Annotated in this window: 47 protein-coding genes (2 of these 47 running past the window's edge); 25 read left to right on the forward strand and 22 right to left on the reverse strand. The window is 68.0% G+C overall.

From position 1 onward, the window contains the following. Both hyi and BMY35_RS09430 read left to right on the forward strand, forming a co-directional pair. On the forward strand, positions 1–15 hold the 3' end of the coding sequence (hyi, locus tag BMY35_RS09425) for a hydroxypyruvate isomerase (protein ID WP_093197388.1). 768 nt of this gene lie to the left of the window's left edge; the window shows 15 of its 783 coding nt (coding positions 769–783); the start codon falls outside the window, past its left edge; its stop codon occupies positions 13–15. Positions 16–65: 50 nt separating this feature from the next. Further along, on the forward strand, positions 66–977 hold the full coding sequence (locus BMY35_RS09430; protein ID WP_093197390.1) for a 2-hydroxy-3-oxopropionate reductase: 912 nt from the start codon (positions 66–68) through the stop codon (positions 975–977). Between the two features lie 109 nt (positions 978–1,086). Here the strand turns inward: BMY35_RS09430 and BMY35_RS09435 are convergent, their stop codons facing one another. Next, positions 1,087–2,427 (reverse strand): NAD(P)/FAD-dependent oxidoreductase, encoded by a 1,341-nt coding sequence (locus BMY35_RS09435; RefSeq protein WP_093197393.1) that lies wholly within the window; start codon positions 2,425–2,427, stop codon positions 1,087–1,089. Between the two features lie 255 nt (positions 2,428–2,682). Here BMY35_RS09435 and BMY35_RS09440 point away from each other — a divergent pair, with 255 nt between their 5' ends. Continuing rightward, on the forward strand, positions 2,683–4,983 hold the full coding sequence (locus tag BMY35_RS09440) for an NADP-dependent malic enzyme (RefSeq protein WP_093197395.1): 2,301 nt from the start codon (positions 2,683–2,685) through the stop codon (positions 4,981–4,983). A 17-nt stretch (positions 4,984–5,000) separates the two neighbouring features. Here BMY35_RS09440 and BMY35_RS09445 read toward each other — a convergent pair whose 3' ends face one another. The 3 genes from BMY35_RS09445 to BMY35_RS09455 are packed head-to-tail and all read right to left on the reverse strand — an operon-like array spanning position 5,001 to position 8,586. Beyond that, positions 5,001–5,792 (reverse strand): aspartate/glutamate racemase family protein, encoded by a 792-nt coding sequence (locus BMY35_RS09445; protein WP_093197398.1) that lies wholly within the window; start codon positions 5,790–5,792, stop codon positions 5,001–5,003. Between the two features lie 22 nt (positions 5,793–5,814). Beyond that, complete coding sequence (locus tag BMY35_RS09450; RefSeq protein WP_093197400.1) at positions 5,815–6,879, reverse strand: S-methyl thiohydantoin desulfurase domain-containing protein; 1,065 nt, start codon at positions 6,877–6,879, stop codon at positions 5,815–5,817. A 60-nt stretch (positions 6,880–6,939) separates the two neighbouring features. Then, complete coding sequence (locus BMY35_RS09455; RefSeq protein WP_256228276.1) at positions 6,940–8,586, reverse strand: OPT/YSL family transporter; 1,647 nt, start codon at positions 8,584–8,586, stop codon at positions 6,940–6,942. A gap of 150 nt (positions 8,587–8,736) precedes the next feature. On the opposite strand from BMY35_RS09455, the gene BMY35_RS09460 reads away from it, so the two are divergent. The 4 genes from BMY35_RS09460 to BMY35_RS09475 all read left to right on the forward strand — a co-directional run bounded on the left by BMY35_RS09460 (position 8,737) and on the right by BMY35_RS09475 (position 12,350). Continuing rightward, complete coding sequence (locus BMY35_RS09460; RefSeq protein WP_093197403.1) at positions 8,737–9,510, forward strand: IclR family transcriptional regulator; 774 nt, start codon at positions 8,737–8,739, stop codon at positions 9,508–9,510. Positions 9,511–9,662: 152 nt separating this feature from the next. Then, positions 9,663–10,694 carry an ABC transporter substrate-binding protein gene (locus BMY35_RS09465; protein WP_093197405.1) on the forward strand — a complete coding sequence of 344 codons (1,032 nt, stop codon included), beginning with the start codon at positions 9,663–9,665 and terminating at the stop codon, positions 10,692–10,694. Further along, positions 10,694–11,566 (forward strand): ABC transporter ATP-binding protein, encoded by an 873-nt coding sequence (locus tag BMY35_RS09470; protein WP_093197408.1) that lies wholly within the window; start codon positions 10,694–10,696, stop codon positions 11,564–11,566. The genes BMY35_RS09465 and BMY35_RS09470 overlap by 1 nt, the downstream gene beginning before the upstream one ends. A gap of 13 nt (positions 11,567–11,579) precedes the next feature. Further along, complete coding sequence (locus BMY35_RS09475; protein WP_093197410.1) at positions 11,580–12,350, forward strand: ABC transporter permease; 771 nt, start codon at positions 11,580–11,582, stop codon at positions 12,348–12,350. A 34-nt stretch (positions 12,351–12,384) separates the two neighbouring features. Here the strand turns inward: BMY35_RS09475 and BMY35_RS09480 are convergent, their stop codons facing one another. After that, positions 12,385–13,152: a GntR family transcriptional regulator gene (locus tag BMY35_RS09480; RefSeq protein WP_256228277.1), complete on the reverse strand. Its 768-nt coding sequence runs from the start codon at positions 13,150–13,152 to the stop codon at positions 12,385–12,387. Between the two features lie 103 nt (positions 13,153–13,255). Between BMY35_RS09480 and BMY35_RS09485 the strand changes: the two genes are divergently transcribed. From BMY35_RS09485 to BMY35_RS09495, 3 genes are read left to right on the forward strand one after another with little or no spacing between them, the layout of a single operon-like run. Beyond that, positions 13,256–14,638, forward strand: coding sequence for a class-II fumarase/aspartase family protein (locus BMY35_RS09485; RefSeq protein ID WP_256228278.1), 1,383 nt, complete (start codon positions 13,256–13,258; stop codon positions 14,636–14,638). 40 nt (positions 14,639–14,678) lie between these two features. Continuing rightward, positions 14,679–15,668: a tripartite tricarboxylate transporter substrate binding protein BugD gene (locus tag BMY35_RS09490; RefSeq protein WP_093197415.1), complete on the forward strand. Its 990-nt coding sequence runs from the start codon at positions 14,679–14,681 to the stop codon at positions 15,666–15,668. A 4-nt stretch (positions 15,669–15,672) separates the two neighbouring features. Then, positions 15,673–17,067 carry a class II fumarate hydratase gene (locus BMY35_RS09495; RefSeq protein WP_093197418.1) on the forward strand — a complete coding sequence of 465 codons (1,395 nt, stop codon included), beginning with the start codon at positions 15,673–15,675 and terminating at the stop codon, positions 17,065–17,067. Between the two features lie 13 nt (positions 17,068–17,080). Here the strand turns inward: BMY35_RS09495 and BMY35_RS09500 are convergent, their stop codons facing one another. Beyond that, positions 17,081–17,641 carry a helix-turn-helix transcriptional regulator gene (locus BMY35_RS09500; RefSeq protein ID WP_177213599.1) on the reverse strand — a complete coding sequence of 187 codons (561 nt, stop codon included), beginning with the start codon at positions 17,639–17,641 and terminating at the stop codon, positions 17,081–17,083. A 561-nt stretch (positions 17,642–18,202) separates the two neighbouring features. Here BMY35_RS09500 and BMY35_RS09505 point away from each other — a divergent pair. The 5 genes from BMY35_RS09505 (at position 18,203) to BMY35_RS09525 (ending at position 28,230) form a co-directional block, all read left to right on the forward strand. Next, positions 18,203–21,883, forward strand: coding sequence for a DUF5801 repeats-in-toxin domain-containing protein (locus BMY35_RS09505; RefSeq protein WP_093197423.1), 3,681 nt, complete (start codon positions 18,203–18,205; stop codon positions 21,881–21,883). A gap of 88 nt (positions 21,884–21,971) precedes the next feature. Then, complete coding sequence (locus BMY35_RS09510; RefSeq protein WP_093197425.1) at positions 21,972–23,765, forward strand: type I secretion system permease/ATPase; 1,794 nt, start codon at positions 21,972–21,974, stop codon at positions 23,763–23,765. Beyond that, positions 23,762–25,486, forward strand: a complete 1,725-nt coding sequence (locus BMY35_RS09515) for a type I secretion system permease/ATPase (protein WP_093197428.1) — start codon at positions 23,762–23,764, stop codon at positions 25,484–25,486. The genes BMY35_RS09510 and BMY35_RS09515 overlap by 4 nt, the downstream gene beginning before the upstream one ends. Before the next feature lie 44 nt (positions 25,487–25,530). Further along, complete coding sequence (locus BMY35_RS09520) at positions 25,531–26,898, forward strand: HlyD family type I secretion periplasmic adaptor subunit (protein WP_093197430.1); 1,368 nt, start codon at positions 25,531–25,533, stop codon at positions 26,896–26,898. A 3-nt stretch (positions 26,899–26,901) separates the two neighbouring features. Next, the gene (locus BMY35_RS09525) at positions 26,902–28,230 is read left to right on the forward strand and encodes a TolC family outer membrane protein (RefSeq protein ID WP_093197433.1); all 1,329 of its coding nucleotides are present in this window, start codon (positions 26,902–26,904) and stop codon (positions 28,228–28,230) included. Positions 28,231–28,264: 34 nt separating this feature from the next. Here the strand turns inward: BMY35_RS09525 and BMY35_RS09530 are convergent, their stop codons facing one another. From BMY35_RS09530 to BMY35_RS09540, 3 genes are read right to left on the reverse strand one after another with little or no spacing between them, the layout of a single operon-like run. Continuing rightward, positions 28,265–33,913, reverse strand: coding sequence for an alkaline phosphatase D family protein (locus BMY35_RS09530; protein WP_093197437.1), 5,649 nt, complete (start codon positions 33,911–33,913; stop codon positions 28,265–28,267). A 29-nt stretch (positions 33,914–33,942) separates the two neighbouring features. Continuing rightward, positions 33,943–35,718: a hybrid sensor histidine kinase/response regulator gene (locus tag BMY35_RS09535; protein WP_177213600.1), complete on the reverse strand. Its 1,776-nt coding sequence runs from the start codon at positions 35,716–35,718 to the stop codon at positions 33,943–33,945. 1 nt (position 35,719) lies between these two features. Further along, entirely contained in the window at positions 35,720–36,403 is a 684-nt protein-coding gene (locus BMY35_RS09540; RefSeq protein WP_093197441.1) for a response regulator, read from the reverse strand. Positions 36,404–36,605: 202 nt separating this feature from the next. Between BMY35_RS09540 and BMY35_RS09545 the strand changes: the two genes are divergently transcribed. From BMY35_RS09545 to BMY35_RS09555, 3 genes are all read left to right on the forward strand, one after another. Continuing rightward, on the forward strand, positions 36,606–38,315 hold the full coding sequence (locus BMY35_RS09545; protein ID WP_093197444.1) for a phospholipase D-like domain-containing protein: 1,710 nt from the start codon (positions 36,606–36,608) through the stop codon (positions 38,313–38,315). Between the two features lie 223 nt (positions 38,316–38,538). Then, positions 38,539–38,919: a cupin domain-containing protein gene (locus BMY35_RS09550; RefSeq protein ID WP_093197446.1), complete on the forward strand. Its 381-nt coding sequence runs from the start codon at positions 38,539–38,541 to the stop codon at positions 38,917–38,919. 167 nt (positions 38,920–39,086) lie between these two features. After that, positions 39,087–39,911 carry a YihY family inner membrane protein gene (locus BMY35_RS09555; protein ID WP_093197449.1) on the forward strand — a complete coding sequence of 275 codons (825 nt, stop codon included), beginning with the start codon at positions 39,087–39,089 and terminating at the stop codon, positions 39,909–39,911. A gap of 260 nt (positions 39,912–40,171) precedes the next feature. Here BMY35_RS09555 and BMY35_RS09560 read toward each other — a convergent pair whose 3' ends face one another. Beyond that, positions 40,172–40,396, reverse strand: a complete 225-nt coding sequence (locus BMY35_RS09560; protein WP_093197451.1) for an oxidoreductase-like domain-containing protein — start codon at positions 40,394–40,396, stop codon at positions 40,172–40,174. Positions 40,397–40,470: 74 nt separating this feature from the next. On the opposite strand from BMY35_RS09560, the gene BMY35_RS09565 reads away from it, so the two are divergent. Continuing rightward, complete coding sequence (locus BMY35_RS09565; RefSeq protein ID WP_093197454.1) at positions 40,471–41,643, forward strand: acyltransferase family protein; 1,173 nt, start codon at positions 40,471–40,473, stop codon at positions 41,641–41,643. Here the strand turns inward: BMY35_RS09565 and BMY35_RS09570 are convergent. Both BMY35_RS09570 and BMY35_RS09575 read right to left on the reverse strand, forming a co-directional pair. After that, entirely contained in the window at positions 41,579–42,931 is a 1,353-nt protein-coding gene (locus BMY35_RS09570) for a sensor histidine kinase (protein ID WP_093197456.1), read from the reverse strand. The genes BMY35_RS09565 and BMY35_RS09570 overlap by 65 nt on opposite strands. A gap of 4 nt (positions 42,932–42,935) precedes the next feature. Next, entirely contained in the window at positions 42,936–43,619 is a 684-nt protein-coding gene (locus tag BMY35_RS09575) for a response regulator (protein WP_093197459.1), read from the reverse strand. 104 nt (positions 43,620–43,723) lie between these two features. Here BMY35_RS09575 and BMY35_RS09580 point away from each other — a divergent pair, with 104 nt between their 5' ends. After that, entirely contained in the window at positions 43,724–44,413 is a 690-nt protein-coding gene (locus tag BMY35_RS09580) for a phosphatase PAP2 family protein (RefSeq protein WP_256228279.1), read from the forward strand. A 12-nt stretch (positions 44,414–44,425) separates the two neighbouring features. Here the strand turns inward: BMY35_RS09580 and BMY35_RS09585 are convergent, their stop codons facing one another. Together BMY35_RS09585 and BMY35_RS09590 are read right to left on the reverse strand one after the other, a co-directional pair. Then, positions 44,426–45,532: a threonine aldolase family protein gene (locus BMY35_RS09585; protein ID WP_256228280.1), complete on the reverse strand. Its 1,107-nt coding sequence runs from the start codon at positions 45,530–45,532 to the stop codon at positions 44,426–44,428. After that, a complete protein-coding gene (locus BMY35_RS09590; RefSeq protein ID WP_093197464.1) occupies positions 45,529–46,521 on the reverse strand; it encodes a tripartite tricarboxylate transporter substrate binding protein in 993 nt (330 codons plus the stop codon). The genes BMY35_RS09585 and BMY35_RS09590 overlap by 4 nt, the downstream gene beginning before the upstream one ends. 124 nt (positions 46,522–46,645) lie before the next feature. Between BMY35_RS09590 and BMY35_RS09595 the strand changes: the two genes are divergently transcribed. After that, positions 46,646–47,530, forward strand: a complete 885-nt coding sequence (locus BMY35_RS09595) for a LysR family transcriptional regulator (protein ID WP_093197466.1) — start codon at positions 46,646–46,648, stop codon at positions 47,528–47,530. Between the two features lie 10 nt (positions 47,531–47,540). On the opposite strand, the gene lpxO is transcribed toward BMY35_RS09595, so the two are convergent. The 3 genes from lpxO to BMY35_RS09610 form a co-directional block, all read right to left on the reverse strand. Further along, positions 47,541–48,437, reverse strand: coding sequence for a lipid A hydroxylase LpxO (gene lpxO / locus BMY35_RS09600; protein ID WP_093197469.1), 897 nt, complete (start codon positions 48,435–48,437; stop codon positions 47,541–47,543). A 93-nt stretch (positions 48,438–48,530) separates the two neighbouring features. Next, entirely contained in the window at positions 48,531–49,958 is a 1,428-nt protein-coding gene (locus BMY35_RS09605) for a sensor histidine kinase (RefSeq protein ID WP_093197471.1), read from the reverse strand. After that, entirely contained in the window at positions 49,955–50,638 is a 684-nt protein-coding gene (locus tag BMY35_RS09610) for a response regulator (RefSeq protein WP_093197474.1), read from the reverse strand. The genes BMY35_RS09605 and BMY35_RS09610 overlap by 4 nt, the downstream gene beginning before the upstream one ends. A 243-nt stretch (positions 50,639–50,881) precedes the next feature. Between BMY35_RS09610 and BMY35_RS09615 the strand changes: the two genes are divergently transcribed. Next, positions 50,882–51,934, forward strand: coding sequence for an alpha/beta hydrolase (locus tag BMY35_RS09615; protein ID WP_143080668.1), 1,053 nt, complete (start codon positions 50,882–50,884; stop codon positions 51,932–51,934). A 1-nt stretch (position 51,935) separates the two neighbouring features. Here the strand turns inward: BMY35_RS09615 and BMY35_RS09620 are convergent, their stop codons facing one another. Beyond that, positions 51,936–52,838: an NAD(P)-dependent oxidoreductase gene (locus BMY35_RS09620; RefSeq protein ID WP_093197479.1), complete on the reverse strand. Its 903-nt coding sequence runs from the start codon at positions 52,836–52,838 to the stop codon at positions 51,936–51,938. A gap of 128 nt (positions 52,839–52,966) precedes the next feature. Here BMY35_RS09620 and BMY35_RS09625 point away from each other — a divergent pair, with 128 nt between their 5' ends. Together BMY35_RS09625 and BMY35_RS09630 are read left to right on the forward strand one after the other, a co-directional pair. After that, positions 52,967–53,320 (forward strand): winged helix-turn-helix transcriptional regulator, encoded by a 354-nt coding sequence (locus BMY35_RS09625; protein ID WP_093198433.1) that lies wholly within the window; start codon positions 52,967–52,969, stop codon positions 53,318–53,320. After that, the gene (locus BMY35_RS09630; RefSeq protein ID WP_093197481.1) at positions 53,317–54,504 is read left to right on the forward strand and encodes a serine hydrolase domain-containing protein; all 1,188 of its coding nucleotides are present in this window, start codon (positions 53,317–53,319) and stop codon (positions 54,502–54,504) included. Before BMY35_RS09625 ends, BMY35_RS09630 begins: the two co-directional genes overlap by 4 nt. Before the next feature lie 21 nt (positions 54,505–54,525). On the opposite strand, the gene BMY35_RS09635 is transcribed toward BMY35_RS09630, so the two are convergent. Genes BMY35_RS09635 through BMY35_RS09645 form a run of 4 tightly spaced genes read right to left on the reverse strand, consistent with a single transcriptional unit; the run spans position 54,526 to position 55,931 of the window. Further along, a complete protein-coding gene (locus tag BMY35_RS09635; protein WP_093197483.1) occupies positions 54,526–54,927 on the reverse strand; it encodes an OsmC family protein in 402 nt (133 codons plus the stop codon). After that, positions 54,924–55,292 (reverse strand): GNAT family N-acetyltransferase, encoded by a 369-nt coding sequence (locus tag BMY35_RS09640; protein WP_256228282.1) that lies wholly within the window; start codon positions 55,290–55,292, stop codon positions 54,924–54,926. The genes BMY35_RS09635 and BMY35_RS09640 overlap by 4 nt, the downstream gene beginning before the upstream one ends. Before the next feature lie 18 nt (positions 55,293–55,310). Next, positions 55,311–55,451, reverse strand: a complete 141-nt coding sequence (locus BMY35_RS38730; protein ID WP_256228283.1) for a hypothetical protein — start codon at positions 55,449–55,451, stop codon at positions 55,311–55,313. Between the two features lie 12 nt (positions 55,452–55,463). Continuing rightward, positions 55,464–55,931: a winged helix-turn-helix transcriptional regulator gene (locus tag BMY35_RS09645; protein ID WP_093197485.1), complete on the reverse strand. Its 468-nt coding sequence runs from the start codon at positions 55,929–55,931 to the stop codon at positions 55,464–55,466. 128 nt (positions 55,932–56,059) lie between these two features. Here BMY35_RS09645 and BMY35_RS09650 point away from each other — a divergent pair, with 128 nt between their 5' ends. Further along, a protein-coding gene (locus BMY35_RS09650; protein ID WP_093197488.1) for a D-amino acid dehydrogenase crosses the window boundary here: on the forward strand, positions 56,060–56,946 show its 5' portion. It continues 415 nt past the right edge of the window; only the first 887 of its 1,302 coding nucleotides appear in the window; the start codon lies at positions 56,060–56,062; the stop codon falls past the right edge of the window.

Here is a 56,946-nt window from a genome sequence, read left to right on the forward strand (position 1 = left end):
CTCACGCAGCAATGAATGAATGAATGAATGAATGAATGAATGACATCGGACAAGGAAACAGAGACATGACGACCCAGCAACAGAAAATCGGATTCATCGGCCTCGGCATCATGGGCGCGCCCATGGCCGGCCACCTGCTCGATGCCGGCTACCAGCTGTTCGTGAACACGCACGGCAACACGCCCGAGCCTTTCGTCTCGAAGGCCACCATCTGCGCCTCGGCCGCCGAAGTGACGCGCCAGGCCGACATCGTCTTCATCATGGTGCCGGACACCCCCGACGTCGAGAAGGTGCTCTTCGGCGTGCCCGGCTCTGAAGGCGTGGCCGCAGGCCTGAAGGGCTCCAGCGGCAAGATCGTGGTCGACTGCAGCTCCATCGACCCGATCGCCACCAAGGACTTCGCGCGCCGCATCACCGCGCTGGGCGCCGGCTACATCGACGCGCCGGTCTCCGGCGGCGAAGTGGGCGCCAAGGCCGCCAGCCTCACGATCATGTGCGGCGGCGACGAAGGCACCTTCGAACGCGTGAAGCCGCTGCTCGACAAGATGGGCAAGAACGTCACGCTCGTGGGCGGCGCCGGCGACGGCCAGGTCTGCAAGGTGGCCAACCAGATCATCGTGGCGCTGAACATCGCGGCCGTGAGCGAGGCGCTGGTGTTCGCCTCGAAGGCCGGCGCCGATCCGGCCAAGGTGCGCCAGGCGCTGATGGGCGGCTTCGCCAGCTCGCGCATCCTCGAAGTGCACGGCGAACGCATGATCAAGCGCACCTTCGCGCCGGGCTTCCGCATCGCGCTGCACCAGAAGGACCTGAACCTCGCGATGCAGAGCGCACGTTCGCTGGGCGTGTCGCTGCCGCAGACTGCCGGCGCTGCCCAGTTGATGAACGCGTGCGCGGCGCTGGGCTACGGCCAGCTCGACCACTCGGCGCTGGTGCGCGCGCTGGAAGCGCTCGCCCAGCACACCGTCACGCCGGACTGACCAGGTACTCCCCAGGCTTCGCGCACTTCGTGTCGCTTCTCCTTCCCCCTCGCCGGGGGCAACACCAGCGGCCCGGCAAAGCCGGTTCCGCGGTGTTCCTCGAAAAGAATCAGGTTTTTGCAGCGGTCTCCAAGGATTCCTTGAGATTGCGCCGGCGCCAGGCCCAGGTCTTCACGGCCTGCGGCAGGATGCCCAGGCACGAGGCGTAGTACGTCACCTTGAAACCCCAGAAGCGCGGCCCGATCGGCGTGTTGCGGAACAGGTCGCCGGCCAGGATGGACAGCAGCGCCTCCTGCATGCGCCAGATGTTGCGCGGGTTCATGAAGAGCCGCCGGATGGCCGGCGAGGTGATGCGGTAGATGAACCACGAGAACATCTTCGGCCCGTGCTTCATCACCTTCTCGTAGTGGCGGAAGGCCTTTTCGGCTTCCTTCGCCTCGCCCTTGAGCCAGTGGTCGGCGGCGGTGGCGGCCTCGAAGCCGCTGTTCATCGCCAGGTACACGCCCGAAGAGAACATCGGGTCGACGAAGGCGTAGGCGTCGCCCACCATCATGAAGCGGTCGCCGCGGCAGAACGCCGAGTCGTAGGCGTAGTTGCCGGTGGAGGTGGCGCCTTCCATCAGCGTGGCGTTCTTCAGGCGAGCGGCCAGCTTGGGCGCGAGCGCGATGGTTTCCATCAGGAACTCCTCGAGCGAGCCCTTGCGGCGCTTGAAGTAGGCCGGAGAAGCCACCGCGCCGACGCTCACCGTGCCGTCCTTCAACGGGATGTACCAGAACCAGCCGTGGTCGAACCAGAACAGCGTGATGTTGCCCTCGAAGCGGCCCGGCCGGCGCTCGGCGTTGGCGAAGTGGCCGAACAGCGCGGCGCTGGCGTGCTTGCGGTTGCGGCGCTTGGCGTCGAACTGGTTCGACAGCAGGGTGTCGCGCCCGCTGGCGTCGATCACGAAGCGCGGGCGCCAGGTGGTCTCGGCGCCGTCGTCGCCCTTGACCTTCACCGCCGGCCGGTTGTCGGGCGTGCCCTTGCCGGCGTCCATGTCCACGCCGGTGACGCGCTGTCCCTCGAAGGTACGCGCGCCGCGCTTGCCGGCATGGCGGAACAGCAGTTCGTCGAACTCGGAGCGGCGCACGTGCACCGCGTAGGGAAAGCTCTTGTCCATCGCCTCGGCGAAGTGGAACTGGCTGGAGTGGTCGTGCCAGGGCGAGACGAACTCGGCCCCGTGCTTGCGGATGCCGATGGCCTCGACCTCGGTGCGCACGCCCAGGCGGTCGAACAGCGGCATGTTCATCGGCAGCAGCGATTCGCCGATGTGAAAGCGCGGATGCTGCGCCTTCTCGAGCAGCACCACGTCGTGCCCCTTGTCCGCGAGCAACGCGGCCACCGTGGAGCCCGACGGGCCGCCGCCGATGACGACGACGTCAGGATCGTTGCTGTTGAAAGGTCCGGATGCCATGCGTTGTTGCCCCTCTTGTCGTGGTGTTGTCGTTGTCGGCGATACCCCGGCCCGATTCCCGGCTGGACAGCCGGTCAGTTAACCAATGGGTAACGATCTGCAGTTTAGCGAACCCGCCAGCCCGTCCGACCGCCTTTTCCGTACCTGCCCTATCGGGCCGAAGATATGGATCCAGGCGTTTTCGGCATTTCCCCAGTAAGAAGAGGCCCCGCTTTTGCGGTAGCCTCATTGCCCGTCAGAAACAAGGAGACTTTCATGGCTGCACCCCTTTCCCCCGCAGAAGAAGCACTTCGCGAGGCAGCGCGCGAATACCACCGCTCGCCCGTCAAGGGCAAGATCTCGATCACCCCGACCAAGCCCCTGCTGAACCAGCGCGACCTGTCGCTGGCCTATTCGCCCGGCGTGGCCTATCCCTGTCTCGACATCGCCGCCGACCCGGCAACGGCTTCCGAATACACCGCCCGCGGCAATCTCGTGGGCGTCGTCACCAACGGCACCGCCGTGCTCGGCCTGGGCGACATCGGCCCGCTGGCCGCCAAGCCGGTGATGGAAGGCAAGGGCTGCCTGTTCAAGAAATTCGCCGGCATCGACGTGTTCGACATCGAGCTGGCCGAGCGCGACCCCGACAAGCTGGTCGACATCATCGCGGCGCTGGAGCCCACGCTGGGCGGCATCAACCTCGAGGACATCAAGGCGCCCGAGTGCTTCTACATCGAGAAGAAGCTGCGCGAGCGCATGAACATCCCGGTGTTCCACGACGACCAGCACGGCACGGCCATCATCTCGGCCGCCGCGCTCATCAACGGCCTGGAGCTGGTGGGCAAGAAGATCGAGGACGTGAAGATCGCCGTCTCGGGCGCAGGCGCCGCAGCCATCGCCTGCCTGGACGTGATGGTCGGCCTGGGCGCCAAGCCCGCCAACATCCACGCCTGCGACTCCAAGGGCCTGATCTACATGGGCCGCGCGGGCGGTTTCGACGAATCCAAGGCACGCTACGCCCAGAAAGACACCGGCGCCCGCACCCTGGCCGACGTGGTGAAGGACGCCGATGTGTTCCTGGGCTGCTCGGCCCCCGGCGTGATGACCGCCGAGATGGTCAAGACCATGGCCAGCCAGCCCATCATCCTGGCGCTGGCCAACCCCGAGCCCGAGATCCGCCCCGAGCTGGCCAAGGCCGTGCGGCCGGACTGCATCATCGCCACCGGCCGTTCGGACTACCCGAACCAGGTCAACAACGTGCTGTGCTTCCCGTACATCTTCCGCGGCGCGCTCGACTGCGGCGCCAGCAAGATCACGGAAGAGATGAAGCTGGCCTGCGTGCGCGAGATCGCCGAGCTCACCAAGGCCGACATCAGCGAAGAAGTGGCCACCGCCTACGCCGGCCAGGAGCTGGCCTTCGGCCCCGACTACATCATTCCCAAGCCCTTCGACTCGCGCCTGATCCTGCGCATCGCGCCGGCCGTGGCAAAGGCTGCGGCCGCCTCGGGCGTGGCCACGCGCCCGATCGAGGACATGGACGCCTACCGCCAGCACCTGACGCGCTTCGTCTACCAGACCGGCATGTTCATGCGCCCGGTGTTCAGCGCCGCCAAGATCGCCACCGCCAAGCGCGTGGCGTATGCCGAGGGCGAGGACGAGCGCGTGCTGCGCGCCGCCCAGTGGGCGGTCGACGAAGGCCTGGCAAAGCCGATCCTGGTGGGTCGCCCCGCCGTGATCGACGCGCGCATCAAGAAGGCCGGCCTGCACATCCGCGCGGGCGTCGATTTCGAGATCGTCAACCCCGAGGACGATCCGCGCTTCCGCACCTACTGGGAGAGCTTCCACAAGATCATGGGCCGCCGCGGCGTGACGCCGGAAGCCGCCAAGACCATGGTGCGCCGCTCGAACACCACCATCGCCGCGCTGATGATGCACCTGGGCGACGCCGACGCCATGATCTGCGGCCTGGTCGGGCGCTTCGACGTGCACCTGGAGCACATCCGCAACCTGATCGGCCTGAAGCGCGGCGCACCTGGCTTCGCGACGCTGAACGCGCTCACGCTCGACAAGCGCACGGTGTTCATCACCGACACCAACGTGAACGAAGACCCCAGCGCCGAGCTGCTCGCCAGCATCGCGGTGATGGCCGCCGAGGAAGTGCGCCGCTTCGGCCTGCCGCCGAAGGTGGCTTTCCTCTCGCACTCGAACTACGGCACCTCCAGCCGCTCGTCGGCCCGCAAGATGCGGCTGGCGCGCGACCTGTTCGCGCAGATGGCACCCGACATCGAATGCGACGGCGAGATGCACGGCGACGCAGCGCTGTCGGAGGAAATCCGCCGCACCGCCCTGCCCGAGACCACGCTGAGCGGCGAAGCCAACCTGCTGGTGTGCCCGAACCTCGATTCGGCGCACATCCTCTACAACGTGCTGAAGATGACCGGCGCCAACGGCATCACGGTCGGCCCGGTGCTGCTGGGCGCCGCGAGCTCGGCGCACGTGCTCACGCCTTCGTCGACGGTGCGCCGCATCATCAACATGACGGCGCTGGCGGTGGCGAAGGTCACGGTCGACAAGTAAGCAGCAGCAAGAGCCGCTCAGGCATGGAACGGTGACGCGACCGGCACGTCGTCCGGGTCGAACACCTTCCATGCCAGCAGTTCCTCTTCCTCCGGCGGCGGCTCGCAGCCGCCCACGCGGCTGGGCTTCCAGCCGAAGCGCTGCCGCGTGTCGGCCAGCGCCTCGGCGCGCTTGAAGGCGGCCAGCGCCGAATCGATGACCGGCACGCCCAGCACGTCCTGCAGCTGGCGATAGAAACCGAACTCCAGCGTGCAGCCCAGGATCAGCGCCTCGGCGCCGTCCTCCTCGATGGCGCGGCGGCCCTGCTCGATCATGCGGCGCGCGGTTTCCTCGCGGTCGCGCTGGAAATCTTCCACCCCGAGCTGCAGCGCGCGGCACGAGGCCAGCAGGTGGCCGTACCCGTACTCGCGCACGCGCGACTCGATGCGCGGCACCCACTTTCGTCGCCCGACGATGACCGACACCTTCTGCGCCAGGTTGGCCGCCACCTCGAACGAGGCCTGGCAGGGCGCGACCACCACCGTCTCGCCCGAAATCTCGCGCGCCTCGACCAGCACCGGGTCGTAGAAGCAGCCGAGCACCACCGCGTCGAACTTCTTCACGGCCGCGTCTCGCACCACGCGAACGATGTCGGCGCCCAGCAGCGCCTCGTAGCTCTGGTATTCGACATGATGGCGCACCGAGGCGTTGCGCAGCGAAACCACCTCGACATCGGTGCCGGGGTTCTTCACCTCGGCGAATTCACGGGCGAAGCGCTCGTTGTAGGTGTCGTTGCCGACCGTCCGTATCCATCGCACGCGCAGCGTCATGGCGGCTCCTCCTTGCGTGCGCTCAGGCCAGCGCTTCCTCGGCCGGCGCGAAGGCCTCGCCGAGCGATTTCTCGAGCGGCCGGTAGAGCTCGGGCATGAACATCGTGCGTGACAGCAGCAGCCGCGCGCGCGGCGCGACCAGCACGCGCAGCCGCGCGCCCTGGCGCACGTGGGCCGACACCACCGGCCTGCCGTCATCCGAGAAGGTCATCACGAGATCGGGAAAGCGGGCGATGCGCTTTCCTTCCTGCTCCAGCAGCATGTACTCGTTGATGAAGCGCAGCGTGGTGCGCGCCGCGTCGTCGAGCTCGACGATGCCCACGTCCAACCCCTCCTGCTGTTCGCAGCGGTAGGTGCGCACCTCACCCTCGGCCACGATGCGGCCTTCCAGCGAGCGGGCCACCGCATCGACGCCGCCATCGAGGTACGTCTGGCCCAGCGCGATGGCATGGCTGATGGCGCCCGGCGCCCCGTGCCGGCGCGCATAGCCCACGCTGACCGGATTGCGCGCCACCGCCACGAGGCCGCCCGCCTCGACGGAGGCGCGGCGCACCACGGCGGAGGTCTGCTCCAGGCGGCCCGACACCACGCCTTCGACATAGCGATGCGGCTCGCCGCCCGCGTAGGCCTGCACCGAAAGGTAGTCGGGCTCGGTGTGCAGGCCCAGCGCACCCATCACGCTCGACGGATGCGCGCGGCCGTTGCAGGCCAGGTCGATCACGGGCAGCCCGCTCATCGCGGCATGGAACCAGCCGTTGACCGTGGTCTCGGCGCCGTTCTCGTTGGCATGCAGGCCGACCAGCTTCTGGCCCGCCGGCAGTTCGCGGCGCAGCAACTCCAGCGTGCGCAGCAGGTGCGCGGGCTGCACGTGCGGATCGGGCGCGGCCGGGGCGCCGACCAGCGCCATGGTGGCAGTGAGCGCCGAGTCGTCGAATTCGTCGATGCTCCACAGCTGCGGCGTGCCGACCTGCAGCGCGAGCTTCGCGGCGCGCTCGCCGGACTCGATCAGCCCGCCGCCACCGCCGCCGAGGATGGCGCCGCCCCAGATGGCCGCGCGGACGTCGTCGCTTGTCAGATTGCGTTTCATGGATTCGTGGTTCCTGTGTGATGAAGGGAAGGAGGAAAGGCGGAGCGCGGTGCCGTGGCGCTACTTGCGCAGGCTCTTCACCGCGCCCGAGAAGAAGCTGTAGAGCGCGTCGCCCGCGATGACGCCGCCTGCGAACACTTCGAGCCGCTCGCGCGCCGAGGCGCCGAGAACGCGATGCACGACCAGCCGGCAGGCGATGCCGGCCGCGACCATCCAGCCCGCCATCGGGCTCGCGATGAGCAGGCCGGTGGCGAACAGCACGCCGAGTTGCTGGCGCGCGCCGCCCACGATCTGCAGCAGCGCGCCGGGCAGCGCCCACAGCGCAAGGTTGCGCGCCGTGTCGCCCGAGATGCCGGCCTTGATGGCCGCCACGTAGGCCGCGTTGATGGGCGCCGTCTGGTGGTTGGCGAAGAACAGCCTGTAGCTGCAGGCCACGACCACGATGGCCACGGCGAAGCCCACCATGCCCGCGATCATCTGTTCGCGCCGGCCCTCGGTCTCGAAGGGCGTGCCCGATGTCTCGCCGCGCAGCAGGTGCCCGGCCTTGAGGTCGTAGCCCATGTCGGCGAAGGCCGGCCCGGTGGCCGCCGAGAAGCCCGCCAGCACCACCAGCGCCTCGGGCGGAAAGCCGATCAGGATGCCGATCAGCAGCGAGATCAGCGCCACCGCGAAGGCCGGGAACCAGCCCGAGTGCATGGCCGCGATGCCCACGATCAGCTCGTGCACGAAGGCCGCGAAGGTGCCGTAGATGACGAAGCACACGAGCATGCCGGGCGACATGCCGGTGTACACGCCCGTGCCCACCGCCAGCAGCACCATGATCGCGAGATAGCCCACGCCGCCGAGGCGCAGCGAGCGGCCCAGCGCGGTGGCGCCGCGTGCCTCCAGAGAGGCGGTTGCACCTGTGCCGGGCACAGCGGAGCCGTGCTTCTTCAGCACCACGCGCCCCACCTGCACCAGCGCCACGATGCCCGCGCCGATCATCATTCCGTGCGGCACGTAGCGCGCGCCGATGTCGAAGCCGAAGAGCTGCGCCGAGTAGCCCCGCAGCAACAGGCCGATGCCGAAGGCGGTCATCGCGCCGAGCCCGCCGATCAGCGCCACGCCGAAGGCCGACATCGGCAGCTTGAACACCGCGCCCACCACGCCCGTTGCGAGCCCGCCCAACAAGAGCCAGGCCTGCTTGCCGCCGCCGTCGCCCGCCTTGATGGCCTCGGCCGCCGCGATGCCCAGCGGCCACGGGTTCTTCGCCGGGAAGGCGGGCGTGTCGAACATGCGGTAGAGCAGCCAGGCATCGAGCAGCATCGCCAGGCTCACGCCGACGAGCATGGGCACAACCATGTCGGGCAGCCCGAACAGGAAGGGAATGCCGATGGGCAGGAACAGGCTGTTGGCGGCGCCGAAGGTGGCCGACGAGATGCTGGTCTGCGCGAGGTTCTGCGCGTGCACCGAGCGGAAGCCCCGGAACATGGCCAGCGGCACGCGCGCCAGCGTCATCGCCGCGAGCGCGCCGATCAGCGAGGTGCTCGGCGTGATGCCCAGGCTCGCCAGCATCTGGATGCCGACGATGGCGCCGAACACGCTCAGCACCACCGTCAGGATCAGGTTGGCCGGCGCCAGTGCCTTCGGGTGCAGCTCGGGTGACGGATGGGCGGCGTCGCCCTCCTGCAGCGGCATCGCCGCTGTTGCCTCGTGGTTCATGGTCATTTTCTGAAGTTCCATTTTTTGGAACTTAATCCAATAAAATTGAACCAAATGATAGAACCCGCCGAAGCGCTGTCAAGGCTGGTTCACCCCGAGCCGGCGGACGCGTTGCGCGCCGAACCTATGATTCCCACCCGCCAACCCATCTGAACTATGAGCACCCTCGCCAACGCCATGGACGTCCTGAAGCTGATCGCGCGGCTGCGCCGCGACATCACGGTGACCGACGTGGTGACGGAGCTGGGCCTGCCGAAGAGCTCTGCCTCGCGCACCCTCAGCATGATGGCGAGCTACGGCTTTCTCGATCGCGACGCGGCCACGCGCGCCTACCGGCCGGGCGGCGTGATCATGGAAGCCTCGTACCACTTCCGCGCTTCGCGCAACGCCGCCTCGCTGGTGGAGGAAGCGCTCGACGCGCTGGTGGCAGAGACGCGCTTCACCGGCTACATCAACGTGCTCGACGGTGCCGACACGCTCGTGATCCAGATGCGCGCCGGTGCCGGCGCGCTGCAGATCTACACGCCGCCGGGAAGCCGCGCGCCGGCCTATTCCAGCGCCATGGGCCGCGCCCTGCTCGCGCGGCAGGGCGACGCCGAAGTGACTGCCCTGCTGGGCGGCCGGCTCGACCAGGGACGCGGCGACGCACCCCGCACGCGCAAGGACCTGCTGGCGCGCCTCGCGGTGATCCGCGAAACCGGCTGGGCCCTGTCACGCGGCGAGTACGTGACCAACGTGGCGGGCATCTCTTCCGCCGTGTTCGACCCGGCCACGCGACAGGCCTACGCCTTCGGCATCGCGCTGCCCGCGGAGCTGCTGTCGGACGCGCTGGTCGAGCGCTTCGGCGCCATCGTGCGCGATGCCGCCGCGAGCGTCGGCAAGCGCGTCGGCGATCCGTACTGGCTCGCATTCGGTGCAAGCGCCCCCTGAAACCGAAGGGATTTCCCGCCAAAGGTGCGAAATGCGGAAGCGACGCACCAGTTCGATCCACAGGAAGGGTTCGCACCAATCACGTGCGGGCACCGTTTTTGCTTGAATGCAGAAGCATTCAATCCCCTTTCATCCAACGGATCGATCTCCGCATGAACAAGCGCCAACTGCTCCAGTCCTTCCTCGCCGCCTCGGCCCTCAGCTTCGGCCTCACCCCGGCCTTTGCGCAGACCTCGACGCCGATCAAGTTCCAGCTCGACTGGCGCTTCGAAGGACCGGCCGCGCTGTTCCTGCATCCCGCAGCCAAGGGCTACTTCAAGGCCGCCGGCCTCGACGTGACCATCGACGCCGGCAACGGCTCGGGCGGCACCGTCACGCGCGTGGCCTCGGGTGCCTACGACATGGGCTTCGCCGACCTCGCGGCGCTGATGGAGTTCCACGCCAACAACCCCGACAGCCCCAACAAGCCGGTCGCGGTGATGATGGTCTACAACAACACGCCGGCATCGGTCATGACGCTCAAGAAGAGCGGCATCACCAAGCCCGCCGACCTCACGGGCAAGAAGCTGGGCGCGCCGGTGTTCGACGCGGGCCGCCGCGCCTTCCCGATCTTCGCGAAGGCCAACAACATCGGCACGGTCAACTGGACCGCCATGGACCCGACGCTGCGCGAGACCATGCTGATGCGCGGCGACATCGACGCCATCACCGGCTTCACCTTCACCTCGCTGCTCAACCTCGAGGCGCGCGGCGCCAAGACGGCCGACGTGGTGATCCTCCCCTACCCCGACTACGGCGTGAAGCTCTACGGCAACGTCATCATCGCCTCGCCCAAGCTCATCAAGGAGCACCCGGAGGCGGTGAAGAAATTCCTCTCGGCCTTCGCCAAGGGCGCGAAGGAAGTCATCGCCAATCCGGCGGTGGCCATCGAGTCGGTGAAGGCGCGCGACGGCATCATCGACAGCAAGCTCGAGACGCGCCGCCTGCAGCTGGCCATCGACACCGTCATCAACAGCGCAGACGCGCGCGCCGAAGGCTTCGGCGCAGTCAACGCGGGCCGCATGTCGCTGATGGCCTCGCAGGTGTCGGACGCCTTCAACACCAAGACGCGCGTGAGCCCCGACGCGGTGTGGACCGCGGCGCTGCTGCCGCCGGCCGCCGAACTGAACATCCTGAAGAAGTGATGGCAGCCGCATCGCAGGACGCGGCCACAGCCCCTTTCGTCGCACCCTTCGTCGACTTCCAGGACGTCTGGCTCGCCTACAACGAGGAGCTGCTGCGCGCCAACCACTTCGCGGTCGAGGCCATCGACCTGAAGGTCAAGCGCGGCGAGTTCATCGCCATCGTCGGCCCCTCGGGCTGCGGCAAGTCGACCTTCATGAAGCTCACCACCGGGCTGAAGATGCCGTCGATGGGCAAGATCCGCATCGACGGCCAGCCGGTGACCGGGCCGCTGAAGATCTCGGGCATGGCCTTCCAGGCGCCTTCGCTGCTGCCGTGGCGCACCACGGTCGACAACGTGCTGCTGCCGCTGGAGATCGTCGAGCCCTACCGCTCCAGCTTCAAGGCCAAGCGCAAGGAGTACGAGGAGCGCGCCCGCCGCCTGCTGCAGAAGGTGGGCCTGGGCGGCTACGAGGACAAGTTTCCGTGGCAGCTCTCGGGCGGCATGCAGCAGCGCGCGAGCATCTGCCGCGCGCTCATCCACGAGCCCAAGATGCTGCTGCTCGACGAGCCCTTCGGCGCGCTCGACGCGTTCACGCGCGAGGAGCTCTGGTGCATCCTGCGCGACCTCTGGACCGAGCAGCAGTTCAACGTGATCCTGGTGACGCACGACCTGCGCGAGTCGGTGTTCCTCGCCGACACGGTGTACGTGATGAGCAAGAGCCCCGGCCGCTTCGTGGTGAAGCGCGAGATCGACCTGCCGCGCCCGCGCGAGCTCGAGCTCACCTACACGAAGGAGTTCACCGACATCGTGCTGGAACTGCGCGGGCACATCGGAGCCATCCGCAATACCGGCGCGAGCGCCGCCCAGTCCGCCGCGGCGGTATCTCACTGAGGGCGCGCGACACATGAAGAACACCAGGCAAATCGAACGCTGGTCGCCCTGGCTGCTGCTCGTGGCGGTGATCCTGCTGTGGCAGATCATCTGCTCGGCCTTCGAGGTTTCCGACTTCATCTTCCCGAGCCCGTGGCGCATCTGGAACCAGTTCTGGGAATTCAAGGAAGTCATCGCGGGCCACGCGTGGCGCACCTTCTGGGTCACGATGGCGGGCTTCGGCCTCGCGATCGTGGTGGGCGTGCTGCTGGGCTTCGTGATCGGCAGCTCGCGCATCGCGTACGCGGCGATCTACCCGCTGATGACGGCCTTCAACGCGCTGCCCAAGGCGGCCTTCGTGCCGATCCTGGTCGTGTGGTTCGGCATCGGCATCGGGCCGGCGATCCTCACGGCCTTCCTGATCAGCTTCTTCCCGATCATGGTCAACATCGCGACCGGCCTCGCCACGCTCGAACCCGAGCTGGAAGACGTGCTGCGCGTGCTGGGCGCCAGGCGCTGGGACGTGCTCATGAAGATCGGCCTGCCGCGCTCCATGCCCTACTTCTTCGGCTCGCTGAAGGTGGCGATCACGCTGGCCTTCGTCGGCACCACCGTCAGCGAGATGACGGCGGCCAACGAAGGCATCGGCTACCTGCTGATCTCGGCCGGCTCGGCCATGCAGATGGGCCTGGCCTTCGCGGGCCTGATGGTGGTGGGCGCGATGGCGATGCTGATGTATGAACTCTTCAGCGTGGTCGAGAAGCACACCACCGGCTGGGCGCACCGGGGTTCGCAGAACCAGTGAGCCGCCGTGCCGATGCGGGCGATGCGGGCTGCGGCTACGAAGCCGAACGCTGCAGCCGCATCGACACCGAGAACCGGTCCGCCGGATGGACCGACACCGAGACCTCGAAGGCCAGCCCCTCGGCATCTAGATAGCGGCGCACGATCTTCAGCGCCGCCGCGCCCTGCTCCACCTGCAGGGCCTTCGCCATCGCCGCGTCCCTGACGGTGTCGGCGCGCACATCCTGGTGGATCTCCACGATCTGCCGACCGTAGCGCTCGGCGATCAGTGAGCTGACGAGGGTGCCGGGCGACTCCCGCACCAGGTCGCGCACTTCCGAATACGCCGGGTCGACGTACAGGTCGGTCCATCCGATGGGTCCGCCTTCTCCGCCGGTGTCGAGCCGCAGGCTGGAGATGCGCAGCCAGCGCGTGCCGGGCGCGCAATCCAGGTCCCTGGCCACCGGGGCCGCCACGGCCACCTCCTCGATCGACTGCACCTGCCGCAGGTACTCGGTGCCGAAGTGCACGAGATCGTCCACCGACGCGATCGAGGGACGGAAGGTGTCTCGCGGCTTGGTCGCCTCGACGCGGGTTCCCGCGTTCTTACGCCGCGACACGAGGCCCAGTCGCTGGAGCTCGGCCAGCGCCGCCCTCACGGTATGGCGGCTGGTCTTGTAGTGGTCGCAGAGCTCGAGTTCCGTCGGGAGCACCGAGCCGACGGCGAAATGACCGCTGGCGATGGCTTCGGTGAGGTGACGCGAGATGTCGCTGTGGTGAGGCTTGGATGGCGAAGACATGTTGCCCCCGAGGATCGCATTCATGGCGTCAAGGGTAAACCCCGATTCGTCGAATATGTTCGTACATATTAAAGTTGAATATGTCCGAACATATTTGCGTTCGCTGCTTCTACTTTCAACAACTCCCATGACCCTTACCCGCTCCTCGATTCCGATGGCCAGCACCGTCGTCGACTCCATCCTGTTCCGCGACGCCTTCGGCACCCAGAAGATGCGGCAGCTCTTCTCCGACGGCGCGCTGGTCCAGCGCTACATCGATGCGGAGATCGCACTGGCCAAGGCCGAGGCGCGCACGGGCGTGATCCCGGTCGAGGCGGCGGAGGCGATCGCGCGCGAATCGCGGATCGAGCGCATCGACTTCGACCACATGCGCGAGGAGACGGACATCGTCGGCTACCCCATCCTCCCGCTGGTGCACCAACTGGTCGGGATGTGCGGCGAAGCCGGCCGCTACGTGCACTGGGGCGCGACCACGCAGGACATCATGGACACGGCGGTCGCCCTGCAGGTACGCGACGCGCTCGACAGCATCGGCGAGGACATCCGCGAGCTGCGCGGCATCCTCGCCTCGCTCGCGAAGAAGCACCGCGACACGCCGATGGCCGGCCGCACCCACCTGCAGCAGGCGCTGCCCGTGACCTTCGGCTACAAGGTCGCGATCTGGCTCGCGATGTTCGACAGGCACCAGCAGCGCATCGCCGAGCTGCGTCCGCGCGTGGCGGTGGTCGAGTTCGCCGGTGCCGCGGGCACGCTGGCCTCGCTCGGCGACAAGGGCTTCGAGGTGCAGAAGGCCATGGCCGAGGAATTGGGGCTGGGCGTGCCCGCCACCACCTGGCATGTGGCGCGCGACGGCTTCGCCGAGGCGGTGAACCTGCTCGCGCTGGTCACGGGCTCGCTGGGCAAGATCGCGCTCGACATCATGATCATGGCCTCGACGGAGTTCGCCGAGGTCTACGAGCCCTTCGTCAAGGGACGCGGCGCATCGAGCACGATGCCGCAGAAGCGCAATCCGATCTCCAGCGAGCTGATGCTGGCCGCCTCCAAGGCCGTGCGGCAGCACGCGGGGCTGATGGTCGATGCAATGGTGCAGGACTTCGAGCGTGCCACAGGCCCCTGGCATGCCGAGTGGATCGCCATTCCCGAGAGCTTCATCCTCACCTCGGGCGCGCTGCACCAGGCGAAGTTCGCGCTCGGCGGCCTGATCGTGGACGAGGCGCGCATGAAGCACAACCTGGGCATCAGCCGCGGCCTCATCGTGGCCGAGGCCGTGATGATGGGCATGGCGCCCCACATCGGCCGCCAGCAGGCGCACGACGTGGTCTACGACGCCTGCCGCACCGTCAACGAAAAGGGCGGCACGCTGGCCGAGGCGCTGTCGGCGCTGCCCGAGGTCACGAAGCACTTCGACCGCGCGGCCATCGATCGCATGACCGATCCGGCGAACTATCTCGGCCTCGCGCCGCGGATGGTGGACCGCGCGCTGGCCCTGTCCGCCGAAATGGCGGCCTGAGCCGCGACGACGAACCACCAACCCCGAGGAGACAAGACAGATGATCGACATCAAGAAGCTGGCCGTGCGTGCCCTGCTGGCAGTGGCATTCACAACCGCGGCGCACGGCGCGAGCGCGCAGGCCTATCCGGCCCGCCCCGTGACCTGGATCGTTCCGTTCGCGGCGGGCGGCCCCACCGATGCGCTCGCACGGGCCGTGGCGGAGCGGGTCGCGCGCGAACTGGGCCAGCCCATCGTCATCGACAACGCACCGGGCGCAGGCGGCACCGTGGGCGCGGCGAAGGCATCGCGCGCGCCGGCCGACGGCTACACCATGCTGGTCGGGCACATGGGCTACATGGGCGCCGCGCCGGCGCTGTACAAGAAGCTCGCCTACGACCCGGTCAAGGACTTCGCACCGGTGTTCCGCTTCCCCGACACGCCGCTGGTGCTGATGGTGCGCAAGGAGCATCCGGCGAAGGACATCAAGGCGCTGGTCGACTTCGGCAAGGCCAACCCCGACAAGCTCTTCATCAGCAACGCCGGCGTGGGCTCCAGCTCGCACCTCATCGCGGCCCTGTTCGCCGCCTCGGCGGGCATCAGGATCTCGCAGGTTCCGTACAAGGGCGCGGGGCCGGCGCTGATCGACGTGATCGGCGGCCAGGTCGACGGCATCTTCGACCAGACCAACACCGCCCTGCCGCAGATCAAGGAGGCGAAGGTCCGCGCGCTGGCCGTCACCTCGAAGGTGCGGCTGCCGCAGCTCAAGGACGTGCCCACGCTCGCCGAGACGGTGCTGCCCGGCTTCGAGGCATCGACCTGGTACGGCATCTACGCGCCCAAGGGCACGCCGCAGCCGGTGCTCGACAAGGTGCAGCAGGCCTACCTGAAGGTGATGGGCGACAAGGCCTTCACCGACCGCCTGGCCGAGCAGGCGATCCAGATGCTGCCGCCGGAGCAGTACACCGGCGCCGCGCTGGGCAGGCACACCGAAGCGGAAGTGGCCCGCTGGAGGGCCGTTGCGGCCAAGGCCAGCATCTCGCTGGACTGACGCGATGACGGCCACGCGCATCGAGCACGATGCCTTCGGGCCGGTGGAGATTCCGGCCGGCCGGTACTGGGGAGCACAGACACAACGCGCGCTGGGCGTGTTCGACGTGGGAACCGAGCGCTTCCCCGTATGCCTGCTGCACGCCTTCGGGCTGCAGAAGATCGCGGCGGCAAGAGCCAATGCCCGCTGCGCCGCGCTCGACGCGGCACTGGCGGAAAGCATCGCCACGGCCGCCGGGGAGCTTTCGCGCGGCCTGTTCGACGACCACTTCCCGCTCACGATCTGGCAGACCGGCTCGGGAACCCAGACGAACATGAACGCCAACGAGGTGATCGCGAACCGGGCCAACGAGCTGCTCGGGCAGCCGCTGGGCACGAAGTCGCCGGTGCATCCCAACGACCATGTGAACGCATCGCAGTCGTCGAACGACAGCTTTCCGACGGTGATGCACATCGCGGCCGCGATGGAGCTGACGCAGCGACTGGTCCCCTCGCTCACCATGCTGAAGGACGCGCTCGACGACCGCGCACGCGCGTTCGCCGGCGCGACCAAGGTGGCGCGCACACACCTGATGGACGCCGTGCCGATGACGATGGGCCAGGCGTTCGAGGCATTCGCGTGGCAGGCGAACAGCGGCATCGCGCGGCTGAAGGACGCATTGCCACGACTGCTGCTGCTCGCCCAAGGAGGCACGGCGGCGGGAACCGGGCTCAATGCGCCCGAGAACTTCGACGTGTTCTTCTGCGAGGAGATAAGCAAGCTAACCGGCCTGCCATTCGAGCCTCATCCGTGCAAGTTCGAGGGCATGTCGGGCCACGATGCGCTGGTGGAGCTGTCCGGAGCCCTGAACGTGATCGCCGCCTCGCTGATGAAGATGGCGAACGACATCCGCTGGATGGGATCGGGCCCGCGCTGCGGCATCGGCGAGCTGGTGGTGCCAAACGACGGCCTGACCTCCTCGATCATGCCGGGCAAGCGCAACCCGACCATCGCGGAAGTGGTGGCCCAGGCTGCCATGCAGGTGGCGGGCAACCACGTGACGGTGACGATGGCCGGCGCCTCGGGCAACTTCGAGCTCAACGTGGCCAAGCCGGTGCTGATCCACGGTGTGCTGCAGTCGATCCGCATACTGGCGGACAGCGCGCGCGTCTTCGCAGGCAGGCTGGTTGCCGGCCTCGAGGTCGATCGCGAGCGGCTCGAAGCGAACCTGGGCAACGCGCTGCTGTCGGTGACGGCGCTGAATCCGGTGCTCGGCTACGACAAGGTGGCGCGCATCACGCGCACCGCCGTGGAGCGCCGCATTGCGCCAAGAGAAGCGGCCGTCGAACTGGGCTACCTGAGCGCCGAGGCGTACGACCGGCTGGTCGACCCGCTTCGCATGGCAAGGGGAAAGAGCTAGCGGCAGCGCCGGATCAGACCAGATGCCGGCGCCGGCTGTGCTGTCCCTGCTTCGCGAACACATGCGCGAGATGCTTCTTGACTGTGTTGACACTGATGTCGAGTCGCTCGGCGATCTGCTTGTTGGTCAGGTCCCGGTGCATCAGCGAGAGCACTTCGCCCTCTCGTGCGGTCAGCCTCGTTGCAGGCGATATCGCTCGGGAGGCCGCCGGTCCGTCGGCTGCCTTCAATCGCAGCACCGACAGATACAGTGCCTGCAACACCGGCCCCGGGAAGCCCAGGATGCCTGCCAGCACGGCATCCAGCGATTGCGCGAACTGCTCCGCGCTCGCTGCCCACTCAACGCAGCCGCGGGCCTGGATCCGGATCGCCGCATCCAGCCCCAGCATGGAGGGCGCCTCCCAGCCCAGGAGCCAGTCGATGGCTGAAAAACGGCAGCGCAGATCGTCCAGCCTGTCGACTCTCTCGGGCGAAATCAACGCGATGTCCACCAGCACCAGGCGAGGCGCCTGCTGCCGGCAACGGGCGTCCAGGTCGGAGAGGCCGTTCATCTCCGCATGCTCGACCTGGTACATCCGCCCGGCACGAATCCTCGAGGCCAACAGGCCTGGCCCGGACAGCGGCGATGCACGGCCTGGACAGGTTGCGACGAGAACCGGAACACGGACTTCGACCGCAGGGAAAGGGGATCGAATCTCAAGGCAAGCCGGCTGAAATCCGCTTGATGTCCACAGCGCAGGCGGCGCGAATGGCAAGGTCGGGGGGAAGTCTTGCGTGAACGGCCGCGTATCCGCGTTCCACGCAGGTTCGAGCCCGGCAGGCGACAGTGGGACTTCTTCCATGGCTTCCTCCGAAGCACTTGTTTTGGAGGCATCCGAAAGGTAATGATAAAGACCACACCACCGTGCAGGTAGGCCCGCAACCTTCGCAAGGTATCAAAAGGTTAAGGGCTTGCGGGCGCATGCCCGGCACGGCGCGTCACCCTTTGGGTGACAACTTTTATCCTATGGACAAGGCATCGTCACGCGGTTCAGCATGCCTCCTCTGCTGATACGCGAACCTGGTTGCTTGGCAGCGAACGCGCCTCGATCGGGTGATGCCTGTCGGCGGGTTTTCTTGTCAACCGAGGAGTGTTTATGGCTGCGCTAAATCTGACGGCCGGCTCGACCGTCACTCTGGACGAATCCGCCAATCTGCAGAACCTTGCCGCTACTCCCGCCGCTGCCGGCGACAGCAACGACAACGACATCTCCGCAGGCTCGCTGCCGGCTGCCTTCAGCAGCCGCCTCGCGGCCCAGAGTGTCGGGACCGCCATCAACGCCGCGTTGAGCGGCTACAACGGGTCCAACACCGGCACCAACGCGTTCACATTCAGCACATCGGGCACGGTCACCGACATTTCCTTCACGGACGCGAACGGCGCTCCGCTCAACGGCTTCGACAGCGGACTCGATACCGCCGACGGCGAAGACATCTTCCTCTACACCGACACGACCAACAACAACGTCGTCTACGGGAAGACCGCCCTCAATGTCGTCGTGTTCGCCGCCTATCTGGAGGAAACCGGAACCCCGGTGAGCGGCGCCAAGATCTGGATGGTCCAGTACGAGGCGATCGCGAACCCCGACGCGACCAACCCCGACGACGCAGTCAACCTGCTCAACAAGGTCTTCGTCAGCGTCAGCCAGGATGCGGAGTTCAACCTCGCAGGCGCGCCATCCGGCCAGAACCTGTTCCTGATGTTCACCAAGGACAACCCGACGATCGTCAACGGCCGGATTTCCGACGTGACGATCATCGCGACCGGAAAGGACCCGGCGAACCAGTCCGGGGCCAATCCCAACAGCACCGCCGACGACATCAACATCTCGACCGGCGACACGATCAACACCAGCCAGGCCGGCGGGCCGACGACGTTCGGCACCAACAGCCAGATGATCACCGAGCAGGAAGGCATCCGCTTCACGTTCGTGACCGGCGCCAGGGCGAACGTCACCATTCCGAACCTTGACCAGAACGAGGCCGACCTGGAGTCGAACATCGACTTCACCGGCATGTTCGGAGCGAGGACCGCCGATTTCGACGTCGTGCAGCTGCAAAGCGGAAAGAGTGCCCAGGTCAGGATCACCGCATACAGCACGGCGGTCGAGTCCGGCAACAGCTTCATCGATGGCTACGCGGGCGACCAGGTGATTTCGATCACGAGCGTGCGCGTGCTCGACTCCGTTACCGGCGCGGCTCTGGAGACCTACGCGAACGGTGCCGAGGGTGGACAGAGTGCGGCCATCGCGATCAGCATCACCGGCGGCGTCGCGATGATCACCGGCGTCAAGGCCGGCTACTCGGTCGAATACACGACCTCGGCGGACCACAACCGCGTACTCATCGAGAACGGGGCCGCCCTCAATGCCTCGGGCAACACCCACGCCGACTTCGACATCGGTGGCTTCCGGCTGCTGCAGGTTTCCAGCGCGACGGCGGAGGTCGGCTCCATGATGGTCTTCGAGGACGATGGCCCGTCCATCGTGCTGGCAACGCCCACCGATACGGCGCTGCTCAACACCCAGGACGCGCAGACCATCGGGGCAGCCACCGACTCCGCCAGCCAGGACTTCGCGGCGGCCTTCGGCACGACCTCGAGCAGCTTCGGCAGCGACGGAGCCGGCACCACCGACCCGACCTTCACGCTCGGCGTGAAGGCACAGGGCATCGACTCCGGGCTCAAGAGCGACGGCGCGACCATCTACCTGTACCTGCTGAACGGCAAGGTGATCGGCTCGACCTCCGCCACCGAGCTCGGCGTCGCGGCGGCCAACACCGTCTTCGACCTGGCCGTGAACGCGGCAGGCTCGGTGACGCTGCAGCAGTTCGCTGAAATCGACCACGCGCTGCCGGGCTCTTCGTCGAACTACGCGGCCCAGCAGGCCACGATGGCCGACGACCTGATCACCCTGACCAATGCCGTGACACTCACCGATAGCGATGGCGACACGGCCTCCGACTCCAAGCTGCTCAACATCGGCTCGAACATCAGGTTCGACGACGACGGCCCGACCATCGTGCTGGCAACGCCCACCGACACGACGCTGCTCAACACCCAGGACGCACAGACCGTCGGCGCGGCCACCGACTCCTCCATCCAGGACTTCGCGCCGGCCTTCGGCACGACTTCGAGCAGCTACGGCGCCGACGGGGCGGGCACCACCGACTCGACCTTCACGCTCGGCGTGAAGACGCAGGGTGGCGCATCCGGGCTCACGAGCGACGGCGCGGCCATCAGGCTGTACCTGGTTGCAGGAGCGGTCATCGGCTCGACCTCCGCCACCGAGGCAGGCATTTCGGCGACCAACACCATCTTCGACGTGAGCGTGAATGGCGCCGGCTCGGTGACGCTGCGGCAGTTCGCCGAGATCGACCACGCGCTGCCGGGCTCCTCGTCGAACTATGCGGCCCAGCAGGCCACGATGGCCGACGACCTGATCACCTTGACCAATGCCGTGACGCTCACCGATGGCGACGGCGACACCGCCTCCGATTCCAAGGTGCTCAACATCGGGGCGAACATCAAGTTCGACGACCACGGCCCGACGGCGACCGCCATCTCCGACCTCACCGGAGCGAACGACGCCCAGCCGATTGCGGGAACCTACAACTTCTCCATCGGCGCCGACGACGTGGACAACGCGTCGACCGACGGCATCGTGCTGAACAGCCTGACCGGCACGACGGGCGGCGGACGGCCCATCACCGATGCGACGGTCTCCCACTTCGCGGAAGACGCCACGACGGTCACCTACAACTTCAGCTTCAACTACTACCCCGGGCCGACGTCGACGACGACGCAGGCGGCCACGGGCACGGTCGTCTTCAACAAGACGGACGGTACCTTCACCTTCGACCTGGACCAGGTCTTCGGAGGACAGACGACGTTCTCCACGAGTGCGCCGCTGGCATCCTTCAACTACGACACCATAGGCAACAACTCGCCGGAGATCGTGGTCCAGAAATACAGCAACGACTTCTTCGGCGTGCTGTCCGCCAGGTCCGCCACGCCTCCGAGCGACTCCGGCGACCTGCTGGCGGGCAACAATCACGCATTCGTGCCGGGCGAGACCTTCACCAGCGAGAGTGTCGGCTTCGTCAACGTCGCGACCAACACCCTCGGGGTGAACTCCGATACCGTCCAGGCGGGCGAGCTGCTGAACTTCGACTTCTACAAGTCGAATCCGGTGAGCAACCCCAACCTCACGAGCCCGCCGCAGCGCCCCGGGGCGGCCATCGTCGGTACGGACGTTGCCTACGCCGACTCGATCAACATCACGATCGACCAGATCACGGACGGCGAAGACGTGGCCGTTCTGCTGAAGCTGTTCAATGCGTCGACCAACACCACCACGACCAGGCTCCTGATCGCCAACTCCGCGGCGGACTACCAATCGGCCGGAGGAGGCCTGAAGGTGGTCAGCATCGGCGAGGACGACTACGACAGCGCCAACTACCAGATCACGGGCCTGCAGGTCCTGAGCAGCACCGAAGAGATCACCGGCACGGGCATCAGCCTGACTGGCCATAACACGGTGAATCTGACCGCGACCGGCACGAACTACGCCGATACGGCGGACAACGACGTGTTCAAGATCATCAAGATCGACGTGATCACGTCGACGACGATCAATTCGGACGTGGACCTGAACTTCGTGGGTCAAGTGATCGACGGCGACGCCGACTTCGCGGGCTTCGACTTCGACGTCCACCTGGAAATCGACGGCGTGGCCAACCTGATAGGCACGACCCAGCAAACGGAAGCGATCGCATAGCGAGCCCTGGAGCAAGGGGTGGCGGAAATGCCGCCCCTTCTCGCCTGGCCTGTGCCCAGGCTTACCGATGTCGAACCTGCGAGGTGGTATGAAGCCCCAGGAAAAGTCTGGCGAATTGCGGCAGGCGGTGACAACGCTCCACGCCTGCTTCGTGCGGGCCGCCTGGTTCAGTGTCTGCTCGAGCCTTTTGCTGCTGGCTCCGAGCGCGTACATGCTGGAGGTGTATGGGCGGGTCGTGAACAGTCGCAGCATGCTCACGCTGGCCATGCTGACATTGCTGGTCCTGGCCGCCTACTGCCTGATGGAAATACTCGACTGGGCACGCGCGGAGGTGATGTACCAGGCGGGGCAGAAGCTGGACCGGAAAATGCGCGACCGCGTGTTCGCCGCCGTCTTCGAAGCGGGCCTCAAGCGGCTGCCGGGCGGAACCGTGCAGCCGCTCAACGACCTCCGGACTTTGCGGGAATTCCTGTATTCGCCGCCGCTGCTGGCGCTCATGGAAGCACCGGTTTCGCTGGTCTTCCTGGCGCTGATGTTCGCCATCAGCCCGGTGCTGGGCTGGTCGGCTGTCGTGGGCTCGCTGCTGCAGGTGTTCGTGGGCTGGATCAACGACCGGAACACGCGGCCGCCGCTGGTGGCGGCCAATCGATGCGCGATCGAAGCGCAGCAGTATGCGGACGCCGCGCTGAGAAACTCGCAGGTCATCGAGTCGATGGGCATGCTGCGGGACGTCCATCGCCGATGGATCGCCAGACGACGCGACTTCCTGCAGCGCGAGGCCCTGGCTTCGGACGGCGCCGGAGCCTGCCAGGCCGTCAGCAGATTCCTGCAGGTCACCATGGGTTCGCTGTTGCTCGGCCTGGGCGCCTGGCTGCTGCTGAAGAACCCGCTCAACGGCAATGCCGCGATGATGGTCGTCGGCTCGATCCTGGGCGGCAGGGCCCTGGCGCCGCTGGTGCAGCTCCTGGCGCAATGGCGCATGGTGGTCAATGCCTGCGACGCGTGGCAACGCCTGGACAGCCTGCTGAGCGCCATTGCCCCGAGACCGGACGCGATGTCGTTGCCGCCACCCAAGGGCGCGCTGCAGGTCGACAACCTCGTGGCGGGCGCACCGGGCAATGGCCCGGCCATCCTGAAGAACGTGGCCTTCGCCCTGGTGCCCGGCGAAGTGCTTGCCGTCGTGGGCCCTTCTGCCGCGGGAAAGACGACCCTGGCACGCCTGATCGTCGGCCTCTGGCCGGCAGCCAGCGGCAAGGTGCGGCTGGACGGCGCGGACGTGTTCACTTGGGACAAGAGCGAACTCGGCCCGCACATCGGCTATCTGCCCCAGGACGTGGAATTGATCGACGGCACACTGGCCGAGAACATCGCGCGCTTCGGGGAGGTGCGGCCTTCGAAGGTCAAGGCGGCGGCATTGGCCGTCGACCTGCACGCATCCATCACGAGCCTTCCGTTGGGCTACGACAGCCCGATCGGACCCGAAGGCGCCGTGCTGTCGGGCGGACAGCGGCAGCGGGTCGCGTTGGCGCGCGCGATCTACGGCGAGCCCGCGCTGGTAGTTCTCGACGAACCGAATTCGAGCCTCGACGATGCCGGCGACGCAGCGTTGGCGAGCACCATCCTGAACCTCAAGGCGCGCGGCACGACCTTCGTCGTCATGACGCACCGCACCAGCGTGCTGGCCGTGGCGGACAAGATGCTGGTGCTGTGCGACGGCACGATGCAGGCGTTCGGCGCGCGAGACGAGGTCCTGGCCTCGCTGCGGCAGGCCAACGAGCAGGCGGCGGACCGGATGCGCAAGGCGGAAGGCAGCCTTGCATCGAAGCGGCGCGATGCCGGAAACGCCGCGGGCATCGCGCTTCAGGCGCACACGCTGCCATGAAGACACCTGCGTTCTTCGACCGCAGCGACCTGGGACGCGCTCTTTGGGGGTTCCGAAGAGACTTCCTGCAGGTCGGATCGCTGAGCTTCCTGAGCAATCTGCTCATGCTCGCGCCGACCATCTACATGCTGCAGATATTCGACCGCGTGCTCGCCAGTCAAAGCGAACTGACCCTGCTCGCGATTTCGCTGATCACGCTGCTGCTTTTCGGAGCGCTGGCCTTGTCGGAATGGCTGCGCTCGCGGCTGCTGGTGAGGGCCAGCCTGCGCTTCGACCGGCAACTGGGCACACGGGTGTTCAACGGAAGCTTTCAGGCTTGCCTCGGCCAGTCGGCACCCAGCGTGTCAAGGCCGTTCGCGGACCTGAACCAGATCCGCCAGTTCCTGACGGGCCCGGGCGTCTTCGCGCTCTTCGATGCGCCCTGGACGCCGATCTACATCGCGGTGATCTTCTTTCTTCATCCCTGGCTCGGCGTCCTGGCACTCGGCTTCGCGCTGGTCCAGGCCGCACTGGCCTGGTTCGGGCAGAGGAAGACCGTCGCGCCGTCGGAAGCGGCCCTGAAAGCCGCGAGCGAGACGATGGGCGACCTGCAGGGCAAGCTCCGGAACGTCGAGGTGCTCGAATCGATGGGCATGGTCGCCAACCTGCAGAAGCGCTGGAATCGCCAGCACGCGGCCTGCATGGACAAGAGCGCATCAGCGAATGGTCTTGTCAATCGCGTCGCCGGCTGGAGCAAGTTCGTGCGCTACAGCCAGCAGTCGCTCGCGCTGGGGGCGGGCGCGCTGCTGGTGATCGACGGCCAGTTGTCGCCGGGCGCCATGATCGCCGCGAATGTGCTGATGGGCCGCGCCCTCGCACCCATCGACCAGCTGCTCGGCACGTGGCGAGGCTTTGTCTCCTGCCGCGCCGCATTCGGGCGTCTCGAAAAGCTGCTGGCCGAGTTCCCCGGGCAGCCCCCCTTCCCTCCCCGGGCCGGCCCCACCGGCGAGATCAGCCTGCAAGGCGTCTTCGCGGGAGCCGCGGGGCGCCCGGCGCCCATCCTGAAGAACATTTCGTTCGCGGTCCCCGCGGGAACAGTGGTCGCGCTGCTGGGGCCTTCCGGTTCCGGCAAGTCCACCCTGGTGAAAGTCATGGTCGGGATCTGGACCGCATCCCGCGGCGCGGTGCTGCTCGACGGCGTGCCGGTCCGAGGCTGGAATCGTCTCGAGCTGGGTCCGCATCTCGGCTACCTGCCGCAGGACGTCGAATTGTTCGGAGGCTCCATTGCCGAGAACATTGCGCGGCTCGGCGAGATCGACTCGCTCAAGGTCATCGAGGCCGCATGCAGCGCCGGCCTGCACGAGACGATCCTGCGCTTTCCCAAAGGCTACGACACCCTCATCGGGGACGCGGGCCATCTGCTTTCCGGGGGGCAGAAGCAGCGGATCGGACTGGCCCGGGCACTCTACGGCGACCCGTCGCTCATCGTTCTGGATGAGCCGAACGCCAACCTGGACGACACCGGCGAAGCAGCGCTGCTGCGAGCCATACGGGAACTGAAATCCAGGGGGAAAACGGTGTTCCTGGTGACACACCGCCAGGGCGCGGTTGCCGTGGCCGATCGCCTCATGGTCCTGAGCGACGGCGAACTGACCGCGGACGGGCCACGAGACGCCGTGCTCGCGTCCTTGCGCCGACCTCAGCCCGACGTGCGGCCGGCAGTCCTGGCGCAGTCGGCCTGATCCGGAGCCGTCCTGCAACCTATCGATCTCGAAGGGAGTTCCAGATGGCCAAGCCGAATGCTCTCAGGGACGTGACTGCCATCCCGTCGCCGGTCGGGGAAGATCGATCGCAGGATGCGGATGGCCTCGGAACCGGGCTCGGACGCGCCGGGCGGATCGGCGTCTGGGCCCTGGTCGCCGGATTCGGCGGGTTTCTGCTGTGGGCCGCGTTTGCTCCGCTGGACGAGGGCGTGCCGAGCCAGGGGCAGGTCGCCATCGACACGAAGCGCAAGGTGGTCCAGCACCAGGTCGGAGGCATCCTCAAGGAAGTGCGGGTCGGCGAAGGCGATCAGGTCCAGGAAGGCCAGCTGCTGTTCAAGCTCGACGACGCCGCGGCCAGGGCGAGCTTCGAAACCGTGCGGCAGCGCTACCTGGGGCTCCGCGCCATACAAGGCCGCCTGCTGGCCGAACAGGGAGGACTGGACGCCATCGACTTCCATCCGGACTTGCAGGTGGCGGCCTCGGATCCGCTGATCCGGCAGCAGATGTTCAACCAGGAGCAGCTGCTCAAGTCGCGACGCGCCGCCCTGCGCGCCGATCTGCAATCGATCGAAGAGAACATCCAGGGCCAGCAGGCGTTGGCCCAGGCTTACGCGAGCATGCTGAGCAGCCGCCGGACCCAGCTTTCTCTTCTCGACGAGGAACTGGGCCAGACACGCAAGATGGTTGCCGAAGGGTATGTTCCGCGCAATCGCCAGATGGAGATGGAGCGCCAGGTCGCGGAATCGAGCACCTTCATTGCCGAACTTCTCGGCAACATGGGCCGGGCCCGACGCTCGGTCGCGGAGCTTCGCCAGCGTGCCATTGCAAGGCAGCAGGAGTACCACAAGGAAGTGGAGACTCAGCAGGCGGAAGTCAGCCGCGAGGTGCTCGGAGACTTCGAGAAGTTCGTCGCCTTGCGGGACGAACTGGGCCGCACCGAGATCCGCTCGCCCGCCTCGGGCCAGGTAGTGGCATTGGTGGCGCAGACCGTGGGCGGCGTGATCGCACCGGGGCAAAGGCTGATGGACGTGGTGCCCGTCAACGAGCCCTTGCTGCTCGAGACGAGAGTGCCGCCGCATCTGATCGACCGCGTCCACGCCGGCATACCGGTGGACGTGCGCTTCTCGACCTTCGCCCATTCCCCGCAGCTCGTGGTGCAGGGCAAGCTGGTTTCGGTCTCCGGCGATCTGCTGACGGACCCCCAGACCAACACGAGCTACTTCCTCGCGCGCGTGGCGGTGACTCAGGAGGGCCTGAGAAAGCTGGGCAAGCGTTCGCTGCAGCCGGGCATGCCGGTCGAGGTGGTCTTCAAGACGGGAGAGCGCTCGCTGCTCGCCTATCTCCTGCACCCGCTCACCAAGCGCATCGCAGCCTCCATGACGGAGGAATGACCGGTGAAGAAAACCGCGCTGGCATTCGCTGCCGCCGGCCTTCTCTGGGGGCCGGCCTGGTCGCTCGACCTGTCCCAGGCCTACCGGGAAGCACTGGAACAGGACTCGACGATCCGATCCGTGCGGGCAGCCACGGACGCCCGGCGCGAACGCCTGCCGCAGGCCCGTGCGCAACTGCTTCCAAACTTGTCGGCAAGCGTCTCGCGCTATCGGAACTGGCTGGAAAGAACTTCGCCGGACACCTCCGGGCAACTCGTCACGGCCAACCTGCGCTACACCAGCAGCAGCGAAGTGCTGAGCTTGAGGCAGCCCATCTTCCGCATGTACCTGATGGCCGACTACCGCCAGGCCCAGGCGCAGGTCGACGATGCCGAGGCGACTCTCGATCGCGAACTGCAGAACCTCGGCGTCCGGGTGAGCGGCGCCTATTTCGAGGCGCTGCTGGCCGAGGAGCATCTCGCGCTGGTGCTCTCGCAGAAGACGGCCTACACGACCCAGCTCGATGCCGCGCAGAAGCGGCTCGGCGCGGGTTTCGGCACGCGCACCGACATCGACGAAGCGCGTGCGGCCCTGGACCTCAACGTGGCACAGGAACTGGAGGCGCGCCAGAACCTGGACTTCACGCGCAGGCAGCTCCAGAGCCTGGTCAATCGCCCGATCGACAGGCTGGCGCCGCTGGACCCGTCCAGGATGCAGCTCGTCCGGCCGACGCCCGACCGGGTCGAGGACTGGATCGAGCGGGCCGAGCTCGAAAGTCCGGAGCTTCGTTCGCTCGGTGCCCAGGTCGAAGCAGCCAGGCACGAACTGGCGAAGGCACAGGCAGGCCACTATCCGACCCTGGACGCCATCGCCCAGTGGTCCCGCAACGACAGCGACACGATCACCAGCATCAAGACCCGCTACAGCAACAAGTCCATCGGCCTGCAGCTCAACATTCCCCTGTATTCAGGCGGCCATGTGAGCTCCACCGTGAGGCAGGCGGTCGCGGGCCAGCAGCGGGCCGAAGAGGCCCTCGAAGCCCTGCGCCGCGACCTCGGGGTGCGGCTGCACCGCGAATTCCGTGGCGTGACCGAAGGCACCCTGAGGGTCAAGGCCCTGGAGCAGGCGGTGCGTTCCGCGGAGCAGGTCGTCCTCTCGAACCGGCGCTCGTTCGAGGCCGGCAGCCGCACCCTGCCCGACGTGCTGAACGCGGAACAGCAGAAGGTCTCCGCCCAGCGCGACCTGGCGCAGGCCCGGTTCGTCTACCTGATGTCTCGCATACGCCTGCAGGCACTCTCGGGCGGCGCCAAGACCGAAGTCATCGAGGAGATCAACGGCTGGCTCGCGCGCTGACGACGCCAGCGGTCCGGATCGGCAGGCCGGGGACTCATGGGCGCTGCACGCCTGCGAAGCGCGCCGGCCCCTCCACCTGCCAGCCGGTGCCGGCGGCCGGATCGAGGTCGCGAACGCAGCGCGTGAGCCCGTCGTCCAGGTCGAGCGTGACGCCGATCCGCCAATGGCCGCCGGCGTCACGCTCCACCTGCAGCATGGCGAAGCCGTTGCCGGTGCCCACGGCCGCCGTGACCATGGTGCCGCCGAAGGCTTCCGACATGGGGCCGGGCTCGACATGGCCGTCGAGCCAGAACGTGTCGGGCCGCGCGTTGACGAAGGGCCATGGTGCATACAGGCCCGAGGACACGACCGAGATCACCTCCACCGGCCCGCCTTCCGCCTGCAGCCAGAGGCTCGACACGCTCGACATGTGGCGGTCGCCCGACAGCACCACCACGTGGCGCGCGGTGGTGTCGCGCAGCAATTCGAGCAGCACTCGCTGCGAGGCCGGGTAGCCGCTCCAGTCGTCCAGCCCGAGGCGCTGCGCCGGGTCGCCGAAGACGGCCGCGCGCGGCATCGGGAACAGCGTCACCGGCGACACGATGAACTTGGGCAGTCCGGCGGGCGCGGCCTCGAGCCACTTCTTCAGGTCGTCCATGCCGGCCTCGGCGCGGATCGCGGCCCGATCCAGCGGCGCGGCGACGGTCGGGGCTTGCTCGGCCGCGCGCAGCACCCGCTGCTGGCGCGTGCTGCGCGTGTCGAGCATGTAGAACGGAAAGCCGGCCGGCGCGATGCGATAGTCGAAGGGACGCTGGTCGCGGCGCGGGCCGGTGTCGCGCACCAGCTTGTGCTGCTGCGCAAAGTAGGCCTCGAGCGCGACGCGCACTGCCGGCGTTCCGTAGGGTTCGGGGCCCGGCTCCCAATCGTCCATCACCTCGTGATCGTCGAGCAGCGGATAGGTCGGCAGCGAGGCCGTTACCTGGCGCAGCGCCTCCAGCCGGAAGGTGAGCGCATAGGCCTGGCCGACGTCGTCGCCGCCCGCCGGCACGAAGAGGCCCGCGGTCTGGTCGACATACACCTGGTCGCCGACGAGCAACAGCAGCTGCGGCTTGTGCGGTGGCGCGAGCGCCTCCAGCCGCTGCACGAGCCGCCGGTACGACGCCTGCGCGGGCACCCGGTCGACCAGACCCGGCACGTACTGGCAACTGGCGAGCGCGAAGCACAGCGAGGCCTGCGCGGGCTCGCCCTCGCGCTGCACGGCGCCCGTCCATGCGGGGTCGAGGCGCACCACGGCGCGCTCGAGCTGCGCGTCGGTGGCCGCGTCCAGCGTTCTCGTCACCTGGCGGCGGATGGGCTCGATCGGTTCGTCCTGCGGCTGCGCGAACAGTCCGGTCTCCAGCCGCCGGCCCAGCACTTCGACAGGGCCGCGTGCCATGGGCAAGTCGTCGTGCGCCGTCAGCACCGCGAAGCCCTGGTAGTCGGCGAGCCGGTCGTCGAAGAGGTCGATCTCCACCGCCTCCTGCAGGAGCTTTTCGCGCGTGGTCTGGAGTGCCGCCATCCATGCGAAGTCGAAGCACCATCTCCCGCCGCGGCGCCACGCGGGCACGAAGACCACGGCGCGCGCCGACACATGCGCGGGCGGCGGGCGCAGCGCCAGCCGGCAATGCAGCCGGCCCGCGTTGCCGGCCGCGCGACTCGCATGGCCGAGCCATGGGCCGGTCAACGGCAGGCTGGCGCGCCAGTCGGGCGGCACCGGCGTATCGGGGCCGGGCTTCCTGTCGAAGGCCTCGAAGAACCGCACGATGTGCGGGAACACGTCGTTGCAGGCCTTCTCTCCGATCAGCGTGTCCTGGTGGCCGTAGGCGCCGAGCACCAGCAGCTGGTGCGGGGTGCCTTCGCCGAGGAACAGGTCGCCTCCGGACGGGCTCGAGGAGTCCGAAGGGTCCGACGGGTCCGGCAGCTCCGGCGGCTCCCGGGACAGGCCACCGTCCTTGCCGAACACGCGCTTCAGTAGCCAGAAGCTGTCGTACGAGCCGCGCCAGTCGAACACCGCGTTGCGCTGGCCGTGCAGCATGAACACCGGGAAGCCGAAGCGCTCGCCGACCTGCTCGAAGCCGACGGCGTGGCCCTGTCCGCCGGCGTCGGTCAGCACCTCTTCGCGGGCGTAGTTGCCGACCTGGGCGAGGCCTCGCAGCTTCACGAAGCCGTAGATCGAATCGAGCGCATCGAGCGTGTCCTTGCCGATGTTGTGCAGTCGCATGGTCTGGCCGAAGATGGCGTCGGCCCGGTGCCGCACTGCCGCGAAGCCCGGTGCCTCGCGCAGGCGCTGCGCTTCGCCGTCGTCATCGGGGTAGGGAAAGGTCGCCAGCAGGCCGTCGACGAGCAGGCGCTTCATGTGCGTGAGAGCTGGCCGCGTGTCGAACTCGTTGACGCCGATGAACTGCCGCAGGTAGCCCGCCACATAGCCCCGGAAGCGGTTGAAAGCCGTGGCGCGCAGCAACGGCCCCACCTGCGACAGCACCACCGCGCCGATGGACGCATGCAGCCCCGGCAGGCGCAGCACCGCCACGCTGAACATGGCGGCACCGATGCAATGCGCCACCACGTCGACCTGGACAGGCGCTGCTTCGTCGGGCATGGCGTACGCCGCCTGTACGGTGCGCAAGGCGTCGGGAATGTCGGTCTCCGCCACCTCGTCGAACGACCAGCAGGGCCGCGGCCGGTTCGGAAAGCCGATGCTGGTGCGCAGGTCGAGCACCCAGACTTCGCGCCCGGCTGCGAGCAGGCTGTGCACCAGGTTGCCGGGAATGCTCCTGTGCGCGAAGGTGGAACCGCTCGCGCCATAGCCGTGGATCAGCATCACGGGCCTCGTGCCCGCGCGGCGCGCCGGCGGGCGATAGCGCGACAGCAGTCGCGACGGAACGCCGCCAGGGCCGGCAGCGGCGTCGAGCTCGACCGGCTCGGGCCGCACGCCGTACACCTCGCCGGGCAGGCGCTCCCAGTCGCGCCGCGGCGAGTCGGGCGGCGGCACGAAGTCCAGCAGATGGACGTGCAGCACGATGCGCAGCACCCACAACGCCAGCTCGGCCAGGTCGCCCAGCTGGTTGGGCATGTCCTGCTGATGCTCGACACGCAGCAGCGGCTGCAGCTTCTCGACGAAGTAGGAAGGGTCCAGCACCATCCGGCCCAACCGCTGCGCGCCGAGGTGATCGATCCGCTGCAGTTCGCCCTCGCTCAGTTGCCGCCACGGGTTGCCGCCCTCGACGAACGTGATGCGCTTGCTGAGCCGCAGCCGGTCGCCCACCTTCAGTGGCGCGCCGCGCTCCACCCGTGCCACCGTCCAGTCGTATTCGATGAGGCGCGCCTGCCCCAGGTGCGAGCACAGCGCCATCAGGTCGGCCATGACCGGGCCGTCGAAGGCCAGGCTCTCTCCGCCTTTGTCGTTGCCGCCGTTCGGGCCCACCGTGGACGCGCGCGAAGGCAGCAGTACCTCCGCCAGCGCCTGCAGCTTCTTGCGGGCAAGCTCGTGGCTGCGCAGGATGCGCTCGATGCTGTCGCTCTTCTCGCGCACCAGCATCGATGCGGTGCCGGTGCAATACGCGACGGGCGCGTCGTCGCCCTTGCCGAAGCGCAGGACCACCACCGGCTGGGCCAACGCGTGCGGTGTCGCGCGCAGGGCCGGTACGTCGACCGGCTCGAATTCCACCTCGGCGCTCAACGCGAAGTCCTGGCCGTCGATATGCACGCGGCCCGTCATCCGCTCGCGCAGGGAGACGCGCGTGGGCGCGGGCGCACGGGGTCGGGTCAGGTCGCGGCGCAACGGGCGCTCCGACGTTGGGGGCTGCGGCGAATCCACCAGCGCCAGGCCCCAGTCCGCGGCCAGCACGGGCACTGCGCGCTCGGCCAGTGCCGCGATGGTGAGCGAGGGGTTGATGCCGAGCGACACCGGCACGATCGAGCCGTCGAGCACCGCCAGGCCGGGCACCAGCGCAGCAGCATCGGCAGCGGCGCCGTCGTGGACGCGGCCCCAGCTGTCGACCACGCCGCGCTCGCGCCCGTCGGCCATGCGGCAGCCGCCCAGCGGGTGCACCGTGAGCACCGAGCCCGCCGCTCCCACCAGGGACTCGAGGCTGCGAAACGGCGGGAGCGGATTCCAGAGCGGATTGGGCAGCACGCGGCCGCCGAGCCCGCCCACGCCGTCGTGGGCCACATGCAGCGCACGCATCTGCGCCGCGAACACCGGCAGGGCCGCGACCTTGTCCCACGCGACGCGCACTTGCGCATCGGCCAGCACCGCATCGCTGCCGCCATGGCCGACCGGTTCGATGATGCCGGCGGCGCCGTCGTCGCCCATCATTCCGTAGACCGGCGTGCGGCGCAGCATGTCGTCGTCCACGGCCAGCGGATCGCGCCCCTCGTCCGGTGCGTGAAGGTCGAGGTCCATGCGCGCAAGTGCGTGCAGTGCGTCCGTGGTGGTCACCACTTCGGCCAGCAAGCGGCGCAGCGGCGCGGGAACGGCGAACTCCTCGATCACCAGCGGGCGCTCGCCCTGCTTCGCGCGGATACGCGCCAGCCCGGTGATGGTCGGCCCGACGCCGCGCTGCGCCGGCGCGTCGCCCTCGAGCGCACTGGACAACGCCTCGTCGTGCTGGTCGGTCGCCGCCGCGATCATGTCGCCGTTGGCCGAGAAGCCCGTGCCCAGAGCCTGGGAAACCGGCAGGCCGGCGGCCCTGGAGCGCAGCAGCAGTTCGGTGGAGCCCAGCGTGCCGGCGGCCACCACGACCCGCCGCGCGCGCACCACGTAGGGCCGGCTGTTGTCGCTGCGTGCCTTGCGCCGGTCGGTGAAGAAGAACTCGACCGCAAAGCCGGCTCCTCCCGGCAGGGCCGCGATGCGATGCGCGGTGGCGCCGGTGAACAGGCGTGCACCGCGCGCGTGAGCCAGCGCAAGGTAGTTGGTGTCCAGCGATTTCTTGGCGCGGTGGTTGCAGCCGCTCACGCAATCGCCGCAGCGCAGGCAGCGGTGCATCGCCACCTGGGCCGGCGTGCGCGTGCCGTCGACGAAGGCGATCGCAACGTGTGCCTTGCCGCGCTCCGCGTGCAGCCGCTCACCGGCTTTCAGCAAGGAGTCGAGCTTCGACACGCTCTCGGGAATCTGCTCCAGGCCCAGCATGGCCTCGGCCTTGTCGTAGCCGTCCGCCAGCGCGGCGAGATCGAGGCCTGCGGGCCAGGCACCGCCCTCGAAGGCATCGGGCGTGGCGCGTTCCATCACCGCGGCGTTGATGAGCGACCCGCCGCCCAGCCCGTTGCCGAGCAGCGCGTTCACGTCGCCGCCCAGGCGCAGGTCGAACAGCCCCGAGGCGTTGCCGCGCGCGGGCCTGCCGTCCTGCATGCTGAAGCGCACGTGTCCCGGCAGCTCCGCGAAGGTGGCCGGAAACTCGCCCGGCAGGTATTCGCTGCCGCGCTCCAGCACGTAGACCTTGATCGGCACAGTGTTCGCTGCCGTGCCGGGCGATGCGTCCACCGGCAGCGCGCCCGCCAGCCGTGCCGCCGCCACCGCACCGCCGTAGCCGCTGCCGATAACGAGCACCTCGCAATGCAGCGCGTCGGGTGGTGCCGCGAGGAGTTCCCGCACCAGCACTTCGGCGCCCTCCGAGAGCAGGCGATCGCCCGGGGTCTCGTCGTGATGGCGGCCGCCGTCGTTCATGTTCGGCTCCTCGCAGGGTGGTCGCGGATTCAGGAATGTTCGATGGCTGCGGCCAGCGTGCGGCCGAGCGTCTGGTCGTCGACGGGTTTGCGCAGCAGCGGCAGCGCCTGCCGCCGCGCGGCCTCGACCACCGCCGGGTCGGTGTCGGCCGTGACCATGACGATGGGCAGCGCCGGCTGTGCGCAGCGCTGCGCGCGCAGGCGCTCGGCGGCATCGAAGCCCGAGATCCCGCCGAGCCGGCAGTCGACCACCAGCACATCGGGCTCGTCGATCTGCTGCAGCGCCTCGTCGAGCGTGGAAGCGGCGAGCACGCGGCAGCCCATCGCGCCCAGCGCGTTGAGGTAGGCGCCGCGCACCATCGGGTCGTCCTCCAGAACCAGCACGCAGCGACCGTCCAGGCTCCATGGAGCGCCCGCGCCATCAACCTCGGAACCATCGGCGCCGAGGGAGGCCGCGCGCGGCAGCCGCAGGCGGAAGCAGGCGCCAGCGCCGAGACTGGACTCGAGCTCGACCGGTACGCCCAGCAACTCGGCCATACGTCGCACGATGCCCAGGCCCAGGCCATGCCCCGTTGCAGCCGCGGCGCCGGGGCCCGCCGCCTGGAGTTGCACCAGGTCCTCGAACACGATCCGGTGGTTCTCGGGTGCGATGCCGGGGCCGCTGTCCTGCACCGTCAGCTCGACCTCTGCATTCGGTGCGTCCGATGCATCCGATGCATCCCGCGTGCAGGCCTGCACCAGGACCTGCCCGTCCGGGGGCGAGAACTTGATCGCGTTGTCGATGAGGTTGGCCAGCATGCGGCGCAGCAGGTCGGGATCGGTGCGCACCGCCAGGCCGGGCGGACAGGCAGTGCGCAGGCCGACCCGGCGCGCCGCTGCCGCCGCGCCGAAGCTGGCCATCACGGCCGTCAGCAGCCGGTCGATGCGCACGCGCTGGGGTTGGGCCACGACCACGCCGGCATCGAGCTTCGAGACGTCGAGCAGTGCATCGAGCATCGCGCGCAGCTGCTCCAGGCTGCTGTCGACCACCTCGACGATCGCGCGCGCATCGGGCGCCATCGCCACGTGCCGCAGCGCACCCACGTTGAGCGCCATCGCCTGCAGGGGCTGGCGCAGGTCGTGGCTGGCACCGGCCAGGAAGCGGCTCTTGTCGTTGTTGGCGCGCACCGCCTGGTCGCGGGCGATGGCCAGTTGCGTGCGCTCGAACTCCAGCGAAACGGCCAGCGCCTGGTTTTCGGCGCGGATGCCGAACGACTCCTCGAAGGTCTGCAGGTTGCGCCGGGCAAAGCGCGTCTGCACGCCGAAGAACATCAGCACCAGCGCGCCCACGCCCCAGCCGAGCCAGCCGCCGGCCACCAGCCACATGGCCGCCGTGGGCACGAAGAGCAGCCCCGCGTAGGCCAGAAAGGCGGGCATCACGGTCGCGCTCGTGGACACGGCCCCCGCGCCCCACGACACCAGGATCATCGTGAGGACCGCATCCAGCGTCGGATCGAGCCGGAGCATGAAAAGCGCCGCGGAGCCGTTGCAGGCGCCGATCAGCACGTTCCAGCGCACGGTGGCGCGCAGCCGCTCGGCGATCGGGCGGGCGCGGTCGGCGGCCATGCGCGCGAGCGCGGCGGCGCGCCACTCGCGGCTGGCGATCACCGCCGCGAACCAGCCCAGCACCCAGGGCGCCGGAAGGTCGCGCCAGACGATGGCCGCGACGACGACGGCGGTGAGCAGGATCTGCCAGCGCAGCCCCACGGCCTGTTCGGCGACCACCTGCAGGCGCCGTTCGTCCAGCTCGTCCGGTGCGGCCGGCATGTCACGCAGCCTCGAGCGCCCATGCCGCCTGCGCGTCGAAGACGCGGCACAGGGCATCGGTGCGGTTGCGGGCGCCGAGCGCGCGGTAGACCATCGACAGGTGCACCTTCACGGTACCCTCGGCAATCATCAGCTGGCGCGCGATCAGCTTGACCGGCATGCCCCGCATCGCAAGCGCCAGCACCTGGCGCTGACGCGGCGACAGCTCGACGCGCAGGAAGCCGGCGAGATCCTCGCGCGGCAATTCGTCGGGCTCGCGCGCGCGGGTCACGTCGTCTGCCAGCACGAACTCGGCCGGCAGGTAGATCCTGTGGCGCAGCACCACGCGCAGGGCGGCCTCCATGTCCTCGAGCCGGTACGACTTGGGGATGAAGCCGGCCGCGCCGGCCTCGATGACCTCGCGCACGCGCTGCGGCGAACTTTCCGCGGACTGCATGCACACGGGCGTGGCTTCGAAATGCGCCTTCACGGCCTTGAGCGCGGCCAAGCCGGAGAGTTGGGGCAGGTGGTAGTCGAGCAGCAGCAGGTCGACTCCGACGGGGTCTAGCCGGCAGGCCTGCTCGGCGTCCCGCACGGCTTCGAAGTGGAAGGGGCGGCCCGGTTCGATCTCGGCGGCCATGCGCTCCAGCAGGAGGCGGGTGCCGTTCCAGACGATCTCATGGTCATCGACCAGCAGAACCTTCATACAGGCCTCTCGTCTACGGTGGCCCTCCCCGTCCTGAATGCAGATTAGCGCAAAGCACCCCAACAAGCGAGTGCGCGCGCCTACACCAACGGCCTAGTCGGATGGCCACGCCGGCACTGCGCCGGGGACTAGGCGCAGCGTTCAATTGTTGCGGCGGGCGCCGCGCGGAAGACTGGCTGCATCCGATGCACCGAGGACCGCCATGAACACCCCGAAATCTATTGCCGCGCTGCGTGCCGCATGGGAGCCCCTTGCGTGCCGGTTCTGCATCCTGGCGCTCCACCACGCGGTGCTCGCCCGCGCGCTGTGCGCCGCGGCCATGCTCGTGGTCTCGCTGCTGGCGGGTTGCGCCGCATTGCCGGACAACGTGCACCGTGTCGCGTCGCAGGCACGCACCGACGTCGGGGACAGCGCGCTCGCACGCATCGCCGCCGCGTCGCTGCCGGGCCTGGACGGCGCGATGCCCGAAGCAACCGACGTATCCGGCGTGCGCCTGCTGCCTGGCGGCGACCAGGCCTTCGACGCACGCATCGCGCTCGCGCAGGCCGCGCTGCATACCGTCGACGCGCAGTACTACGTCGTGGCCGGCGACACCTCGGGGCGGCAATTCCTGCGCGAGCTGCGCGACGCGGCCCGGCGCGGCGTGCGAGTGCGCCTGCTGGTCGACGACCTGTACGCGGGCGGCGACGACGAGATGCTGGCAGGGCTGGCCGCACACGCCAACGTGGAGGTACGTGTCTTCAACCCGCTGCCGGCGCGCGGCGGCGGTCTGCGCACGCGCGTGCTGCTGTCGCTGCACGAGATCGGCCGCGTGAACCGGCGCATGCACAACAAGCTCTTCATTGCCGACAACAGCTTCGCGATCACAGGAGGGCGCAACATCGCCGACGAGTACTTCGGGCGCAGCAAGCCGGCGAACTTCATCGACATGGACGCGTTGCTGGCCGGGCCGGCGGTGCGCGCGCTGTCGGCGAGCTTCGATGCCTTCTGGAACGGGCCGCTGTCGTACCCGTTCGAAGCCATCGCAGCCGGCCAACGCCCGACGCCGGCCCATGCCCGCGAACGCTTCGCCGAACTGGTGCGCGACCTCGCGCGCTTCGTGCCACCCGACGAGCGCGACGTGCTGGGGCGTGGCCCGGTCGGCGCGCAACTGGCTCAGGGGCTGGTCGAACTGGTGCCGGCGAAGGTGCGCGTGGTAGCGGATGCGATGGTGCAAGCCCCCTTCGCGAGCGACGCCGGCGCAGACGTCGGGGAAGCCGGAGAACCGCGAGGCCGTGAAGGCGCGGTCATGGCCGCGAACCTCGACCTTTTCAAGACCGCGCGCTCCGAGGTGCTCGTCGTCTCGCCCTACTTCGTCCCCATGCCCCGCATGATCGAGGCGCTCGCCCATGCGAGCCGCGAGGGCGCGAGCGTGTCGGTGATGACCAATTCGCTCGCCACCACCGACGAGCCGCTGGTGCACTACGGCTACGCGCGCTACCGCAGCGCACTCCTGCAAATGGGTGCCGCGCTGTATGAATTGATGCCGGCCGGCGAATCGCATCCGGCCTGGAGCGACACCGACAGCGGCCGCGGTTCGTTGGGCCGCCTGCACGCCAAGCTGGCGGTGGTCGACCGGCGCTGGTTCTACGTGGGGTCGATGAACATGGACCGGCGCTCGGCACATTGCAACACCGAGCTGGGCCTGATCGTCGACAGCCCTGCGCTGGCCGGCGAGCTGGCCGACCTGATCCGGCGCGTGCGCATGCCCGCGAGTTTCACCGTGAGCGAGGCGCCGCAGCGCGGCGGCCTGCAATGGAGCTTTCTGCGCGAAGGACGCCGCTGGGTACTGCATCGGGAACCGGAATCGAACTGGGCCCAGCGACTGCGCTGGTCGGTGCTGTCACTGGTGGTGGACGAAGATTTTCTGTAACGCGGCTTACCCAAATTGCCACATGCCGCTCTCTGCATGGAGCGGCATCAAGGAGGGCCTGCCGAAGATTCCGTGCACGTGATCGAGTTGCGTGCAAGAGAGTGCGACTGTGCAAGAAATAGATCAACGCAGGCGTGGCCCAGGACTACCATTCAATCGTTCACGTGCGGTTCTGCACGAGGCTGCCGTGGACCAATTGCTCACTCGTGCAAGGAGAGTCGCGATGGCAAGTCCTATGAGTGTCAACAAGCTTCAGACGAAATCCCATGACGAACCGGATGAGGTTCGAGAGCCCGAGAAGACCCGGGTCGAAGTGGTCCGCCTCGAGGGGTACACGCTCGGACGTTTCAAGTTCGAGCCCGGGTGGCGCTGGTCGAAGTGCATCAAGCCGGTCGTGGGCACCGACAGTTGTCAGGCGGCTCATGTCGGTTATGCGGTCTCCGGCCGGATCACCGTGCAAATGGATGACGGCTCGCAGACCGTCATCGAGGAAGGCATGTCGTACACCATTCCGCCCGGTCACGATGCATGGGTCGAAGGCAACGCCCCGTTCGTCGGCCTCGAGATGATGAGCGCGGAGGAATACGCAAAGACCAAGAGCTGACCCGAGGCGAGAGACCTCAGGGCAGAACTTCTCGGGATGGTCGAACGGGAATGCTGTCCGAACGGAACGCCGGACTGGAATGATCCGGCGGACCGATGACAATCGGCCGCAGCGGCCGCGGTCCTTTCGCCCGCGAACCCGTTCGACTCCTTCTTCCTCAGCGATACATGTTTGCCCTGACCCGCCTGACCATCGACCGCGCCAGAAAGGAGCGCTTGCCCCAGGTAGCCGGAAGCCTGGCGTTCACGACCTTGCTCTCCATCGTGCCCCTGCTGGCAGCGAGCTTCGCGCTGCTCACGCGGTTCCATGCCTTCACTCGGTTCAAGGATGCGCTCCAGGAGTTCCTGCTCAGCAGGCTGCTCCCCGCGGACATCGCACGCACGGTGCTGAAGTACCTGAACCAGTTCGCCGCGAACGCCAGCGGCCTGACCTGGGTCGGCTCGCTCTTCTTGCTGGGTACAGCCATCGCGATGTTGCTCACCGTGGAGAACGCGCTGAACCAGATGTGGAAGATCCGGAGGAACCGGCCGTTCTTCAGGAGAGTTGGCCTGTATCTGCTGATGTTGGCCGTCGGCCCACCCGTCCTGGGGCTGAGCCTGTGGGCCACGTCGTACCTGCTGGGTATCTCCATGGGCCTGATCGGCGCGCTGCCGCCCTCGTTCGCATTCGTGCTCGACCTCGGGCCGCTCATGCTCGGCATGGTTGTACTGACGAGCATGTTCTACCTCGTTCCGAACACCAAGGTACGGCTGCGCGATGCCTTCGCGGGCGGCCTGGTCGCCAGCATGGCCTTCGAGCTCGGCAAGCGCGGCTTCACCACCTATCTCGTCAAGGTGCCAACGTACAAGGCGCTGTATGGAGCATTCGCGGTGCTCCCCATGTTCCTGCTGTGGGTGTACTTCTCATGGCTGGTCACGCTGGTCGCGGCCATGATGACAGCCAACCTGGCGCTCACCCGGCAGCGACCGGCAGGCAAGCCCGCGCGGGCCTAGGGCCTGTTCACACTATTTCCGGGGTCGCGAAGGGCAGCCAGGGCGGGCCAATCAAGGCGCGCGACGACGCGTGTGCATGCGCACACGCCAGGAGCGCAACGCCGAGTGGCCCGCCCTGGCTGCCCTTCCCGCAGGGTTGGCGCTCCAAGGGGCCGTCTGCGGCGTTGCCCGCGCTTGCAGCCAGCCCCTTGGAGCGCCAACGCGACCCCGGAAATAGTGTGAACAGGCCCTAGTTGCCGCACCGGCATCGCCTGATGCCTTCACCCGAGCAGCAGTGAAGCCTCGTCGCGCCAGTAGGCCACCGCGGCAAGCCAGCCTTCCCATACACAGCCGTTGCAGCCTCGCCCGCAGCAGGTAGTGGGTTCGGGCGGCGGTGCGCGCATGGCGAGCCCTTCGGCATCGAGCTGCGCGCGGACGCGGGCGATCAGCGCCTGTGCGGTGGCGAGATCGGTCGGAGGGGAAAGGTCCTGGTCGGCGAGAGGCATGGCGGCAGGCTGCGATTGTCGGTGCTTCAGGAGCCCTTCAGCCGTCGCGCGGCGGACGGCCACAGAATCGCGCGATGTCTTCCTCCGCCCCGCTGCCCCGCCTGGCGCACGTCGACCTGCTGCGCGGGCTGCTCGCGATCTTCGTGGTGCTGCTGCACGCCAACCTGCGCATTCCCTTCGGGCCGCCGGAGCTGGCCCAGTGGCTGGGGCCCCGGGCCTCGGGGATCCTGTTTCGCAGCGGCTACTACGCGGTGATCGTGTTCTTCGTGGTCTCGGGCTACCTGATCACGAGCGCGTCGATACGGCGCTGGGGCGATCTGTCGCGCGTGCAGCCTGCATCGTTCTATCGCCTCCGCGCGGCGCGCATCCTGCCGCCCCTGTTGTTGCTGCTCGCAGTGCTGGCGGTGCTGCACCTGGCGGGCAGCGCATGGTTCGCGCTCGACACCTCGAAGGTCTCGCTGTGGCGAGCGCTGCTGGCAGCGCTGGGGCTGCATCTCAACTGGCTTGAGGCGCAGGTCGGCTACCTGCCCGGGCCATGGGGCGTGCTGTGGTCGCTTTCGGTGGAAGAGGCCTTCTACCTGGGCTTTCCGCTGTTTTGCGTGCTGTGCGGCAGCGAGCGGCGGCTGGCACTGCTGCTGGTCGCGCCCATCGTGCTCGGGCCGCTGGCGCGCAGCATGCTCAGCGACAACGAGCTGTGGCAAGACCACTCCTATCTCTCGGGCATGGACGGCATCGCCTTCGGCTGTCTCGCCGCCTTGCTCGCGCACCGCGTGCCGCAAAAGCCGACAGCAGCGATACGCCGTGCAGTGCTGCTGACGGGCCTGGTTCTGAGCGTGGCGGTGTTCTGCTTCCGCAAGGAGGTGTACCAGCTGGGCCTCACGCGCTTCGGCCTGCAGGTGACGCTGCTGGAGCTGGGCATCGCGCTGATGCTCGTCGCTGCGCACTGGCGGCCGTGGACCTGGTGCGCCGGAGCGATGGCCGCGCCGTTGCGCTGGTTCGGCCGCAACAGCTACGAGGTCTACCTGAGCCACATGTTCGTGGTGATTCCCGCCGCATGGCTCTTCCAGTGGCTGGGCGCGTCGCCGTCGTGGATCCCGCTGTGGTTCTTCGCAGTCGTCGCGGCCTCGGGGCTGCTGGGGCAGGTCTTCGCGCAGTGGTTCTCCGAGCCCTGCAACCGCGCGCTCAGAGGTCGAGGTTCAGCTCCAGCCGCATCTTCGCTCCGCCCGATTCACTGGAACCGATCGTGAGCTGGCCGCCGTGCAGGCGCGCCACTTCGGCCACGAGGTGCAGCCCGAGCCCTGCGCCGCGTCCTCGCGGCACCAGCCGGTGGAAGGGAGCCACCACGCGCTCGCGGTCGGCCTCCGGAATGCCGGGGCCCGAGTCGAGCACTTCGAAGCCCGAGGGCTCCCACAGCCGCACCTGGATGTCGCAGCCCTGCCCGCCATGCTCGATGGCGTTCTGGATCAGGTTGCTCAGCGCGCGCTCCAGCGAAGGCGCGTCGCCGCGCACCCACAGCGGCTTCGGCGCTTCCACCGACAGCGTGCAGCGGTTCATGATGGCCAGCGGCGCGATGTCGCCCGCCACGCGCTCGCACAGCGCCTTCAGGTCGACCTGCTGCTGGTCGTGCGCGGCAATGCGGTCCAGCCGCTGCAGGTCGAGCAGCTGCTCGGCCAGCGTGGCGAGCCGCGCCGAAGCCTGCATCAGCTTCACCTTGAGCGGGCCGTCCTGCAGCCCTTCGAGATGGATCTGCAGCGTGGTGATCGGCGTGCGCAACTCGTGCGCGGCATCGGCGAGGAAGCGCTCCTGCCGGTCGTAGCCCTCGTTGAGCCGGTCGAAGGCGCGGTTCACCGCGTTGACCAGCGGACGGATCTCGCTCGCCACGTTGGCCAGCGGCAACCGCGTGGTGCGCTCGTGCACGTCGATGCTCTCGGCATGCTCGGCCGTGGCCACCACGCCCTTGAGGCCGCGCTTCACGACGAAGGGCGTGGCCAGGATCACGCCGAGGCAGGTCACCAGCGCCATCGGCGCCACCAGGAACAGGAAGGCGATGCCGGTGCCCTTGAGCGTGTTCTTCACCGTCAGCGGGCCGCCGGTCTGCGTCATCAGCGCCACCGGGCCGGCCCGGGTCTCCACGCGCTCGAAGCGTGCCTTGGGGCGGGTGTTGTCGCTCTCGGGATTGATGGCCATGCGCTCCATGCCGTCGAGCGAATCGAAGAGCGCGGCATAGATGGGTGGCACCTCGCCGTTGCGCACCTCCGAGCCCTTCTCGTCGCGCGCGATGAACCAGAACGGCGGGTCTGCCTCGCGCAGGCGCTGCACTTCGGGCGTGGGCTCGACCACCAGCTGTCCGTCGGGGCCGCGCGCGAGCGAGCGCTGGATCACCGCGATGGTTTCCTGCCCCGTCTCGTCGACCACCCGCCCCAGCGCCCAGGCAAGGCCGAGGAAGCCGCCCATCACCAGCGTTCCGACGACCACCTGCAGCAGGATCAGGCTCCAGATCAGCCGCCAGCGCAGCGAGAGAAGGCCCTGCCTCATGCCGTCATGCCGCGGGACGGGCCGCGCAGATCAGGTAGCCCACGCCGCGGATGGCATGGATCTCGACCTGCGCGCCGGCCTTGTCGAGCTTGGAGCGCAGCCGCGACACATGCGTGTCGAGCGCGTTCGACTGGATGTCGTCCTCGTGGCCGTACACGCGCTCCTGCATCGCCTCGCGCAGCACGGTGCGGCCGCGATGCTCGAGCAGCGCCTCGAGCACGAGCAGCTCGCGGCGCGGCAGCGTGATGCAGTGCTCGCCCACGTGGGCCTGCCGCGTGTGGTGGTCGAAGCGCAACTGCCCGAGCGTCATGACAAGATTGGCGCGCACCGCGGGGCGACGTGCCAGCGCACGCACGCGCGCCATGAGCTCATCCATCGAGAAGGGCTTGGCGAGGTAGTCGTCGGCACCGCCGTCGAGGCTCAGCACGCGCTCGGCCACGTCGGTCATGGCGGTGAGCACCAGCACGGCGGCGGGAATGTCGTTCTCGCGCAGGAAGGCCACCAGCGAGAGGCCGTCGCCATCGGGCAGGCCGCGGTCGAGCACGATCACGTCGTGCTGCGCCGAGAGCGCCGCGTCCTCGGCCTCGCGCAGCGAGCCCGCCACGTCGACCACCGCCTGGTTCTGCCGCAATGCGGAAGCCAAGGCTTGCGCCAGGTCGACTTCGTCTTCGACGAGCAGGATTCTCATGGGAGTACGGAGAAAAGGGAGGCCAAAGGCCGGCCATTCTAGGAGAGGCCCTCTTGCGGAAGGCGCAATGTTCACGCAATGCAGTTGCATAAGCTGGGGCGTCAATGAACTCCCGCCCGGCGATTTCCTCCCCCGCACCCTCCGTTTCCTGGTACCAGGCATTGGGCCGGCGCATCGCCACACTGTGGGTGGTGAAGATGATCGGCACCACTGTCGGCATCTCGGGCTTCTTCGTCATCTACTTCTGGGTGATGCACAACCCGCCCTCGGAGCCGACAGTGATGCCGCTCACGCTGCTCGACCACTGGGTGGGCGTGAGCGACGACGCGATGCTGCTCTACGGCTCGCTGTGGTTCTACATCTCGCTCGCGCCGGCCTTCGCGAAGGACAAGGCGGAGCTATGGGCCTGCGCGCGCGACGCCGCCCTCATGGCAGGCGTGGGCCTCGTGGTGTTCTGGTTCTTCCCGACGACGGTGCCGGCATTCGCGGTCGACTGGGCCCAGTACCCGACACTGCAGTTCCTCAAGTCTGCCGACGCGGGCGGCAATGCGTTTCCGTCGCTGCATGTCGCGTTCGCGGTGTTCACTGCCGTGCTGCTGGAGCGCCAGTTGCACGCGGTGGGGTCGCCTGCATGGGTGCGCGTGCTGAACATGCTGTGGGCCCTCGGCATCGTCTACTCGACGCTGGCCACGCGCCAGCACGTTCTGCTCGACGTGCTCGGCGGCTCGCTGCTCGCGGCCGTCGTGAGCTGGGCCGGCAACACGCGCAGCCGGCTGGTGTGGACCGGGGCCTGAGCCCCGGCAGTCTCAACCGGTCTTGCGCTCGTCCGGCGGAACGCCGCCGCCCTGCGCCGCGACGATGCCGAACGCCTTCAGGGCTGTGTCGATCTCGGGTTCGCCCGTGTGGCGATGGGTGACGCAGCGCAGCCTGTTCCTGCCCCAGGTGCGCACCAGCACGCCCAGCTTGCGCAGCTCGGCCTCCCACCAGGCCGCGTCGTGCCCCGAGGCGGCCACGTCGACCTGCACGATGTTGGTCTGCGGGAGGTTCGCCGAAAGACCCTGGAACTGGCCGATGCCGTGAGCGAGCCGACGCGCGTTCGCATGGTCGTCCGCGAGACGGCCCACCATGGTGGTGATGGCGACCAGCCCCGCGGCGGCGGCGATCCCGACCTGCCGCTGGCTGCCGCCGAGCAGCTTCCTGTGCCACCTCGCACGCTGGATGGTGACCGCAGGCCCCGCAAGCACGGCCCCCATGGGCGCGCTGAGGCCCTTGGACAGGCACAGCGACACCGTGTCCGCGAACGCCGTGATGCCCGATGCCGGCACGCCCAACGCCACCGCGGCATTCATCAGCCGCGCGCCGTCCAGATGGATCGAGGCGCCCGCGGCCTTGGCCGCGCCAAACACCGCCTGCATGTGCGAAAGCGGCAATACGGCGCCGCCGGCGTTGTTGTGCGAACTCTCGAGGCAGACGAGCCCGGTGCGCAGCTTGTTGCGGCCCGGAGCCAGTGCCTGCGCGAGCAGGCCGAGGTCCATGGCGCCGTCGACGCCGTCTATGGGCTGGTAGAAAGATCCGGTCAGCGCGGCCGCGCCGCGTTCGGTCACGTAGATGTGCGAGGCCGCCTCGGCAAGAACGACCTCCTGGCGCCCGGCCTGGGCGAGGATGGCCAGCAGGTTGGCCATCGTCGCGCTGGGAACGTACAGCGCGGCCTCCTTGCCCAGCAGGCGGGCGGCCTCGGACTCCAGCTCCAGTGCGGTCGGATCGCCGTCGAGCCCATCGTCGCCCAGGGGGGCTGACGCGATGCGGTCGTACATCTGCGGCGTGGGGCGCGTCACGGTGTCGCTGCGCAGGTCCACCGTCGTGTCGCGATCTTCGGCACCGGGAGCGGCCATGGCGTGGGGTTGCTGCGTCATTCGGCCGTCGCGCCGGACGCTTTCACGACCTCCGCCCATTTCTTTCTCTCGCTGTTCAGGAAGGCGTTGAACGACTCCGGCGTTCCGGTGCGCACATAGACGCCGCGCGCTGCCAGGCCGGCCCGCACGTCGGGCGCGTCGAGCACCTTGTTGATCTCCGCGTTCATGGTCCGCACGATGTTGTCCGGCGTCTTCGCGGGCACCACGACGCCGTAGAGGGTGTAGTACTCGAAGCCCTTGAAGCCGCTTTCGATGAAGGTGGGAACCTCGGGCAGCGAGGCATCGCGCGTGCCCGAAGTGACGGCCAGCGCGCGCAGCTTGCGGTCCTTGATCAGGGGCAGCGCCGACACCAGGGAGGAAATGTAGAAGTCGACCTGCCCGCCCAGCAGGTCGGTCATGGCGGGGCCGCCTCCCTTGTAGGGAATGTGCAGCACGTTGGCCCCCGCCGTCACGCGCAGGCTTTCGGCCACCAGGTGCCCGACGGTGCCGTTGCCGGAAGACGCATAGGCAAGCTGCTTCTTCTTCGCCGTGGCCAACAGAGAGGCGAGGCTGTCGATGGGGCTGGCGGCATTCACCACCAGCACCGACACGCCCGTGCCCACCAGCGCGACCGGCGCGAGGTCTTTCACCGGATCGAAGTTGAGCTTCTTGTAGAGGAACTGGTTGACGGTCAGGTTGCTGGTTTCGCCCAGCACCGCGGTGTAGCCGTCGGGCGGCGACTTCGCGCCGAACTCCAGGCCGATGTTGTTGCCGGCGCCGGGCTTGGTGTCGACCACCACCTGCCATCCGGCCTGCTCGCCCAGCTTGGCCGCGAGCAGGCGCGACACAGCGTCGGTGCCTCCGCCGGGAGGGCTCGGCGAGATGAGGTGGATGGGGCGCTCGGGAACCCACGCGGCGGCGGCTTGCGCCTGCCATGCGGCGAATGCGAGCCCCAGGGTGCACACCAGGCTCCTGGCGCGCGCGAGGCGATGTGGTCGGGTCTTGTTCATATGTCGGGGGCTTCCGGTCTGGCAGGCGTGGCGGTTGTGACAGTTGCGATGGACCGGAGCGATCGTAGGCACCCCATAGAATGAGTAAAGCGAGATATACAAACACCAACTGTGAGGATTTCTCATGAATCTCACGATGCTCGTCACGCTGCGCACCATTCTCGAGCAGGGCAGCTTCACCGCCGCGGCGGGCGTCGTAGGCTGCAGCCCGAGCGCGGTCAGCCTGCAGGTCAAGCAGCTGGAGCAGTACTTCGGACGGCCGCTGTTCGACCGCTCCACGCGCGTGGTGGTGCCGACGGCATTTGCCCGCGAAGTGGTGAGCGCGGTGGGCGACTTCTCCCACAGGCTGCAGATGCTGCGCTCGCGCCCGGCGGTCGAGGTGGCGGGCCGGATCCGGGTGGGCGTGATCACCAGCATGCAGAGCGACGTGCTGCCGCAGGCGCTGCATGCGCTGCGGCAGAAGCACCCGACGCTGGACGTGGTGGTCCCGCCGCTGAACGACAGCGACGAGATGATCTCCGAGCTCAAGGCGGCGCGGCTCGACGTGGCCCTGCTGGTGCGCCCCGAAGCCGGCGGCTCGCGCCGCCTGGTCTGGCAGGAGCTGCACCGCCAGCCCTACGTGCTGCTGGCGCCGCCGAACGCATCGGGAAAGACGGTCAGGCAGTTGCTGGAGAGCTATGACTGGGTCGGCTACGACCTGTCTCTTTCGGGCGGACGCGTCGCCGCGCGGTACGTGCGCAGCCTGAAGCCCGATGCGCGCTGCGTGATGGAACTGCGCTCGATGGACGCCATCGTCGCGATGGTCGCCCAGGGCCTGGGGGTGTCGGTGGTGCCGCAACCCAGGCGCCCGCTGGTCGATGCCTACGCGGTTCGAGAGGTGGGCCTGGGAAGCCGTGCTCCGTTTCGCAAGCTCTCGCTGGTATGGCGCAACTCGGACGAAGGCAACCGCAACGTGGAGGCGGTTGCGCAGGCCTTCGCAACCGCGTTCGGCCTTCAGCGAAGGCCGTGAAAGAAGGGGCTTACCAGAAGATCCAGAGCGCCAGGCCGCCGAAGATGGCCCACTTCACGAGGTAGTACACCCGCTTGTCCCAGGCCTTGAGGCGCTTGCCGACCACGCGGATCTGGTAGATGTACTTGAAGGCGCGGTTGAGGCCGCCCGTCTTGTCGTTCGCATCGTTGGGCGAGGCGGCTGCGGCCAGCAGGTTCTTCGCGAACCAGCGGTTCACCGCGCTGGCCCAGCGGTACTTCAGCGGACGCTCGATGTCGCAGAACAGGATCACGCGGTCATGGTCGGTCGTGTTCTCGGCATAGTGGATGTAGGTTTCGTCGAACACCACGGCCTCGCCGTCGCGCCAGTGGTAGCGCTGGCCGTCGACGTCGATGTAGCAGCCTTCGACGCCCGGCGTCCACAGGCCCAGGTGATAGCGCAGCGAGCCTGCGAAGGGGTCGCGGTGGCGCACGAGACGGCTGCCCGGAGGCAGCTCGGCGAACATCGCGGCCTTGATGGTGCCGATGCCCTTGAGCAGCTCGGTGGTGCGCGGGCACAGCACGGCGGCCGAGGGATGCGCATCGTCGTACCACTTCAGGTAGAAGCGCTTCCAGCCGCTCTTGAAGAAGGAGTTGAAGCCCACGTCGTTGAACTGGTTCGACGCCTTGATGCTGCCGCCGTTGCGCATGGCGAGCGCTTCCTCGCGGATGACTTCCCAGTTCTCCTCGAGCACGCGCATCTCGGGAAACTGCGAAGGCGACAGGTAGGGCGTACCCGGCACCTTCGAGAAAAGGTACATGAAGACGTTCAGCGGAGCCAGGAAGGTCGAGTGGTCAGAGAGCTGTCTGAAGAAGCGATGCCGCACCTGGCCGCGGAAATGAACGTAGAGCGCACTGAGCGCGAAGATGGCAAGAATGACCCACTTCATTTGGAAAGTGTCCTGTAAGCAGCGCCGGGTAGTGTAATTCCTCGCCCCGAAATGGACCTGACGGCGCCCTTTGGCCGTGCACCGGGGCAGGTTTCAGCTGCACAGCATGGGTTGGGGCGAATCGGCCAAGGCCAGCGGCAGCCGCACGGTGGCCAGCAGGCCGCCACTGGCGGTCTCGCCCAGCATCACCTCGCCGCCGTGGCGGTCGACCACCGACTTGACGATGGCCAGCCCCAGCCCGCTGCCGCTCTGATTCTGGTCGGGGTTGCGGAAGAAGCGGTCGAACACCCGCTCGCGCAGCGCGGGCGGGATGCCGGGGCCCTGGTCGGCCACCGTCAGCAGGGCCTGCGAGCCGTCGCGCGCCACGTTCACCACCACCGTGCCGCCGGGCGGGCTGTACTTGATGGCGTTGTTGATGAGGTTGTCGATCATCGAGACCAGGCTCTCGCGCTCGCCGAGCACCGGCACGCGGTCTTCGCACTCCAGCTCCAGTTCGACATTGCGGGCGCTGGCCAGGCTTTCGATCATGGCGAGCCGGTCCTGCACCAGCGCGTCGAACGACAGCATCACGGGCAGCGCGCTGTCGGAAACCGCGTCGCTGCGCATCAGCTGCAGCAGCTGCCCCACCAGCCGGGCCGCGCGGTCGTTGCTGCGCAGCAGGTTGCCCATGAGCTCGCGCTGGCGCTCGTCGGTGCTCTGCTCCTTCAGCGCCTCCACGTTCACTCGCATGGCGGCCAGCGGCGTGCGCAGCTCGTGGGCGGCGTCGGCGATCAGGCTGCGCTCGCGAGAGGTGCTGTCGCGCACCCGCTGCAGCAGGCTGTTGATGCTCTGCACCAGCGGCTGCAGCTCCTTGTGCGGCGGCGTGTACGACAGCGGCGTGAGGTCGGCCGGCCCGCGCTCGGCGGTTTCCTGGCTCACGCGGCGCCAGGGCCGCAGCGCGAGACGCACCGACAGCCACGCGGGAAAGATCAGGAAAGGCAGGCTGATCACCAGCGGCAGCAGGTAGTAGCCGCGATACATCACGGTGACCGTCAGCCGCCAGACGCTGGGCTCGGCCAGCATCACGCGGATGTCGCTGTCGGGCGAGGCCAGCGTGCGCGCCCGCCACTCGCGATTGCCCGCCTTCACGGTCTCGATGCGGTTCGGCTCGGTGTTGAGGATGACGGGCACCGCGGCCGTCGAGCGATAGACGAGCCTGTCGCCCTGCCACACCTGCAGGACCGGCGAGGTGTCGGAGGCGGCGTCGCCGTCGCCGATGGTCTCGAGCAGCGCGGCATCGAAGGCGGCGATGGTCTCCTGCTGCTTGTCGGGCCGGTCGGCGGTGTTCTTCGCGATCGCGATCACCGTCTGGAAGATCTTGTCGAACTTCAGCAGCTCGGGGTCTTCGTAGGAGTCGTACAGCAGCAGGGCGATGGCCATGGTCCACAGCAGGGCGACCACGCCCATCTGCGCAAGCAGCAGGCGCCGCATCAGGGAAGGTTGTTTCCAGTTCTTCCAGCGCTGCGCCAGCGCCTGAATCATTTCTGCGTGCTCCGCGCCAGCGATTGCACGTCGATCACGTAGCCGATGCCGCGCACCGTGCGGATGTAGCCCTGGCCGATCTTCTTGCGCAGGTTGGAGATGTGCACCTCGAGCGAGTTGCTGCCGTTGGCCTGTCCGCCGGGCAGCACCTGCTCTTCCATCACGCGGCGCGTGACCACGCGGCCAGTGCGCTTGAGCAGCAGCGCCAACAGGTCGAACTCGCAGCGCGACAGCTCGACCGGCTCGCCGTCGACGATCACGCCGCGCGTGGGCTCGTGCAGCGCCAGCCCGCGCATGCGGATGGTCTCGTCGTTGAAGCCGTAGCTTCGGCGCGCGAGCGCACGAACGCGCGACAGCAATTCGGCCAGCGCGAAAGGCTTGACCAGGTAGTCGTCGGCGCCGTCGTCCAGGCTTCGCAGCCGGTCGTTGAGCGCGTCGCGCGCGCTGAGCACCAGCACAGGCAATATCTGTCGGTCGCGACGCAGGCGGAACAGCAGGTCGAGCCCGTCGCCGTCGGGCAGGCCGAGGTCGAGCAGGACCATGTCGAAGGTGCCGCCGTCGAGGGTGCGCAGGGCGTCGTCGAGTCTGCGGACCCACACCACATCCATGCCTTGATTGGCCAGCGCAATGCGCACGCCATTGCCGAGGTCAAGGTCGTCCTCAACAAGCAAGAGATTCATGAGCCTCCACGTGAACTGACCACTCCGTTTCCGGAATGTGGCGGAAGTATCTGCCAAGCGCCGTCACGGCACTTCAGGAAATCTTCATGAATGCCGAAGCAGGCCTTCAGGTGCGGCTCGGACACTGGAGCCATTCCCTGCACACGGAAACGGAACACCCAAGTGAATGGCCTGCCCTCGCCCCCGGCACGTACTGCCCGCCCGGACCGCTACCGCCTTCGACGGCGGGACATTCTTCATGCCATGGCGCTGACCGGCGTCGCGGGCCTCGCGGCCTGCGGTGGCGGCAGCCACGGCGGTGTCGGGGTCGGAGGGGTTGGCACCGGTGGCGGCGGCAAGCCCACGGTCATCGACCGCCGGGTGAAGGTGTCGGCCACGCCCGAAGTCTCGCTGCAGGTGCGCGACTGGCAGCCGCCCGGCAGCACCGGCCCCGTCATCGTGCTGTTGGCCGGACTGGGCGGCAACGCACGCTATTTCGACAGCCTCGCGCCCGCGCTGGCAGCGAGATCGCGGGTGCTCGCCATCAGCCGGCGCGGCTACGGACTCTCGGACAAGCCGATGCCGGTGAAGACCGCCACGCAGTACTACGAGGTCGATACGCTGGTCGCGGACCTGAAGGCGGTGCTCGACGCGCTGGGCGTGCAGCGCGCGGTGCTGGGCGGCCATTCGATCGCGGGCAACGAGCTCACGCGATTCGCGGGCCTGTATCCGGAACGGACGCAAGGACTCATCTACCTGGACACCACCTTCGACTACACCTTAGACGGCGACAGCGGAGGCGAGACGGTGCCGGACAACCGCCTGCTCCACGAGCCCAAGCCGACGCTGGATGACGGCCGATCCCTGCAGACTGCAATCGCCTTCTTCCAGCGCAACTCGAAGAACTGGTGGCCTGCGCTGGAAGCGAACCTGCGCGACGCCATCGACATACGCGGCGACGGAAGCGTGCGCCTCAATACCCCCGATGAAGTGGAGACCGCCGTGGACACAGCCGGACACTCTTTCTCGCCGGACTACAAGGCCGTGCGCGCGCCGTCGCTTGTCGTGACCGCCCTGCCCTCTGGCAGGCGCGACATGTTCCCGTGGCTCGAGCTTCCGCTCGACGCGAAGACACAGAAAGACGCTGACGACTACCTGCGCATCTTCCGTCGCGTGTCCATCACGAATTCGAACCAGCTCGTGGCGGCGCTCGACACGCCGAACCGGCTTACGCTGGACAACGCCAGCCACGGCGACTTCATCATGGAGCGCGAGGCCGAGGTGCTGCGCGCCATCCAGTTCATGACATGGGCCTGAGCTATGCCGATGTTTGCTTCGCGCGCAGCAGCTTGATAAGCGCCGCGAGTTCCTCGCCGCCGAGGCCGGCTGCGTCCGCCCGCTGGAAGATGCCGGCCGCGAAGGCCGGGAAGCCGGTGTCGATGCCGGAGTCCTGCGCCGACTGCAGGATGCGCCGCGTCGCCTCGACCGAGATGCGCATCGGGCTCTGCGAGATGGCGAAGTCGCCCGACTGGATGACGGAGCCCTCGTGCTGAAGAAAGCCGGCGAAGGTCGGCATGATGCCCGCGACGATGCGGCCGTATTCGGCCACGTCGAAGCCTTCGTGCTCGGCGATGCGCGCGCCGTGGATGAAGCCGAGCATCGTGCCGTAGATGGTGGACAGCGTGGCGAGGTCCATGGCCGCCGCCGCGCTCGCGGCCTCGCCCAGGTAGACGATGCCGCCGGCCAGCGCCTTCAGCCAGGGCTCGGCTTCATCGAACACCGGCCTGGTGCCCGACACCAGCAGCGGCGTGTCGGGCTGGCCCATCTGGTCGGGTGCGGCCTGGATCGCGCCTTCGAGGTAGGCGGCGCCCTGCTTGTGCGCCCACGCCTGCGCGTCGCGGGCGTCCTGCGGGCTGCCGGTGGTCAGCTGCACCAGCAGGCGGCCGTCCATGGCGGCGGCGACGCCGTCGAGCGCGAAGATGGCATCGGCCGCGCGGTAGTCGTAGACGCACATCACGACGACGCGCGCGGCGCGCACCGCCTCGCTCGCACTGCGCGCCAGTACCGCGCCTTTCGCGACCACCGCATCGGCCTTGCCTGCCGTGCGGTTCCACACGGTCACCTTGTAGCCCTGGTCGAGATAGAGCCGCGCGATGGCTTCGCCCATCGCTCCCAGGCCCAGAACGGAAACTTCCTTGATGTCGTTGCTCTTGCTGCTCATGACGATTCGCTCGTTGCGGGTTGTGAAGATGGACGTATCGTAGGAATCGGGCTTCCTAACGGTCAAGTACCTACAATTAAGTTAGGTACTTACCAAAATGTATGTATTACCTACTGATGGGGATGAAGATGAAATCCAAGAAACCCTACAACTGCGGCATCGGCCCGGCTTTCGACGTGATCGGCGGCAAGTGGAAGGCCGTGATCCTGTGGGAGCTGCACGTGCAGCCCCTGCGCTTCGGCGAGCTGAAGCGGGCGCTGCCCGACATCAGCGAGAAGATGCTGATCCAGCAGCTGCGCGAGATGGAAACCGACGGCATCGTCCACCGAGAGGTGTTCCACGAAGTGCCGCCGCGCGTGGAGTACTCGGAGACGAAGCTGGGCGCCACGCTCAATGCGGCGCTCGCGCCGCTGGCCGACTGGGGCGACCGCTACGCGAAGCGCGTGGAGGCTGCGCGCACGCGGGCCGAGGCTGCGAAGTGACGAGACAGGCGAAGTCCGCCGCCGCGCTGCTCGCGCTCTGCGCGGCCTTGCATGCCTCGCCGGGCATGGCACAGGCCGCGTGCTCGCCCTCTCCCGCATGGGCCGGCCCGCAAATGCGCAGCGCGCCCGAAACGGTCTGGCGCAAGGACTTCAAGCGCCCCATCGACGGACAGCTCCCCGCAGGGCTGCAGGCCGCCCTCGGCGATGCGCTAGACAAGATGCTGCAGCACGTTCCGGCCGCGAGCGTGGCCGTCGCCATTCCCGGCGAAGGCATCTGGTCCGCCACGCGCGGCCTGGCGCGCAAGGAGCCGGCGCAGCCCGTGGTGCCCGACCAGCAGTTCCAGGTCGCGAGCACCGCCAAGACGCTGACGGCCGCGGTCGTGCTGCAGCTCGTCGAGGAAGGCAGGCTCGGGCTCGGCGACACCCTCGACAAGTGGTTTCCCGACGCGCCGAACGCGAAGCTCACCACCATCGAGCAGCTGCTGCGCCACACCAGCGGGCTCGTGAGCTTCAACGCGCTGCCGTCGCTGGGCACTGCCTACCGCACGCCCGCCGACATCGTCGCGCTCGGCACATCGCAGAAGCCGCAGTTCTGCCCCGGCACGAACTGGAGCTACAGCAACACCGGCTACGCGATGCTCGGAATGATCGTCGAGAAGGTGGAAGGCGCGCCGTTCGCCGAAGTGCTTTCGAAGCGGCTCATCAAGCCGCTGGCGCTCACGCACACCGTCATGCGCAAGGCCGGCGTCGAACTGCCCGTCGCCACGGGCCATGCTTCGGGCAGGCCGGTCGAGGCGCCCGACCAGTACGCAACGCCCTATGCGGCAGGCGCGCTGGCATCGACGGCGGGCGACCTCGCGGTGTTCTGGCACGCATTGCTCGCGGGCAAGGTGCTGCCGGGCGAATCGGTGCATCGCATGTTCACCGGCATGCCCGCGATGCTCGGCCCCTACGCCGGCAGCAACTCGTTCTACGGCATGGGCGTGCAGCTCTACGACGTGCCCGACGGCCCCGGGCTGATGCTCGGCCACAGCGGCGGCATCGAGGGCTTCACGAGCATCGTGGCCTACGTGCCGGCGGACGACGTCTACATCGCCGTGGCGTTCAACGAGAAGAAGGTGCCGGCAGAGGCCGGCCTGTGGGCGCTGCTGCGCGCAGTGCGGACATATCGCGCGCTGCAGTGATTGGCGAGAGGAAGAGCCGGCTCACTCGGCCCAGCCGGTCTCGATCTCGGTCTTCACTTCGGTCATGAGCTTGTGCACCGGGCACTTTCCGGCCACGCGCAGCAGCTCTTCGCGCTGCGCCTCGCTGAGGTCGCCGCTCAGGCGCAGGCCCGACTTGAGGCGGTAGACGCCCTTGCGCTCTTCGCTGTCGTCACGGTCGACCACCACCTCGATGTCTTCCACCGGAATGCCCTTGCGGCGCGCGTAGATCAGCACGGTGAGCGCCTTGCAGGCCGCGAGCGATGCGTCGTACAGGTCGTGCGGCTCGGGGCCGGCGTCGCTGCCGCCGCCGGCCGGCGATGCGTCGACCGGGATCTCGTGGTTGCGGATCTTCAGGATGTGTCGCGTGCCGGTGGTGCCGTCGCGGCGGATCGAGATGCTCATGCGTGTTTCCTCTGGGAGGGTGTTGCGGTTCGGGGAGAAAGCGTCTTCACGTACAGGATGGTGGTGAAGCCGCTGTGCCATTCGAGGTCGGGGTAGCGGTCGGCCTCGCGGTAGCCGAGCGCGAGGTAGAAGCCCTGGCTCTTCGTGTTGAAAGTGTCCGTCTCCAGCCGCGCGACCTCCACGCCGTCGGCGCGCATGCCGTCTTCGGCGAATGCCATGAGAGCGCGGGCGATGCCCTTGCGCTGGTGCATGGCCGGCACGTGCAGCGCGTGCACGAAGTCGTGCTCCCAGTGCACCATGCCGACCACCTCGCCGTCGATCTCGGCCACGAAGAAGTCCGGGCCTTTCTCGTCGATGTAGCCCACGGGCGCGCCGCTCTCCTCCTAGGCCCTGGCGGCCTCGGGCGTGAGTTCCGGCAGCCAGGTGCCGGCGAAGGTGTCGTCGAGGATGGCCTTCACCGCGTCGAAGTCCTCGATGCGCCAGGGCCGGATGGTGACGTCCGGAACGTCGTTGTTCGTGCTCATCGGTTCAGTTGCTCAGCGGTCCACCGCCAGCATCAGCGTTTCCTTGATTTCTTCCATCACCACGTAGCTGTGCGACTCGGCCGCCACCGGCAGCTTCTTGAGGATGTCGCCCAGCAGGTGCCGGTATTCGCTCATGCCGCTGAGCCGCGCCTTCACGAGGTAGTCGAAGCTGCCCGACACCAGGTGGCATTCGAGCACCTCGGGCATGTGCAGCAGCTCCTTGCGCACCTTGTCGAACACGTCGCCCGACTTGGCCGAGAGCTTGATCTCGACGAACACCAGCAGCGTCTTGTCCAGCGCTTCGGGCGACACGTGGGCGTGGTAGCCGGTAATGACGCCGTCGCGCTCCATGCGCTTCACGCGCTCGGCGCAGGGCGACGCCGACAGGCCGATGTGCTCGGCCAGCTCGGTCATGGACATGCGGCCCTGGCGCTGCAGGACGTCGAGGATCTTGCGGTCTATGCGGTCGAGTTCGGGCATTTCACTTCGGAGGGCGCCTTGGGCGATTTTCGGCAGTGTATTCCACTGCCAAGTCGCCGAAATCAGTGGAATCCACTGCATTGAGGACTTTAGATTCCATTCATTCCATTTGAATCGGCGAATACACCATGAAAGTCATCGTTCTCGGCGGCGGCGTGATCGGCACCACCACGGCGTACTACCTTGCCCGCTCGGGCGCCGAGGTCACCCTGCTCGACCGGCAGGCCGGCCCCGCCGAGGAAACCAGCTTCGGCAACGCCGGCCAGGTGTCTCCCGGCTACTCCACGCCATGGGCCGCGCCGGGCATTCCGCTGAAGGCGATCAAGTGGATGTTCAAGAAGCACGCGCCGCTGTCGATCCGCCCCGACGGCACCCTGTTCCAGCTACGCTGGATGGCCGCCATGCTGCGCAACTGCTCGCCCGAGGCCTACGCGGTGAACAAGGAACGCATGATGCGCGTGGCCGAATACAGCCGCGGCTGCCTGCAGCAGCTGCGCGCCGACACCGGCCTGCAGTACGAGCAGCGCACCGGCGGCACCCTGCAGCTGTTCCGCACGCAGGCCCAGCTCGACGCGGTGGAGCGCGACATCGCCGTGCTCGAGGAATGCGGCGTGCCCTACGAGCTGCTCGACCGCGACGGCCTCGCCCGCATCGAGCCCGCGCTGGCCGGTGCACGCGACCGGCTCACCGGCGGCCTGCGCCTGCCCAACGACGAGACCGGCGACTGCCACCTGTTCACCCGCGGCCTCGCCGAAATTGCACGCGGCATGGGCGTCGACTTCCGCTTCGGCCAGACCATCGCCGCCCTCGAAACCGACGGCGGCCGCATCACCGGCGTGCGCACCACGGCCGGCAAGATCCTCACGGCCGACCGCTACGTGATGGCCTTCGGCAGCTACTCGCGCGCCGCCATCGCCTCGCTGGGGCTGGACATCCCGGTGTACCCGGTCAAGGGCTACTCGCTGACCGTTCCGCTCGTCGACGAATCGCTGGCGCCGCAGTCGACCGTGCTCGA

The sequence above is a fragment of the Variovorax sp. YR750 genome (genome assembly GCF_900109805.1).
GTDB classification, from domain to species: domain Bacteria; phylum Pseudomonadota; class Gammaproteobacteria; order Burkholderiales; family Burkholderiaceae_C; genus Variovorax; species Variovorax gossypii.

Bases quoted from the DNA above. Each gene is read 5' to 3' on its own strand.
- BMY35_RS09430 (WP_093197390.1), top strand. From the start codon at position 66: ATGACGACCCAGCAACAGAAAATCGGATTCATCGGCCTCGGCATCATG.
- BMY35_RS09435 (WP_093197393.1), bottom strand. From the start codon at position 2,427: ATGGCATCCGGACCTTTCAACAGCAACGATCCTGACGTCGTCGTCATC.
- BMY35_RS09440 (WP_093197395.1), top strand. From the start codon at position 2,683: ATGGCTGCACCCCTTTCCCCCGCAGAAGAAGCACTTCGCGAGGCAGCG.
- BMY35_RS09445 (WP_093197398.1), bottom strand. From the start codon at position 5,792: ATGACGCTGCGCGTGCGATGGATACGGACGGTCGGCAACGACACCTAC.
- BMY35_RS09450 (WP_093197400.1), bottom strand. From the start codon at position 6,879: ATGAAACGCAATCTGACAAGCGACGACGTCCGCGCGGCCATCTGGGGC.
- BMY35_RS09455 (WP_256228276.1), bottom strand. From the start codon at position 8,586: ATGACCATGAACCACGAGGCAACAGCGGCGATGCCGCTGCAGGAGGGC.
- BMY35_RS09460 (WP_093197403.1), top strand. From the start codon at position 8,737: ATGAGCACCCTCGCCAACGCCATGGACGTCCTGAAGCTGATCGCGCGG.
- BMY35_RS09465 (WP_093197405.1), top strand. From the start codon at position 9,663: ATGAACAAGCGCCAACTGCTCCAGTCCTTCCTCGCCGCCTCGGCCCTC.
- BMY35_RS09470 (WP_093197408.1), top strand. From the start codon at position 10,694: ATGGCAGCCGCATCGCAGGACGCGGCCACAGCCCCTTTCGTCGCACCC.
- BMY35_RS09475 (WP_093197410.1), top strand. From the start codon at position 11,580: ATGAAGAACACCAGGCAAATCGAACGCTGGTCGCCCTGGCTGCTGCTC.
- BMY35_RS09480 (WP_256228277.1), bottom strand. From the start codon at position 13,152: ATGAATGCGATCCTCGGGGGCAACATGTCTTCGCCATCCAAGCCTCAC.
- BMY35_RS09485 (WP_256228278.1), top strand. From the start codon at position 13,256: ATGACCCTTACCCGCTCCTCGATTCCGATGGCCAGCACCGTCGTCGAC.
- BMY35_RS09490 (WP_093197415.1), top strand. From the start codon at position 14,679: ATGATCGACATCAAGAAGCTGGCCGTGCGTGCCCTGCTGGCAGTGGCA.
- BMY35_RS09495 (WP_093197418.1), top strand. From the start codon at position 15,673: ATGACGGCCACGCGCATCGAGCACGATGCCTTCGGGCCGGTGGAGATT.
- BMY35_RS09500 (WP_177213599.1), bottom strand. From the start codon at position 17,641: ATGTACCAGGTCGAGCATGCGGAGATGAACGGCCTCTCCGACCTGGAC.
- BMY35_RS09505 (WP_093197423.1), top strand. From the start codon at position 18,203: ATGGCTGCGCTAAATCTGACGGCCGGCTCGACCGTCACTCTGGACGAA.
- BMY35_RS09510 (WP_093197425.1), top strand. From the start codon at position 21,972: ATGAAGCCCCAGGAAAAGTCTGGCGAATTGCGGCAGGCGGTGACAACG.
- BMY35_RS09515 (WP_093197428.1), top strand. From the start codon at position 23,762: ATGAAGACACCTGCGTTCTTCGACCGCAGCGACCTGGGACGCGCTCTT.
- BMY35_RS09520 (WP_093197430.1), top strand. From the start codon at position 25,531: ATGGCCAAGCCGAATGCTCTCAGGGACGTGACTGCCATCCCGTCGCCG.
- BMY35_RS09530 (WP_093197437.1), bottom strand. From the start codon at position 33,913: ATGAACGACGGCGGCCGCCATCACGACGAGACCCCGGGCGATCGCCTG.
- BMY35_RS09535 (WP_177213600.1), bottom strand. From the start codon at position 35,718: ATGCCGGCCGCACCGGACGAGCTGGACGAACGGCGCCTGCAGGTGGTC.
- BMY35_RS09540 (WP_093197441.1), bottom strand. From the start codon at position 36,403: ATGAAGGTTCTGCTGGTCGATGACCATGAGATCGTCTGGAACGGCACC.
- BMY35_RS09545 (WP_093197444.1), top strand. From the start codon at position 36,606: ATGAACACCCCGAAATCTATTGCCGCGCTGCGTGCCGCATGGGAGCCC.
- BMY35_RS09550 (WP_093197446.1), top strand. From the start codon at position 38,539: ATGGCAAGTCCTATGAGTGTCAACAAGCTTCAGACGAAATCCCATGAC.
- BMY35_RS09555 (WP_093197449.1), top strand. From the start codon at position 39,087: ATGTTTGCCCTGACCCGCCTGACCATCGACCGCGCCAGAAAGGAGCGC.
- BMY35_RS09560 (WP_093197451.1), bottom strand. From the start codon at position 40,396: ATGCCTCTCGCCGACCAGGACCTTTCCCCTCCGACCGATCTCGCCACC.
- BMY35_RS09565 (WP_093197454.1), top strand. From the start codon at position 40,471: ATGTCTTCCTCCGCCCCGCTGCCCCGCCTGGCGCACGTCGACCTGCTG.
- BMY35_RS09570 (WP_093197456.1), bottom strand. From the start codon at position 42,931: ATGAGGCAGGGCCTTCTCTCGCTGCGCTGGCGGCTGATCTGGAGCCTG.
- BMY35_RS09575 (WP_093197459.1), bottom strand. From the start codon at position 43,619: ATGAGAATCCTGCTCGTCGAAGACGAAGTCGACCTGGCGCAAGCCTTG.
- BMY35_RS09580 (WP_256228279.1), top strand. From the start codon at position 43,724: ATGAACTCCCGCCCGGCGATTTCCTCCCCCGCACCCTCCGTTTCCTGG.
- BMY35_RS09585 (WP_256228280.1), bottom strand. From the start codon at position 45,532: ATGACGCAGCAACCCCACGCCATGGCCGCTCCCGGTGCCGAAGATCGC.
- BMY35_RS09590 (WP_093197464.1), bottom strand. From the start codon at position 46,521: ATGAACAAGACCCGACCACATCGCCTCGCGCGCGCCAGGAGCCTGGTG.
- BMY35_RS09595 (WP_093197466.1), top strand. From the start codon at position 46,646: ATGAATCTCACGATGCTCGTCACGCTGCGCACCATTCTCGAGCAGGGC.
- lpxO (WP_093197469.1), bottom strand. From the start codon at position 48,437: ATGAAGTGGGTCATTCTTGCCATCTTCGCGCTCAGTGCGCTCTACGTT.
- BMY35_RS09605 (WP_093197471.1), bottom strand. From the start codon at position 49,958: ATGATTCAGGCGCTGGCGCAGCGCTGGAAGAACTGGAAACAACCTTCC.
- BMY35_RS09610 (WP_093197474.1), bottom strand. From the start codon at position 50,638: ATGAATCTCTTGCTTGTTGAGGACGACCTTGACCTCGGCAATGGCGTG.
- BMY35_RS09615 (WP_143080668.1), top strand. From the start codon at position 50,882: ATGGCGCTGACCGGCGTCGCGGGCCTCGCGGCCTGCGGTGGCGGCAGC.
- BMY35_RS09620 (WP_093197479.1), bottom strand. From the start codon at position 52,838: ATGAGCAGCAAGAGCAACGACATCAAGGAAGTTTCCGTTCTGGGCCTG.
- BMY35_RS09625 (WP_093198433.1), top strand. From the start codon at position 52,967: ATGAAATCCAAGAAACCCTACAACTGCGGCATCGGCCCGGCTTTCGAC.
- BMY35_RS09635 (WP_093197483.1), bottom strand. From the start codon at position 54,927: ATGAGCATCTCGATCCGCCGCGACGGCACCACCGGCACGCGACACATC.
- BMY35_RS38730 (WP_256228283.1), bottom strand. From the start codon at position 55,451: ATGAGCACGAACAACGACGTTCCGGACGTCACCATCCGGCCCTGGCGC.
- BMY35_RS09645 (WP_093197485.1), bottom strand. From the start codon at position 55,931: ATGCCCGAACTCGACCGCATAGACCGCAAGATCCTCGACGTCCTGCAG.